The sequence below is a fragment of the Faecalicoccus pleomorphus DSM 20574 genome (assembly GCF_000420345.1).
Classification (GTDB): domain Bacteria; phylum Bacillota_I; class Bacilli_A; order Erysipelotrichales; family Erysipelotrichaceae; genus Faecalicoccus; species Faecalicoccus pleomorphus.
Map to the genome: position 1 here is coordinate 1 of NZ_ATUT01000003.1, position 54681 is coordinate 54681.

Sequence of the window (54681 nt, forward strand, 5' to 3'; positions counted from 1 at the left end):
CTCTTGGCCAGTGTCACAAGCTGATCCATTACAGCACTTAATTCTTTGGCTTTCATTTCTGTTGTTTCGATCTGTCCGCTTTCAATCAAAGATGTTGCCATGTTTCTTAACAACGCTTTACGATGATCGGCGGTACGTCCTAATTTACGATTCCACATACTTTATCGTTCTCCTACTCATACGATTTAAAGAACAATCCTAACTGGTACATTTTGTCTTTGACTTCTTTCAAAGACTTTTTACCTAAGTTCTTTACATGCATCATTTCATCTTCAGTTTTTTGCGTCAATTCATCAACTGTCTGAATACCGGCACGTTTCAAACAGTTATAAGAACGTACGGAAAGATCCAGATCTTCGATCATCATCGTGTTGACTTTTTTCACATCTTCTTCATGTGGCTGTTGTACCACAAAGCTTTCTTCCAAATGCAGATCCGCTAATGGGATCAATGCATCCAAATGATCGACCATAACGCCGGCAGCCTGGCTGATTGCCTGCAGCGGGCTGATCGTTCCATTGGTTTCCACTTCGATATGAACCTTGTCGTATTTGGCATCCTGGCCTACACGAGCCGGTTCAGAAAGATACTGTGCACTGCGTACCGGCGTAAACAAAGCATCCAGTGCAATCGTATCGGCATCCAATGCATAATCCTTTTCATTTTCTAATGCGCTTTTATAACCGAATCCATTTGTCACAAACAGATCCATTTCCAGAGAATTTCCCTTCTCCAGATTACAGATTACCTGTTCCGGATCTTTGATCGTTACTTCTTCCGGACAGATGATGTCAGCTGCCTGTACCGTAGCCGGTCCTTTTTTGGAAATGTGTAAAGTAAACACACCTTCCTGCTGACAGTTTAATCGTAATTCTTTAATGCGTAAGGAAAGTGTTGTTACATCTTCTAAAAGACCCTCAACACTTGTCTTTTCTTCATTTAAACCTTCCACACGATAGCCGATGATGGCACATCCAGGAAGGTTAGACAACATGACGTTGCACAAGGTACTTCCTACTGTAGTACCAAACCCTCTTTCCAAAGGCTCGAATACATAAGAGCCTTTGTTGTTTTCTTCATCAACCGATTCCTTATGAAATAAAGCTCTTTCAAATTCCTGCATTCGACACTTCCTTTCTATCCACGAGGTCGTTTTGGCGGACGACATCCATTGTGTGGAATTGGGGTCACATCATTGATCATCGTGATGCTCAGTCCGGCTACCTGCAAGGCTCTGACAGCTGCTTCACGTCCCGGCCCCGGTCCTTTCACTTCCACGCTGACCGTCTTCATTCCATGATCCATTGCAGCCTTACCCGCTGCTTCTCCGGCTAGCTGTGCCGCATACGGTGTGCTCTTTCGGCTTCCCTTGAACCCTAAGGCCCCCGCACTGCTCCATGCTACCGCGTTTCCACTCTCATCTGTGATCGTTACGATCGTATTGTTGAAAGTCGAGTGGATATGTGCACATCCGCGTGCTATATTCTTCTTGACGCGGCGTTTTCCTCTTCTCTGTACCTTTGCCATACTCTACTCTTCCTTCCTACTTCTTCTTGTTGGCTACCGTCTTCGCTTTCCCTTTGCGTGTTCTCGCATTGGTCTTCGTTCTCTGTCCTCTGACCGGCAGTCCCTTTCTGTGTCGGATCCCTCTGTAGCATCCGATCTCCATCAGTCGCTTGATGTTCAACTGTACTTCTCTTCGCAGATCCCCTTCGACCTTGATCTTGTCGATGGCCTTTCGGATCGCGTTCATCTGTTCTTCACTTAGATCCTTTACACGGATGTTCTCATCGATTTTTGTCTCTTCCAATACTTTCTCGGACGTGCTCTTCCCGATCCCATAGATATAGGTTAAGGCGATCACCACACGCTTGTCGTTTGGAATATCTACTCCTGCAATTCGTGCCATTGTTTCCTCCTACTTAGTTTCCTTGTCTTTGTTTGTGTTTTGGGTTTTCACAAATTACCATGACGCGACCCTTGCGTCGTATTACTCGGCATTTGTCGCACATCGGTTTTACGGATGGTCTTACTTTCATTTGTCTAATCCTTTCTCTACGTATAATCCTGTTAAAATGCGTATAGTGCTATGCGGATTTTAACAGTAACGTAGTTTAAAAAATATAACGCAAGTAAATTGCGCATAAAGATGCGCAATTTATTTGCTTAAAGCTTCTTTTAAAACAGGCCAGATTTCTTCAATGCCAGCGGTCGCATCAATTCTCTTGACCATTCCTTTTTCTTCATAGTATGCGATAACAGGCTCTGTGTTTTTCGCATATTCCTCTAAACGAGTTTTTAGACTTTCTTCATTATCATCTTTTCTTTGTGATAATTCAGAACCACATTTATCACAAATCCCTTCCTTTACCGGCGGTTTTGAATAAATGTTGTAGATTTCTCCACAGTGTTTACAACTGCGACGTCCTGTTATGCGACGTGTCAATTCATCAAATGGAACATCCATCACAACAATTTCATCAACCATCAGATCGGTTCCTTCTGTCATCTTTTCAAAGGCTTTAGCCTGATCCAATGTTCTTGGATATCCATCTAATAAATATCCATTCTTTTTATCCGATAATTGGCTCAAGTACTCTTTAACCATGTTGTTGGTAATCTCATCCGGTACTAGCAGACCTTTTTCCGTATAGGCTTTTGCCTGCATACCTAATTCAGTGCCTCCGGCAATGTTTGCCCGGAAGATATCACCGGTACTGATATGATTCAAATCGAATTCTTCTTTGATACGGCTCGAGAATGTCCCTTTTCCGCTTCCAGGGGCACCCATGATAAAGATGTTCATACTTCAGCTCCCTAGACGATTTTATTCGTCTTCAAAATAATTCTTATACGATTTCTGTGTAATCAAACCTTGTACTTGTCGTACAGTTTCGATGGCGACACCGACAACGATGATCATTCCCGTTCCACCGAGCGCCATTGATGTGTTCATTTCAGTCCAGATTAACGGCATTAAATGTGGAAGTACAGCTACCAGGGCTAGCGCAACAGAACCCAAAGTTGTCAATCGAGATAAAACACGATTCACATAGTTTTCTGTTTCTTTTCCCGGACGCACACTTGGAATGTAAGCACCAGATTTTCCTAAGTTCTCCGCAATCTTTTCCGGATTGACCTGCATCTTCGTATAGAAGAACGTAAAGAATAAGATCAATAGTACATAAATCACTAATGAATACCAAGTTCTCATTCCCAGCCAATCAGTCATCACACTAGTGACTTTATTCGATGCAAAGAAACTGGCAATTTGTAAGGGTGCCATCATCAGCGATGAGGCAAAGATTACAGGGATTACACTGGCCGAATTCAGTTTCAACGGTAAATAGTTTGATTTACTCTGTTTCGATAAACTGATAGAACTTGACGTATATTGTATAGGAATACGTCGTTCGGCCGTATTGATCAATGTTACGAAAATAATAATAATCAAATATACAACGATGTAACCGATAAATAAACCAATTCCCTGCCCCGTTGGATCATCTCCGATCAAAGAAGTCCATGCGGAACTAAACTGTCTTGGTAATCTTCCTACGATACCGGCCATGATGACCATAGAAATACCATTTCCAATCCCTTTGGTCGAGATTTGGTCACCGATCCATACAAGAAACATCGTTCCTGCTGTAAAGATCGTTGCGATATACAGAATCTTACTCATTGTGGCTCCGCCCTCAATCAGTCCTGTATAGGTACTTGAGAAACCATATACTAAGGAGAAGGATTGAACAAAGCCAAAGATCACAGCTAGATAACGTGTATATTTATCTAACTGCTTGCGTCCTTTAGCTCCAGACTTAGCCAATTCTGACAACGGCGGAATCACATCCATACTCAGTAACTGGATGATGATAGAAGCCGTGATATACGGTGTAACACCTAAGGCAAAGATGGAGAACTGTTCAAGACCTCCACCTCCTAAAAGATTCAGCATGGCAAAGAGGGAATTATCCTCTAAACCGGCGACTAAATCGGTTGTATTTACATCCGGAACAGTAATTGCAGACCCTAAACGATATACAAGAAAGGCAAATAAAGTAAAGAGAATTCGATTACGAATATCTTTATTTTTAATTATTGCCTTAAAGCTCGATATCATTTTAGATCTCCTCGGCTGTTCCGCCTGCTTTTTCTATTGCTTCTTTAGCTGATGCAGAGAATTTGTTTGCTTTTACAACTAATTTTTTAGTTAACTCTCCATCACCTAAAACTTTTAAACCAGCTAATTCTTTACGAATAATCTTCTTATCCAGCAGTAAAGCTGCATTGATTTCAGTACCTTCATCAAACTGATTCAGAGTTTCTACATTAACTATAGCATATTCTTTGCGATTAAAGTTTGTAAATCCTCTTTTTGGTAAACGTCTTGCCAATGGTGTCTGTCCACCTTCAAATCCAAGACGAACTCCTCCACCACTTCTGGCTTTTTGACCTTTTTGTCCGCGTCCGGAAGTTTTACCATTTCCGCTTCCAGGTCCACGACCTACGCGGTTTCTTGTTTTGGAAGCTTCCGTCTGTGTCATTTCATGTAATTTCATACTTCAACCTCCTGCTTACCCGCGAATTTCTTCTGGTTTCTTTCCACGAAGACGAGCAACTTCTTCTAAAGTTGTCAGGGATTTCAATCCTTCAACGGTTGCACGAACAACGTTGATCTTCGTACGAGAACCTAAACATTTTGTTAAGATATCGGAGATACCGGCCAATTCTAATACAGAACGGGCAGCACCACCGGCGATAACACCGGTACCTTCGCTGGCCGGACGCATAAATACGCTTCCTGCACCATAGTTACCGATTGTATCATGTGGAATAGTTGTTCCTACGATTGGAACGGTGAACAAGTTTTTCTTAGCATCTTCAACCGCTTTACGAATTGCATCCGGTACTTCGTTTGCCTTTCCTGTTCCCATACCTACGCGACCTTTACGGTCACCGATAACTACAAGACAAGAGAAACGGAAACGACGTCCACCTTTAACAACTTTTGTTACACGGTTAATTGCAACAACTTGTTCTTCGAATTCTTTCTGCTCTCTTCTAGGTTGTTTTCTTTCTGCCATGTGTGCGACCTCCTAAAATTCCAAGCCAGCTTCACGAGCTGCATCGGCAAGAGCTTTTACACGTCCTGCGTAAATATATCCACCACGGTCGAATACAACCTTTGTGATGTTAGCTTCTTTAGCGCGTTTTGCGATTTCAGCACCCACTTGTTTAGCGGCTTCCACATTACCACCATTTTCAAGTTTCATTGCCAAGCTGCTGGCAGATGCCAAAGTCTTCATGTTTACATCATCAATAAGCTGAACATGAATGTGTGCGTTACTTCTAAATACACTCAAACGTGGGCATTCAGGAGTTCCGCTGATTTTTGTACGTACACGAGCGTGACGACGAAGACGCTGTGCATTGCGTGATTGTTTTTTAATCATATCTTAAGATCTCCTTCCCACTACTTCTTACCAGCTGTCTTACCTTCCTTACGACGGATATATTCACCTTTATAGCGAATACCTTTTCCTTTGTAAGGTTCTGGCTTACGAACAGCACGAACATTAGCAGCAAATTCACCAACAAGTTGTTTATCGATTCCAGATACACTGATTTCAGTAGCACTTGGACAAGTTACATCCAATCCTTCCGGAATCTGCATTTCTACCTGATGAGAATAACCAACATTCATCGTTAAAGTATTTCCTTTTACAGCGGTACGGAAACCGATACCAACCAGTTCCAGTCCTTTCGTAAATCCTTCAGAAACTCCTACGACCATGTTATGTAACAAAGCACGAGTCGTACCATGTAATTGTTTAGTGTGTTTTTCGTCATTTGGACGTACTACAGTGACCTCAGTTCCCTCAACGTTGATCTGCATCAAGTCAGAGAACTTACGAGATAAAGTTCCCTTAGGACCTTTTACAGTCACCTCATTACCTGCAGCGACTTCCACACTTACGCCAGCAGGAATGGTAATCAGTTTATTCCCGATACGTGACATTCTTTATCCTCCTATTACCAGATATACGCAATGACTTCGCCACCTAAGTGGTTCTTTCTTGCGTTTTTATCGGTCATCATACCATTACTTGTAGAGATAATGGCAATTCCTAAACCGTTTAATACACGAGGCAGATTTTCAACCTGTGCATAAACACGAAGGCCAGGTTTAGAGATACGACGAAGACCAGAGATGATCTTCTTGTTATCTTCTGTGTACTTTAAAGTGATCGTCAGGTCTTTATGAACACCTTCACCTTCCACTTTATAGTCTGTAATGTATCCTTCTTCTTTTAAGATTTCAGCAATAGCTTTCTTTTCTTTGCTGACAGGCATACTAACAGTTTCATGTTTTTGTTGCAATGCGTTGCGGATTCTTGTCAGCATGTCCGCAATTGGATCAGTCATAATCATTGTTATATGCCTCCTTCTTACCAGCTTGCCTTTTTCACACCAGGAATCTGACCTTTATAAGCCAATTCTCTGAAGCAAATACGACATAATTTATATTTTCTCAATACTGAGTGTGGACGTCCACATCTTTCGCAGCGTGTATATTCACGAACTTTAAATTTCTGAGGACGTTGCTGTTTGTTGATCATTGATTTCTTAGCCATTTTACGTTCCTCCTACTTCTTGAAAGGCATACCCATTTTTTCAAGCAGGGCTTTAGCCTCTTCATTTGTTTCTGCGGTTGTTACGATGACAACATCCATTCCGCGTGTACGGTTTACTTTATCAAAATCAATTTCAGGGAAAATGATCTGTTCTTTAATTCCTAATGTATAGTTTCCACGACCATCAAAGCTAGTGTCAGAAACTCCACGGAAGTCACGAACACGTGGCAAAGAAATGTTGAACAACTTATCTAAGAAGTCATACATTTTTTCTTTACGCAATGTAACTTTACATCCGATTGACATACCTTCACGCAATTTGAAGTTGGCAATGGATTTCTTTGCTTTTGTGATTACCGGAGCCTGTCCAGTAATGGCTGCCAATTCCTCAACAGCTTCATCCAACAATTTCGCATTTTGGATGGCATCTCCAACACCGATATTTACGACCACTTTTTCGATCTGCGGTACCTGCATTACGGATTTGTAGTTGAAGTCTTTCATAAGCTGAGGAATGACTTCGTTTTTATATTTTTCCTGTAAACGGTTCATGTCTTATCCTCCTTATTTAACCTTAACTTCTTTTCCGCTTGTCTTATAGACACGCACCTTAGTTCCGTCTTCTTTTACTTCCATTTTGATACGGGAAGCTTTTTTGCTCTTTTCATCCCAAAGCATTACATTGGAAACGTGAATCTTAGCTTCTTTTTCAATAATTCCGCCATCTGGATTGGCCTGTGTCGGTTTCTGGTGTTTTTTCACCATGTTTACACCTTCCACAATAACCTTATCTTCTTTTGGATATACAGAAGTTACTTCACCGATTGTGCCCTTGTAAGCACCAGTAATAACTTTGACTCTATCACCTTTTTTAATTCTCACTTGGCACACCTCCTATAATACTTCCGGAGCCAGAGATACGATCTTCATGAAATCGTTATCACGTAATTCACGAGCAACAGGGCCGAAAATACGTGTTCCTCTAGGCGTCTTATCATCTTTGATCAATACAACGGCATTGTCATCAAAACGGATGTAAGTACCGTTTTCACGGCGGACACCACGTCTTGTACGAACGATAACACCTTTGACTACATCACCTTTTTTAACGGTTCCACCAGGAGTGGCCTGTTTTACAGTACACACAACGATATCACCGATGTTTGCAAATTTTCTTACGCTTCCCCCTAAACAACGAATAACTAATACTTCTTTAGCTCCGGTGTTGTCAGCGACGCGTAAACGACTCTCGTTTTGAATCATTGTTTCGCCCTCCTAGTCCTATACACGCGCTTTCTCAATGATGCTTACCAAGCGGAAACGCTTTGTAGCAGACAATGGACGAGTTTCCATGATCTCTACGCGATCTCCTACATGAGCTTCATTCTTTTCATCATGCGCTTTGAATTTCTTTGAATATTTAACACGTTTACCGTATAAAGGGTGTGTTTTCTTCGTTTCTACTACAACCGTGATTGTTTTATCCATCGCATCACTTACGACAGTACCACGATATACTTTACGTACATTTCTTTCCATCGTCATACCCTCCTACTCTTGACCTTGCGCATTTTCACGCTCTGTCATAACTGTTTTGATACGGGCAATCGTCTTCTTAACAGTTTTTAAACGTGCCGTGTTTTCCAGCTGTCCTGTAGCCTGCTGGAAGCGGAGATTGAATAACTCTTCTTTTAAAGCATCGATCTGAGCAAGAAGTTCTTCATTTGTCTTTTCACGAATTTCTTTAGCTAACATTATTTCACTTCTCCTTTTCTCGCAAAACGAGTCTTAACAGGAAGCTTGTGGCTGGCAAGACGAAGCGCTTCACGAGCTACTTCTTCACTTACTCCACCAACTTCGAACATTACTCGTCCAGGCTGTACTACAGCAACCCATCCTTCTGGAGCACCTTTACCGGAACCCATACGTACTTCCAAAGGTTTTTTAGTTCTTGCCATGTGAGGGAAAATACGAATCCATACTTTACCTCCACGTTTCATATAACGTGTCATGGCAATACGGGCAGCTTCGATCTGACGGTTGCTAACATAGTTTCCACTTTCGGCAACCAAACCAAATTCACCAAAGTCAATAGAACGACCGGCTTTACTACGACCTTCGTAGCTTAAACGATGTGGACGTCTATACTTTGTACGCTTAGGCATCAACATTATTCGTTACCTCCTTTGTTTTCAACAGGAGCCTGTTCCTTTGCAGGAGCCGCATTCTGCTGAGGAGCACGTCCGTTTGGACGACGATTACGGTTGTTGCGGTTTCTTCCGCGCATTGGACGCTGTTTGGGAGCTTCTGGTTCTTTTACCATTTCTCCAGGCAGTACTTCACCACGACAGATCCATACTTTAACACCTAAACGTCCGTATGTTGTAGCCGCTTCTTCCCATGCATAATCAATGTCAGAACGCAATGTATGCAATGGTACGACACCTTCAGAATATCCTTCTGTACGAGCCATATCGGCACCACCTAAACGACCAGATACAGCTGTTTTGATACCCTTGGCACCAGCACGCATAGAGTTCTGGATTGCTTTTTTCTGTGTAGCACGGAAGCTCTTACGCTGTTCCAATTCATTAGCGATCCAACGGGCAACCAAACGAGCATCCAAGTTTGGATTGGCTACTTCGACAACGTTGATCTGGATCGTCTTTTTGTTTTTAGAATCTTTTTTAACACCGGCATTAACCATTTTTTCCAGTTGTTTTTTCAGACCTTCGATAGATTTTCCATCCTGTCCGATCACAACACCTGGATGAGCCGTACGAACGATGATCGTTACACGATTTTTAGTACGTTCGATTTCAATACGAGAGATCTGAGGATCCGCTTTTCTCTTATCCTGTGCTGCGTTCGACAATTTTTCATAATAGTTTTCGATGAATTCACGAATCTTAACATCTTCGATCAGAAGGGATCCGAATTCTTTATCGTCTGCGTACCATCTTGACTGCCAGTCACGAATGATACCAACACGCATCCCGATCGGGCTTACTTTCTGTCCCATGGCGAACCTCCTACTCTTTCTCAGCCACTACAACTGTGATGTGGCTTGTACGTTTCATAATTGGGCTGGCACTACCTTTTGCACGAGGCATATAACGTTTTAAAGTAATACCTTCATTGGCCCAGCAAGCTTTAACATAAAGCTTTTCTTCATCTAAATCATTGTTGTTTACCGCATTGGCAATGGCAGAGTTCAAAACTTTTCCAACCAGATATCCACCTTTGTTGGGAGTGAACTTGCAAATTGCTTTTGCTTCTTCTACGTCTTTGCCGCGGATCAAGTCTAAGACAAGTCTTGCTTTACGAGGCTGAATACGTAGAGTTTTCGCTGTTGCTTTTACTTCCATGATATCCTCCTAATTAACGTGATTTCTTGTCATCTGATCCATGACTTGCATATTTACGAGTTGGAACAAATTCACCTAATTTGTGACCAACCATATCTTCTGTTACATAAACTGGTACGTGTTCCTTACCGTTGTAAACCGCAAATGTGTGTTCAACAAACTGAGGGAAGATAGTAGAACGACGACTCCATGTTTTAATAACTTCTTTTTTGTTTGAGGCATTTAATGCTTCGACCTTTTTCATCAGATGTTCATCACAGAAAGGTCCTTTTTTCAAACTACGACTCATGTTCTTTCCTCCTTTTCCTATTTACCGTTACGACGGCGCACGATCAATTTAGTGCTGGCTTTCTTAGCACGACGTGTCTTAACACCCAGAGCTTTTTTACCCCAAGGAGTCATTGGAGATTTACGTCCGATTGGTGTACGACCTTCACCACCACCATGAGGGTGATCGTTAGGGTTCATAACAGAACCACGTACGGTAGGACGAATACCTTTATGACGGTTACGTCCGGCTTTACCGATGTTTACTAAGCTGTAATCTTCGTTTCCGACGATACCAACTGTAGCACGGCAGTTTCCTAACACTTTACGAACTTCTCCGGAAGTCAAACGCAAAGTAACGTATTTTTCTTCAATACCCAGAATCTGAGCAGAGCATCCGGCGCTACGAGCCATCTGTCCACCTTTACCAGGTTTTAATTCAACGTTATGAACGAATGTACCTTCTGGCATATTCTTCAATTCCATAGCATTTCCCGTTTTGATATCTGCTTCAACACCGGAAATTACGCTCATTCCTACCTGTAAATCCTTTGGTGCAAGAATGTAACGTTTTTCTCCATCGGCATATACTAACAAGGCAATGTTAGCACTGCGGTTTGGATCGTATTCGATCGTTTTAACGCGAGCAGGGATGTTATCCTTGTTACGTTTGAAATCGATAATACGGTAGGCTCTCTTATGTCCAGAACCTTTATGACGTGTTGTGATACGTCCTGTGTTATTACGTCCACCTTTAGACTTCAATGGAGCTAACAGACTTTTCTCTGGTTTTGAAGTTGTGATTTCTTCAAATGTCAAAGATGTCATCCCACGACGTCCTGGTGTCGTTGGTTTATACGTCTTAATTGGCATAAACTTTCTTTTTCCTCCTTATCGCAATATTTATTCAGGAAATAGCGTCTTCTCCCTGATTATTCAGCCTCACCGAATAAATCGATTGACTGACCTTCTTTGATCTTAACGATTGCTTTATGAACTGCACTCGTTTTTCCTGTGTATCTTCCAACACGTTTTGTCTTAGGCTTTGTGTTCTGCATGTTGACTTTTACAACTTCAACTTTGAACAAAGCTTCCACAGCCTGACGAACTAATACTTTATTTGCACCCTTGGCAACTTCAAATGTCACTTTGTTATCTTCTGCCATCATCTTCATTGTTTTTTCTGTGATGATCGGGCGAAGAATGATATCTCTGTAATCAGTCATTATGCAAGTGCCTCCTCAACTTCTTGTACTGCAGCGCTTGTCATAACGATCTTGTTGGCATGTACCAGATCAAATACGTTGATCAGATCACTTCTCATCATTGTGCAACCTGGAACATTGCGGCTTGATAAGTAAGCATTCTGTACATCTTCGTTCTGTCCAACAACGAATAACGTTTTCTTAGGCGCCTGAATTGCTTCCATGATAGAAACAAATGTCTTTGTCTTAGGTTCTGCAACTTCGAACTTATCTAATACGCTAAAGGCTGTTTCTGCCACTTTTTCACTCAAGGCAGATTTCAAAGCCAAGCGACGTACTTTTTTGTTGATACGGTAGCTGTAATTACGTGGTGTAGCTCCGAATACTGTTCCACCGCCACGGAACTGTGTAGCACGAATGGAACCCTGACGAGCACGACCTGTACCCTTCTGACGGTATGGCTTACGTCCACCACCGCTGACTTCGCTGCGTCCTTTTGTGGAAGCCGTACCCTGACGACGACCTGCCAACTGCATCTTTAACGCATCAAATAAAGCCTGCTGATTTGGTTCGATACCAAATACGGCATCATTCAGTTCAAGAGAAGAAACTACTTTTCCTTCCTGGTTGATCACATCAATCTTTGCCATTATTCCTGAACCTCCTTATTTGCACTATAGTCAACTAAAGTAACCGGCGCTTTATTTCCCTTAGAAGTCTTTGCGGTACGAACCATCACAAATCCTTTTTTAGGTCCTGGCACGTTTCCTTTAATCAACAAGTAGTTGTTTTCTTTATCTACTTTGATCACTGTCAGGTTCTGGTTTGTTGTTCTGTATCCACCTTCCTGACCAGCCATGATCGTACCTTTCATGATACGTCCCTGGCGAGATGTAATACCGTTTGTAGCTAAAGAACCGATATGGCGAATGTTCTTAGAACCACCGTGGCTCTTTGGACCCTGGTGCGCATTGTTACGAACGATCGTACCATTGTAACCTTTACCTTTGCTGGTACCGATCACATCCACTGTTTCACCAGCTTCGAAGATCGTAACGTCAACCAAATCCCCAACGTTTACATCCAATTCACAGTCACGTACTTCCTGAATACTACGTTTCGGACTAGTGTTTGCTTTAGCACAATGTCCTACATTTGCCTTTGTTGTACGTTTTTCTTTGATTTCTTCAAATCCTAACTGAATCGCATTGTATCCGTCACTCTCCACTGTTTTCTTCTGAAGAACAACATTTGGAGTTGCTTCAACAACGGTTACCGGAATCAATACACCATCTTCGGTGAAGACCTGTGTCATTCCTAATTTTCTTCCTAATAATCCTTTCATCTTCGACACCTCCATTAAAGTTTAATTTCGATGTCTACACCACTAGGAAGTTCCAGTCTCTGTAAAGAATCCATCGTTTCCTTTGTCGGTGCAACAATCTCAATCAAACGCTTGTGCGTACGCATTTCAAACTGTTCACGAGAATCTTTATATTTGTGAACGGCACGTAGAATTGTTACAACTTGTTTTTCCGTTGGCAACGGAACGGGACCAACAACTTTTTTAGCTCCGTGTTTCGTCACTGTTTCGACGATTTTCTTGGCACTGTCATCTAAGATGCGGTGCTCATACGCTTTTAAGCGAATTCGAATTGTGTTTTTTGCCATGTTTAACTCCTTTCGTATATTCGAGATATACATGCTCCATGCGAATTCCCTGACGCCACCCATGACAACGCTTCTCAGTGGGTCAGCAACCTCGCACTTCTACGCAGTGCGCAATGATGATACCATAACTACACGATTCATTCAAGTGCTTTTTTCACTTTTTTCCTTATGGATTTTGCCGGTTCTTTACTATCCTTTTTTCGATGGTTATGCTACTCTTTTGTATGGATAAATAAGACCGTTTTGGTCAAGGAGATACACACTATGCAAAGTATTCAAAATATTTATAAGATCGGTCCGGGTCCCAGCAGCTCTCATACCTTTGGCCCTATGCGCGCCAGTCAGGACATGCTGGAACATTACCCCGACGCCGATGAATTTAAAGTTACATTATTTGGCTCTCTGGCTTTGACCGGAAAAGGCCATCTCACTGATAAAATTATCGAAAAGACCTTTTTTCCTACCCATTGTACGATCACCTTCGATCTAAAGACACAATGCGAGCATCCAAACACGATGACCATCGAAGCCTTTAAAGAACACGATACTTTAGGAAAACATATCTATATATCTATAGGCGGCGGTAAAATTTTAAAGGATCAGGAGCAGGAATCGGAAGAAACACATGTCTATCCACATAATTCTATGGATGATATTCAAGGCTATTGTAAACAACATCATCTTCGCTTAGATAAGTATATCGATCAGTTTGAAGATGAATCGTTAAACAGCTATATGGATAAGATCTTTGATGCGATGATCGAATGTGTTGACAAAGGATTAAATACGATCGGTAAGCTGCCAGGCTCCTTAGAAATCGACAGGGTAGCCAGTGCATTGTACCAGAGTGCTAACAGCTGTGATGATCTGATTGAAAGAAAAAGTCTTTTACTCTCCAGCTATGCTTATGCGGCCAGTGAACAAAACGCCAGCGGCGGTATGGTCGTTACCGCACCAACTATGGGCAGCTGCGGTGTATTGCCTAGTCTTCTCTATCATTTTTATAAAGATGAAAACTATCCCAAAGATACTCTGATCCAGGGCCTTAAAGTAGCCGGTCTGATCGGTAATCTCATTCAACATAACGCTACGATATCCGGAGCCAAGGCCGGTTGTCAGGCAGAAGTTGGTGCTGCCTGCAGTATGGGAGCCGCCTTTGTCAGCTCCTGTAACTTTGAAAATAACGCACAGATTGAATGTGCTGCTGAAATCGGACTGGAGCATCACTTAGGCTTGACCTGTGATCCGGTCGGCGGTTATGTCATGATTCCATGCATCGAAAGAAATGCCGTTGCCAGCCTTCGCAGTCTGGATGCTGCCCGTCTGGCAAAATATTTACGCAACGTTAAGAAAAACCGTGTCAGCTTTGATATGGTCGTCAAAACGATGAATCTGACCGGCAGCAAACTTCCCTTAGAATTAAAGGAAAGTGCCTTAGGCGGTTTAGCTGTCGTTGTGCCTACAAAAAAGAATGGCTAAAGCCATTCCAGTAAAAGAAAAATCAATGGTAATGTCAACATACTCAATAAAGTTGATACGAAGATGATCCTGGATGCAAATTCAGGATCTTTTTCATAGCGCTGTGCCAACATAGCCGTCGTACTGGCAGCTGGCATAGCCGATAAAAGAACACAGACATTGCGAACCATAGATTCAACCGGCAAGACTAAAAGAATCGCAAAGATCAAAAGCGGCAATACCAATAAACGCAGGGCACTATATAAAATAGAGATATGATCAAATATCTTTTCTTTTGGCACATCGCTTAAGATCCCGCCAATCACGATCATGCTTAAAGCTGTATTACAATCTCCGATTGCGTCAATCGTATCATCTATAAACTTTGGCAGGTGAATATCAAACATCCCCAGTACCATGAGCACGATTCCTATATAGATCGCCACAATACAAGGATTGGTGGCAACCTTTCGAATCACTTCCTGTCTTGTCCCTTTTTCATAAAGCGATACACCATAGCTCCACATACAAACTCTTTGCGGAATCAAAAAAATCGATGCATACAATAATCCCGTCGGACCAAACGCGCTTTGTGCTACCGGCATTCCCATAAACCCGGCATTGGAAACCATAGTTCCATATTGTAAAGAAGGTTTACGATCATCTTTGATTCCATTCCAACAGCTTTTACAAAAGATCAAATACAAAAGCTGAATGCCCACAGAAATCATAAAAACCAGGATCATGGATACAAGCAGCTGTTGATCAACCTTGATTTCAAAAGATTGGATCGTTGCACAAGGCAAGACCAGACATAAGACAATATTGGTCAACTGTTTTCGGGTCTGCTTGGAAAAATAGCCCAGCTTTGCTAAAACAAAACCAGCTAAGATCAACAAAAAGATTTCCAGTTGTAAATCAAGCATATCTTTCGCTTCCCTTCAAAAAAAACTACAGAGAAATTCTCTGTAGTCATTCTAAACGGTCTTTAAAAAATTTTCAAACTTTCGCCTTTGTACATAATAAGCGATGACCAGGACAATAATCGAAACATCAAAAGCCGGAGGAAGCCACATCTTTAATAAAATGCACATCACAAAGCTGGCAATATCCATGTACAGATAATCACGTACCGGTGTATAGCTTTTGATCAACCGCATTTTCATCTTCATATTCCGATAGAAGAAGACCATCGCAATGGCTCCGACGATCGCATCTACACTGAAATTTACGACAAATTCCTGTGCCAGAATAGCTCGAAGAAAGAAAAGGATCAAAGTGCCGGTAATGACGATCACGATACCCGACAGCTGAAACTTTGCCTTGTCTTCTTTTAAATACGTTTCCTTAAATTTCTTAAACGATTGTGATTTCGCCCAGGAACGAATTTCCTTGCCTAAATTTCCTTCATAGTGCAGGCTGCGTCCTTCTTCCTTTGCCTTCTGAAGCTGATCTAAATAATAATTGGCATATAGATTGCGCAATCCCAGATTGGATTCCTTTTTCTCAATTGCTTTTAAGATGTCTTGAAAGTCCTCTTGTTCCTCTAACGTTTCCGGTAAAGGAAGATGAGGTTTCAGCCAAGTATATTTTGTCAGATCGATCATTCAAAAACTACTTTCTGCGCCTCATCGATCTCTACATTTGTTCCAAAGTAAGCTTTTAATGCTTCAATCGCATAGCCTGTATCTTTGATACCGGCCGTTTCATAGCTGGAATGCATAGCCAGCTGCGGAAGTCCGATATCTACGGCATGTACACTTACTTGTGTATTGGACAAGTTTCCTAATGTAGATCCACCGACCACATCGCTACGGTTGGCAAAAGTCTGTACCGGTACACCGGCTTCTTTACAGATACAAGTAAATAAGGCACGGCTAAAGGCATCTGTCGTATATTTCTGGTTTGCACTTTCTTTGATGACCGGTCCTTTGTTCATCATCGAACAGTTGACCGCATCCGTTTTTTCCGGATGGTTTGGATGTACCGCATGCGCATTATCACAGCTTACCAGGAAGGACTTGCTGATGGCCTGATAATAATCTTCGGCATCCTTTCCCAAACCTAAGTTGATACGCTGTAATGTGTCATATAAGAAAGTGGACATAGCTCCCTGCTTTGTATTCGATCCAACTTCTTCATTATCGAATACGCAGCAGACATTGATCGCATGTTTGTTTTCAGACTCAATAAATGCTTTTAAAGAAACAAAGGCACATTGTAAGTCATCCAGTTTTGGTGTAGAAACAAATTCATTTTTGTAACCCCAGATCACCGGTTTTTGACGATTAACTAAGAATAAGTCTTTAGCTAAGATCTGTTCGACTTCTACACCTAATTCATCCGCAACCATCTTATCAAAGTCACCCTTCTTCAACTCACCGGTTGAGAATAGAGGACAAAGATCAACCTGACGATTATATTTATAACCATCGTTGATGTTGCGGTTGAAATGGATGGCTACATTAGGAATCAACAACAAGTCTTTATCAATATATAATAAGCGACTTTCAATTTTGTTGCCTTCCTGTACCAATACACGTCCGGCAATCGTTAACGGACGATCAAACCATGTAGAATCGATCATACCGCCATAAGCTTCTACATCTAAACGTAAATATTCATTTGGCCCTTCTAATTCCGGAACGCTCTTGATCTTATATGTTGGCGAATCGGAATGAGCTGCCGTCATCTGGAAATGATAATCATCTAACACGCTTCCCAATTTAAAGGCAATGATGCTGGAGTGATTACGAATCGTGTAATACCCTTCTCCTTTTTCCAGGTGCCATGGTTTACCTTCCGGTAAATATGTGAATCCAGCCTGCTCCAAATAATCACGCACGGTTTTTACCGAATGGAACATGCTTGGACTGCTTTGAATAAAATCCATCAATTCATTTGAAATTTCAATATTGTTCATAATAGTATCCTCCTTAGACTATTCTAAACTATAGACACTAAAAACTCAAAAGAAAACGACTCCCGAAGGAATCGTTTCTCGATTTTCATTAAGCGTTAGTTGTTCCGTCTCTTTCGTCCTGTTTTTTACGGATAACAGGGAAGATCAGACCTAACAATACCATGACAACTGGTGTGATGATGTTCAAGAACATTGTGAATGGATCTGGAGAGTACATACCCAATACAGAACATACCAATACAACTAAGAAACACCAAACACCAAATACTTTACCGATACCTCTGCTCTTAACGAATTTGTATTCACGAGGGAATTTTTCGTCTGCCACTTTACGAAGCATAATATAAGCAAAGAATACCCACAAGTAACGAAGTGGCATTGTTACAGAGTTCAACTTATTCAACTGAGCCAATACATTGGCAGCACCTGGAACAAATGTCTGCGCTAAGATAATAGCACCTGACAGAATAACTACCATCCAGATACCATTGATGAAAGCACCGTATTTGTTCTTCTTCAACAATTGTTTTGGAACACTCTGGCTTGTGATAGGGTCTTCCAATAACATACGCAAAGGAGCATCGATACTTACAACCAATGTAGAGAACTGTCCAATGGCATTACACAATGCATAGATGATCATCAATACATTACCTACACCATAGTATTCACCTAATTTCTCAAAGGCGATATAAGCACCGTTGGCAATGTAAGAGTTTGTAGCTTCTTCGCTTGCGAATACAACATTTGGATCAAACATCATACCCATTGCAATCGTACCGAAGATAGCACAAACGATAACCATAACAGCCGCAAAGATCATACTCTTAGGGAATTCACGAGCAGGGTTTCCATCCATCTTATTTACATATGGAGAAATCTTTTCGATACCACCAACCGCAAATACTAAGATTGACAAGTTTGTGAAGTAGCTTACATCAAATGTAGGAATCAGGTTGTCCAAGCTGAAGTCCATGTTTACGAATCCACCGTTTGGATTGATTACCGGTGCCGCAAACATCATCAAGATGTACAGGATACTCATGACAAACATACTGGAACCAGCCAATGTAGCCAGTTTCTTCAATGGGTTCAAACCACGGCTTGCAACCCAGCAGAAGAACAAGAATACAGCTAATGTAGCCAACTGTACATACAATGTAGGGAATGTGTCATACGTTTCCGCATTCTGGAATACCATCCAGCTCAACGCTTTTAAACCACCGGACCCTTTGGAAGCAATGTATGAAACGTGACATGCCCAATACGTCCAACCAGCATAGTAACCAACTTTAGAACCTGCTGTTTCCTGAACCCAAGAGGTAACACCTCCACCTAGATCTTTAAATGCAGAACCAAGTTCACCTACCATCAATGCATATGGTACGAAGAACAAAGCGAACATCAAGATCCAAGAGAACATTACCTGGATTCCGTTGAAGTACATGAAACCGTTAACTACGTTACCAAATCCCCATAATGTGGAGAAGCACATGAACGCCAACATGTACCACTTGATTTTCTTTTGAGAATTATCCACTATTTACAACTCCTTTCCCAAAGCAAACAAGTACATATATAATCACATATTTTTGCGTAATTGTCAAAGAGGGTTTGACTTTTTCGCAATATATATACAATATTCCACCATTTTCTTAAAGAGAAGTTGCTTCGTTTTTTAATAGAGGCAACAAATATTTCATAAATTCCTGTACCGCCGGGGAAGGATTGGACTGCAGCGCAATACCGATTTCAATATATTCTTGAGGATCCAGAGACTTATATAATATTCCTTCTTCCATACCCCAGGCTGATAAACGATTATCCATAGATATTCCTAACCCCTGCTTTACCATCGCAAAGCTGGCGTAGAGCTCCAAAGTAGAAAACTGACGATGTGGATATATTTTATGTTTCTGAAAAACTCGTTGATTATCCGTGTCTTCTCCGGGATAGGTAAAAATCACATTTTCTTTTTCAAATTCTTTGACAGATATTTTGTCTTCACTTGCTAATTTATGATTCTTGGGAATCCATGCCAACATCTCATCTTTTGTGATTGGTATCCATTGACAATCTCCCAATTCTCGTTTGGATACAATACATAGATCCAATCGATGTTGTTTCAGCTCCTGCACCAGATAAGAACTGTATCCATGACGTATCTTTAAATCCACATCTGGATAAACCTTACTGAAATTCTTCATAGCCAAGGAAAATGTATCGTAATAATAGCGATGTGAAACACCGATTTCGATTTCACCAACGTATAATTCATTGATATCAGATACTTTTTGGTCCAACAGTTGGTTTTGATATAAAAGCTCTCGTATGTCACTTAAAAGATGACTGCACTCATTGGTTGGAAACATACCATCATGATTTCTTCGCAACAAGGTAAATCCCATTTCTTTTTCTAAACTGGAAATCATTCGAGAAAGACCACTGGGTGTATAACCTAGTTTTTAACTGCTTTGGATAGACTTTTCGTATCAATGACCTGTACCAGCGCTTTACATTTTTCTAAATCCATAATTCCCCCCTTATTAAAAAAACCGCTGTTTCCAGCGGTTTACAATCATTGTTTAATCGAAATTATCCGATGATTTCAGTAACGTTTCCGGCACCTACAGTGTGTCCACCTTCACGAATAGAGAACTTAGTTCCGTTTTCGATAGCGATTGGGTGAATCAATTCTACAGACATTTCAACGTTGTCACCAGGCATTACCATGTCAGTTCCTTCTGGAAGAGTGATAACACCAGTTACGTCAGTTGTACGGAAGTAGAACTGAGGACGGTAGTTAGAAACGAATGGAGTGTGACGTCCACCTTCTTCTTTAGTCAGTACGTAAACCTGAGCCTTGAAAGTAGTGTGTGGGTGTACACTTCCTGGTTTAGCTAAAACCTGTCCACGCTGAATTTCATCACGTGCGATACCACGAAGCAAAGCACCGATGTTGTCACCAGCCTGAGCAACGTCCAACTGTTTGTGGAACATTTCCAAACCAGTTAATACTGTCTTACGAGTTTCTTTGATACCAACGATTTCAACTTCGTCGTTCAAGTGAGCCTGTCCACGTTCAACACGTCCTGTAGCAACAGTACCACGACCAGAAATAGTCATAACGTCTTCTACAGCCATCAAGAATGGTTTATCGATGTCACGTTCAGGATCTGGAATCCAGCTGTCAACAGCATCCATCAATTCGTTGATAGATTCAACATATTTTGGATCGCCTTCCAAAGCCTTCAATGCAGAACCACGGATAACTGGTGTGTTGTCTCCATCGAATCCATATTCATTAAGAAGTTCACGAACTTCCATTTCTACTAAGTCGATCAATTCTTCGTCATCAACCATGTCGCATTTGTTCAAGTAAACAACGATGTAAGGTACACCTACCTGACGAGCCAACAAGATGTGTTCACGAGTCTGAGGCATAGGTCCATCAGATGCAGCTACTACAAGGATAGCACCATCCATCTGAGCAGCACCAGTGATCATGTTCTTAACGTAGTCGGCGTGGCCTGGGCAGTCAACGTGTGCATAGTGACGTTTCTCAGTTTCATATTCAACGTGAGCTGTGTTGATTGTGATTCCACGTTCTTTTTCTTCTGGAGCACCGTCGATCTGATCGTAAGCAGTTGCTTTGGCCTGACCTTTCTGAGCCAATACGTTCGTAATAGCAGCTGTTAATGTTGTTTTACCATGGTCAACATGACCGATTGTACCAATATTAACATGGGTTTTACTTCTGTCAAATTTTTCCTTTGCCATTTTAGTTTTCCTCCTAATTAAAAATTAAAATTCATGCAAAAACATTGTACTTTAGAACCAAGCGAAAAGCAACTAGTTTTCGCTTGAATTCTCTTTAATGATCTTCTCTGCAATGCTCTTAGGAACTTCAGAGTAGTGATCAAATTTCATGGAGTAAGTTCCACGTCCCTGTGTAAAGCTACGCAAGTCAGTTACGTAACCAAACATTTCTGACAATGGAATGTGAGCACGTACGATTACGGCATTTCCGCGCTCTTCCTGTTCTGTGATAGAACCACGACGACTGGAAACGTCACCCATAACGCTACCTAAGTATTCAGCCGGTGCTGTTACCTCAACAAACATGATTGGCTCCAACAATACCGGATTACACTTTTTGGCAGCTTCACGAAGTGCCATGCTGGCGGCAATCTTATAGGCCATTTCACTGGAATCGACATCATGGTAAGAACCATCGAACAGTGTAGCTTTGATATCGATAACCGGATAACCGGCGATCATACCATTATTTAAGGCATCCTTCAAACCTTCTTCTGTTGGTTTGATGTACTCTCTTGGTACGGAACCACCAACGATCGCATCCACGAATTCAAATCCTTTACCTTCTTCATTTGGTTCGAATTTGATCCATACATGACCGTATTGTCCACGACCACCAGACTGACGAATGTATTTACCTTCACAGTCAGCAGCGGTACGAATTGTTTCACGGTAAGCAACCTGAGGCTGTCCTACGTTGGCTTCTACCTTAAATTCACGACGCAGACGGTCAACGATGATATCCAAGTGAAGTTCACCAACACCGGCAATGATCGTCTGTCCTGTTTCTTCGTTTGTATATGTTTTGAAAGTAGGGTCTTCTTCAGCCAATTTACTTAAAGCCAAGCCCATTTTATCCTGGTCAGCTTTTGTTTTTGGTTCCAAAGACAATTCGATAACTGGTTCAGGGAATTCCATAGATTCCAGAATGATTGGATGTTTTTCATCACACAGCGTATCCCCTGTTGTCGTAACCTTTAGACCTACGGCAGCAGCGATATCTCCGGCCCAAACCTGATCGATTTCTTTACGATGGTTGGCGTGCATCTGTACGATACGTCCGAAACGTTCTTTCTTATCCTTTGTAGAGTTCAATACATAGCTTCCTGCAGTTGCAGTACCAGAGTACACACGGAAGAAACTTAATTTTCCTACAAATGGGTCTGTTGCGATCTTAAATGCCAATGCTGAGAATGGTTCATCATCGCTTGGATGACGTTCATCTTCTTCACCGTCCAAAGTTGTACCTTTGATAGCCGGTACATCTAATGGGCTAGGCAGATAATCTACAACTGCATCCAGAACCTGCTGAACACCTTTGTTTTTGTATGCGGAACCACACAATACCGGGAAGAAATCACCAGCACATACGGCAATACGCAATACACGTTTGATTTCACTGATTTCAGGTTCTTCACCTTCCAGAACCATCATCATGAAATCTTCATCATAATCGGCTAAGTATTCTAATAATTTAGCACGATATTCTTCGACTAAATCCTGGCTTTCTTCAGGAATGGCAATTTCCGTAATGATACGTCCATAGTCACCACTGAATGTATAAGCCTTACGTTCGATGATATCGATGATACCTTCGAAGTCACTTTCAGCACCGATTGGTAACTGAATTGGGCAGGACTTAGCTCCTAAACGATCAATGATCGTGTTACAAGACATGATGAAGTCTGCACCTGTCGCATCCATTTTGTTGACAAATACGATACGAGGTACACCATATGTCGTCGCCTGACGCCATACAGTTTCTGTCTGCGGTTCAACACCGGCTTTGGCATCCAGAACGGTTACAGCACCATCCAATACACGCAAAGAACGTTCAACTTCTACGGTGAAGTCAACGTGGCCTGGTGTATCGATGATATTGATACGGCATTCCGGTCCGGTTCCATCTAATTTTTTCCAGTGACAAGTTGTGGCAGCAGAAGTAATCGTGATACCACGTTCCTGTTCCTGTTCCATCCAGTCCATTGTACTGGCACCTTCATGTGTTTCCCCAATTTTATGGTTAACACCAGAGTAATAAAGGATACGTTCAGTTGTTGTCGTTTTACCGGCATCGATGTGCGCCATGATACCAATGTTACGAGTATTTTCCAGACTATATTCTCTAGGCATAAACTAAACTTTTCTCCTTTCTTACCAGCGGTAGTGAGCAAAGGCTTTATTTGCTTCCGCCATTTTATGAGTGTCTTCACGTTTCTTAACGCTGGCACCCGTTCCGTTAGATGCATCAATGATTTCTGCAGCTAAACGCTGTTCCATAGTTTTTTCATTTCTTAAACGTGCATAGTTAACGATCCAACGCAGACCTAATGTCAAACGACGTTCGTCACTTACTTCTACTGGCACCTGATAGTTGGCACCACCAACACGTCTAACCTTCAGCTCTAACTGAGGCATAACGTTTTCCAATGCTTGTTCGAAAACTTCCATTGGCTGTTTTCCTGTTTTTACTTCAACGATTTCAAACGCGTTGTACAGAATTGTCTGTGCAACCCCTCTTTTACCATCAATCATGATTTTATTGATCAGACGAGTGACCAATTTGGAGTTATACATAGGGTCAACTAATACATCACGTTTGGCAATGTGTCCTTTTCTAGGCATTTAATTTCCTCCTTTCACGATTGACTACTTCTTCGGTTTCTTAGTTCCATATAAAGAACGAGATTGTTTACGGTCATTTACACCGGCACAGTCTAATGTTCCACGAACGATGTGGTAACGAACACCTGGTAAGTCCTTAACACGACCACCACGAATCAATACAACACTGTGCTCCTGCAAGTTGTGTCCGATACCTGGAATGTAAGCTGTAACTTCCATTCCGTTGCTCAAACGAACACGGGCATATTTACGAAGTGCTGAGTTTGGTTTCTTTGGTGTCATGGTACCAACACGTGTACATACTCCACGTTTCTGTGGGCTGGACAAGTTAGTTGGTCTTGACTTCAGTGAGTTGTACCCACGGTTCAAAGCTGGTGACTTTGAAACGTTCTGACTGGCCTTACGACCTTTACGAATCAACTGGTTGATTGTAGGCATAAGTACCCTCCTTTCAAAAACTTCTTAACACACGTTTCCGGGTGTGTCTTTTTCATCCGTTTTATATGGGATTCTTTCGAATCCCTCATTTACGCATGCACGAATAGATTACATTTTTTAAACTTCAATGTCAAATACTTTTTTAATTTTTTCATGAAAAATTTTGTTCTTTCGACAAATAAACTATTTTAGATTCTTTAAAAGACAATTTAGCGTCTGCACATTAGTGAATTTCTTCATTAAAGGAAGCAATCAGTTTTTCAAAATATTCAACCTGACCAATAGAAAAATAACGATACCAGGCATCCAAGGTCTGTTCTGAATAAAGCTTTAAATTTTCCATGATGTATTTGATCCAAAGAAGTGAAACGGCAAAACTTGCGGTAATCAAATTTTGATCTTGAACGGCAACCTTATCAATATAATAGGAATAACCTTTATAAGTATCGATGCTCTGTAAATAGAATAAAGCATTGCCTGTATGTTGATACCTATTTAAAATCCCCTGTTTTGCCAACCCCAATGTAGCCCCATAAATAGCCGCTACCGTTTTACCAGCTTCCAGAAAAGAAACAGTTCTTTCCAAGATCGGCTGATGTTGATCTTCCATCCATGTATCTGGCCCAATCAACAATAGTGCAGCAGCCTGTTCTTCATCCATTTCATTTATACAGATATCCGGAACGATTTTTAATCCTCCCGCAGTTGTGACTGGCTCTTTCGATATCCCTACAGTAAAAAGTTCAAATGACGAAGTTTCTTTCATCTACTGTAATGGCAAACCTTGCAGTAAATACATATATATCTTTTTCATTCTATTTCCTTCCATTTTCTACTTTTTTAAAAATTGGCATCGCGCATTGTTTTAGCACTTCCTGTCTGCCCATTATTCATCTGATCAAAAACCGTTTCATAAGCCTGTACCTGCTCTAAGGACAAAGCTTTATCCAAACGAACATACACTTTACCAAATACATAATTATATATATTGATGATGATCGATGCTATTGACTTTATTTAAGCGATCATAGGCGGCTTGTTTCGATGCACAGATTTCGATCGTACCTCCGCTTAAATGTGCATTAGCTTTGGAAGACTTGCCCGCAATGGTTTGATCTTCAAAATAAGCTTTATCAACAACCTGCTCCAGCTCTTCATCGATTATAGTTGCCTGATCATAATAAAAGACATCGGATATAGGCAGACCCTGCTCCTTTAAAAAATCGATCATTTGTTTGACGGATTCCAAATTTGAAAACTGTAATGTTGTATCTTCTTGAACTGGCTTTTCCACTGGTTCTTTCAATCCTTCTACCTCTGTTTTAAACGAAGTATTTACGGGATGAGTCCGATAATGTTTAGCTGATTCTTCATCATATCTTGCTTCGACATAAACGGTTTGTCCATTCTTTAAATTTTCATTGGGTTTTACTGTATATTTGACTGTTGTGAAAAAATCATTATAATTCCCCGGGTCCATCATACATGCTACATCTGCTTTTCCTTTACCATTAGTACCATAAAAAGTTATCGTACAATCCTCTTCATCCATCAAGGACACATTTGCTTTCGCAAAGAAGAGAAAATAGCTTCCCCCTGTCAATACCCCCAGGATCAAAATTACCAACAAGAGAATCAGTATCTTCTTGGGCTTGGATTTCATATTGTTTTCTGGATTCTCTTCTGTTAATTCACAACCACATTTTACGCAATGTTTACCACTTTCATAGGATTTTCCACAAGATTTACAAACTTTCATTTCTCTCCTTTGATTTTATTATGCTCGATTTAGATTTCAGTCACAAAGTATTTTCATCGTTTAAAAAGACAAAACATCATCCAAATTTATCTATTTTTTTATTATAATAGGTACGAGGACAGAAAAGAGGAATGAATATGAAACACAAAATTATTTTTCTTGATATGGACGGAACTTTGTATCAGACAGAAAATGATATCATACAAGATAACGCGTTGGATGCAATCCAAATGTTAAAAGATAAAGGATATAAGGTATGTGCCGCTACCGGAAGACCTTTAAATCAGATGAAGTTGATCTTGGAAAGAGTGCAGTTTGATGATTATGTGCTGATCAACGGAAGCTATATTCTTGATAAAGATTTCAATGAGATCGGTGCCTATCCTATTGAAAAAGAAACAGTAGAAGAACTGGTACAGCTTTGTAAGGATCATAAATTCGGATTGATGTTTCATTTCGGTGATGCGACATATATCTACAACGATTTTTATCCGATGTATTATTTCTGTAAATATTGTAATGTACTGGATTCTTTATTTTACGATCAGACACAGACTTTCCATAAACGTCACCGTGTCTTTAATGCCGTGATCATGACAAAAGATAAAACTAGTTTGGATGCTTTTATGAAGGAACATCCAAATCTTCGTTCTGATTTGATCAACGTTAAAACCGATGGCTTCTGTTTTGATATCTTTAATGCCGATAATGACAAATCCAAGGGAATCGATCTGGTATTAAACAAAAACAACATGACATGGAAGGATACGATCTGTATTGGAGACAGCACGAATGATATTGGCATGTTAGAAAAAGCAGATATCGGAGTTGCGATGGGAAGTGCGTCCGATTATGTCAAAAGCTTTGCCAATTGGTCAACAACCAGTACCTATGAAAATGGTATCTTTAATGCCGTGGCAAAAATATTAAAGGAAGAGGACAACTAATCCCCTTCCTTTTTAAATTCTATAAAGTTTTGACCCACCTTCCTGGCTTCTTGGGCATCATGCGTCACATATAATAAGGTAAATTGTTTTGTTTCCTGTAGTTTGATCAAGGTATCGATCAATTCATATTTTGAGGTTTGATCCAAGGAATTCAAGCCTTCATCAATCAACAACAGATCCGGCTCTTTGATCAAGGCTCTTGCCAGAGAAATACGCTGTCTCTGTCCACCGGAGAGGGTTTTACACTTTTGTTCTAAAATTGAATCTACACCTACAAGCCTGGCGGCATGCTCTACCTTTCTTGCCAAATCGCTTTTGGAGAGGGTTCTTTGATCGATGCCATAGGCAATATTCTCTTTTACCGTAATCGCATCGAAGAGTCGGTCATTTTGAAACATAAACGATATCTTCAAAGATGGTGGTATTCGGATGTTTCCACTTGTGATGCTCTCTAAGCCGGCAATCATTCTTAATAGCGTTGTCTTTCCACAGCCGCTTGGCCCAAAAAACACTGTTCTCTGTTTCTCGGGAATCTGCATAGACATATCCCGCAGGGCCACTACACCGTTTTCATAAATTTTGCTCACATTACAAATTTCAATCATGCACTTATTGTACCAAACTCTACGATTTCTATCCATTCACAGACGATGAAAACTGGCTGTTGTAGAGCTGATAATAGAATCCTTTTTGTGATAATAGATCCTGATGTTTTCCCTGTTCTACGATCTTTCCTTCTTTCATCACCAGGATTCGATCGGCATTTTGAATAGTGGATAATCGATGGGCCACAATAAAACTTGTTCTTCCTTTCATCAGCGTTTCAAAAGCTTTTTGTACACGTAATTCGGTCATGGTATCGATAGAAGAAGTAGCTTCGTCTAAGATCAAGACCGATGGCGAACACAATAAAATTCGCGCAATGCACAATAACTGTTTTTGCCCCTGTGAAAGATTGCCTCCTCCTTCGGCCAGAATCGTGTCATAGCCCTCTGGCATCTGTAAGATAAAATTATGCGCATACGCTTTTTTAGCTGCCTCTATGATTTCTTCATCTGTGGCATCCGGCTTCCCATAGGCGATATTCTCTTTGACCGTTGCCGCTTTTAACCATGTATCCTGTAAGACCATACCATAACTCGTACGCAAAGAATGACGCGTAATTTCACGAATGTCATGTCCATCAAACCAGATGGTGCCTTTTTGCACATCGTAAAAGCGCATAAGAAGATTGATCAGTGTTGTTTTTCCACATCCAGTAGGTCCGACAATGGCAATGCGCTGTCCCGGTCTAACCGAAACGCTCAAATCCTGAATCAATGGTTTACTTGAACTATACGAAAAATCCACATGTTCCAGCACAACCTCTCCTTTTGGATCCACCAAATTCAACGCTCCTTTTTTATCCGGAATTTCTGCCGGTTCATCAATGAGGGCAAAGACACGAGCCGCCGATGCGATCGAGTTTTGAAATTCGGTAATAACACCGGTAATCTCATTAAAAGGCTTGGTGTATTGGTTGGTATAACTTAAAAAGCTGGACAGCTGACCGACACTGATCATAGAAGCTGTGCAAGCCAAGCTTCCCGCAATCGCCACACCGGCATAAATGGATGAATACATCAAACGGGTTGCCGGATTCGTAATAGAAGAATAAAAGGTGGCCTTTAAAGAATAAGTGGATAATTTTTCATTGATCTGATCAAATTCTTTTTGTACTTCTTCCTGATGATTAAAGGCCTGCACCACTTTGATCCCGCCCAACATTTCATTGGTAAAAGCGGTTAACTGTCCTCTGGTCTGTGACTGATATGTAAACATCTGATATGATTTTTTCGCAATGAAATTTGCCAGTAAAAACGAAAGTGGACTTAATAACACAACGATCAATGTGATCCAAATATTCAAACTGGCCATAAATAAGATTGTACCTACGATGGTCAAAACACCGGAAAAAAGCTGCGTAAACCCAAGCAATAAACCATCTGAAAATTGATCGATATCCGTTATGATTCGACTGATTAAATCACCGGAAGCATGTTGATCTATATAAGATAAAGGCAATACCTGTAAATGATCAAAAGCCTGTACCCGCAAGTCTTTGACTACATGATACGTAATCTTATTATTGATGTGATTCATCAACCATTGTGCACAGGACGTCATTAAAATCGAAAGCGAAATACCAAAAATGATGGCCATTAATCCAGAAAAATCGACCTGTCCGGCTCGTACGATCTTATCAACAGCCTTTCCGGTCATGATTGGCACATACAGGGTAAATCCCACAACTATAATCGAAAGAAGAAAGGACAAGAATATCCACCAGCGATAAGGCTTTAAATATGTCAATATTCTTTGTAGCGTCTCTTTATTTTCACGCATCCTAAGCCATCTCCTTTCCAAAGGATTGAGAAGCACATATTTCCTGATAAATCGAATTGTTTTGGATCAAATCTTGATGTTTTCCATAGCCAACAAGTTTTCCATCATCCATGACCAATATATGATCGGCATCATAAATGGCGGATACGCGCTGCGAAATAATAAAGACCGTTTGATTTTTCGTATTTGTTCGAATCGCATGGCGCAATCTGGCATCCGTCGCAAAGTCAAGTGCCGAAGCGCTGTCATCCAAGATCAGTATATCCGGATTTCCAACCAAAGCACGAGCGATGGTCAATCTTTGTCTTTGACCACCGGAAAGATTGCTTCCTTTTTGAAGAATTTCCAGATCCAATCCTTCTTTCTTTTCCTCAACAAATTCTCTAGCCTGTGCAATATCTAAGGCCTCTAGTATTTCTTCATCTGTAGCATTTCTCTTTTTTAATTGCATATTCTTTCTTAGTGTTCCGGAAAATAATGTCGCCTTTTGTTCGACAAAGCCAATATGTTCACGAATCGAGAAAGGAGAAAGTGTACCGATTTCTTTTCCATATAAATAAATTTTTCCTTTGGTACGATCATAAAACCGGCACAAGAGATTGGCCAACGTGGACTTTCCGGCACCGGTAGCCCCAATGATTCCAATCGTTTCTCCCTGTTGTACTTGAAAGCTAATATCCTGCAACACTTCTTTTCCGGATTTCGCATATTGAAAACTGACATGTTCAAAAACAACTGCCGGAACATCTTTTATACAATTCAGATCTTCTAAATTCGAATCGGACTTCTCTAAAAAGGAAGGTACGTCAAAAATCGCATTGACACGTCCCAGACTCGCAAAGGCTCTGGATAAAAGAATGATCAGATTGGCCAGTTTGACAAGTTCTGTCAGAATTTGAAACATGTAATTGATCAAGGCAATAACTTCCCCTTGTGTCAATTCTCCCGCATTCACCTGCAGACCGCCAAAATATAGAATCGCAACAACGCCCAAATTAACGATCATATAGGTCAAAGGGTTTAATAATGCGGAAATCTTACCGACAAAGATTTGTTTTTGATACAGTGTATCTGTTTCCTGATGAAACTGTTCTTTTTCTTCGTCTTCTCTGGCAAAAGCACGCACTACACGAATACCGGTTAAATTCTCTCTTGTCTTCAACAAAACTTTATCCAATATCTGCTGCACCTTTTTATATAAAGGCATAGTCATCAACAAAATCGCAAAAACAACGATCATTAAAACCGGAATAACAACCACAAAAATCATGGCCGCCTTTACATTTACGCCAAAAGCCATAACCATAGCCCCAAATACAACAAAAGGAGAACGTAAAAATAGGCGCAAAAACATATTCAAGCCATTTTGTACCAGATTGATGTCATTGGTCATTCGGTTGATCAATGTCGATGTACCGATACGATCGATTTCCTGGAACGAAAATGTGTTGATATGAGCAAACAAATCTTTACGCATGGATTGCCCTAAGCTGACTGCCGATTTGGCGGCAAAGTATTGTGCCGTCAAAGAAAAGGCAAAACCGATGATTCCTAATAAAATCAGTAGCGCTGTCATCTTCCATAAAAAAATCGCATCCTTTTGGGCAATCCCCACATCAATCATCTGGGCAACAACCAGCGGAACAAACAGTTCAAAGGTTGCTTCTAACATCTTGAACAAAGGCGCTAAGATCGTGATCAATGGATAGGCGCGTAAATAATGATATAATCGTTTCATATTCCCGTTCCTTTCTATTCTACTTTAAAAGGTTCTGTTATAATGATTTCAAATCGAAAAGAGGCTTTTTATGACTTTGGTTCAATTACACTATTTTAAAACCATCTGTAAATACAACAATTTAACACGAGCCGCCAAGGCTCTGCACATTTCCCAACCTACATTAACGCATGTGATTCATGACTTGGAGCAGGAATTTGGCATTACTTTATTTCTGCGCCAGAACAAGGGTTTGGTCTTAACTAAGCAGGGACAAGATTTTTTAAATGAAGCCAATCTATTACTGGAACAGGCAGATGCCTTTTCCAATCGAATGAAGTTTTTAGGCCATACGCATCAAGCGGTGCAATTTGGCCTGTCCCCGGCCAGTTCCACCTTATATTTTCCTTTGATTGCGCAAGCTTTATATCAACAATATCCACAGATTCAAACGATTCTTGTGGAAAACGGAAGCATGTTGAACCGACAAAAAATCATTGATGGAAAACTAGATTTAGCCATCATTTCATCAAATGCTCCTATACCTTCTACATTAGGTTCCTACAAAATCGCAAACACCAGAGTTTGCCTGTTTGTTCATAAGGAACATCCTTTGGCCAAAAAGAATATGTTATCGATACAAGAAATCAAGGAGCAACCTTTGGTCATGTTGTCCGAAGAATCTTTTCTTACTACCGCAACCATCAGCCAATGCATGCACTATAAGATTGATCCCAATATCATTTTAACAACCAACCAGATTTCTATTATCAAACAGCTGGTGACCAACAAAATTGCCGCTACTCTCCTTTTTGAACATACTTTACCGGACGATCAAGAATATGTATCGATTCCGGTAACAGAGTTTCAAGCAATTCAGATTTACTTGATCTGGAATCAGTATAAGCAGATGACACCTGCCATGCAGCATTTGATCGAAGTGACCAGGCAAGTGTATCCAAATAACTAATTCGTTCCTTATTGTAATCGTATTATTAAAAAAACACCAATACATATAAATTAGTGTGTCATAAATTTTATTTATGAACATTTCATATCTTATGCCAGAAAGAAAACAACAAAATTAAAAATTTTTAGTACCAAACGAGTATCACAAGCCAAAAAGAAAAGCCCTTATCTGCTTTAGATAAAGGCTTTTTCTTATATATTTTGTCTTCGTTAAATTACTTAACTTCAACTTCTTTGCGATTTATTTTTATTATTCCACCTATATATAAGGCATATTTAGTGCTTTTTATTCCTTATATTTTATATAAAGAACAATGAAAATAGAATTTCAGTATCAAATTAGTATCATTTAGGTAGATCAGAATAGAGCTTTTCATACTGCTCTACGGCCTCCCTTTTTAGTCTAAACCCCTCACCGGGTGTAATGTGCATAAAGCCCGATATTTTCTCTATATCCCAATGGTAAAGATAATACCCTTCGAGCATTTCACTATAAGGCTTTTCCATTTTTTCTATACGCTCTTTTATGAGCCACCATTTATTGTGCTTTGCCAATCCCGCCTCTGCTGTCTCACGTTCCAAAGAATCAATATAGATGAACTTCTTCAAGGTTGGATCACTGACCTTCTGATCATAGGGGATCTTGTCATACTGAACCGCCTTGACATCGTAAAACGTTGATTTCGCCTTTTTGAGCTTATCCATCATGTACCACCATTCTTCTGTTAATATGGCCAATTCCTCAAAGTCGTTCATTTCCATTTTCTCTCCATTCTTTTAAAAAATAGGACACCCCGGGGGAGAGGTGCCCTATATGCAGTCTGTTATTACCTTTTCTTTGCTAAGCCACTTTTGCGAATAAGGAGTTAATACCTTTCTGTAAATCTACTCCGCTGTTACAGCCTGGTAGTAGATAGCGTTCTTCTTATTCTCTAAAACAAAAGCGTCATATACAATTCGACCCTCTACAAGATCACCACTGATCCCAGGTGGGTCACTGTGCACCTTATAATCTTCCAATTTGGCCGGTGCTACGGTAGCCACCTTATGGCATACCATAAAGCCAAATTGAGCCGGTAAACGCTTGGCCGGTACTTTCACTACTGAAAGACCGTCAACCATAGCAATGACACCCTGTAGGCGCTGTTCCTGTGCCACATCACTGTCTAGTGTGATGTCCGGGCACTGTTTTAACAGTTTGTACGTTGTAGGGGTCACGATCAAGACACGGCCTGTGTCCGGGGCCTCTGCGTCGTCCAAAGCCTCAGTGGCCTTCAAGATCTCGTCATAGATATTTGTTTCTGTCAATTCAATGGCAGAAGGCGTATTTCCGGCCCCTGTGCACATTTTATTGAATACATAGGTATCTACTTCGGGGATAATGACTTCACGCTCCTGTCGGGCTAAAGCACTTGCTCCGGCTAGCTGTTGTGCTGTTTCGTCTTTGTCCATTTTATCAATGGCAAAGGTGAAAGATCGATCCTTTGTCAATGTGAGTTCTTCTGTTGTTGCATTAAGGCTTGCAACGGTACCATATCTAGAATTACCTTCATTCGTTCCCTCACGGTCGTAGTCGTTCATGGTAGCAGTGCTGATCTTATAGACCTTGACTGTATGAGCGCCTGTCCATGTGAAATCGTTATTCGTTACAAGGCTCTTCTTGGCCTCTGTCGTGAACATCTCATCAACGTAGGGCTCAAATTTTGTGACTAAATCAATAGCCATTGTTTATCACTCCTTTATCTATTCTTTAGGAGCAAAAGCAGATTTTAAATTGTCATTGTTGCCTGTTTTGAATTTATCGCCATGAATGGGCGGTTTCCCTTTTAGAAATGCTTTCTTGATCTCATATTCTTTATCATCTAAAACCTTTTTAAAGACATTCAATACATGAGTATAACTCTCTTCAAATTCGTCTTTATTAGATAAATTCATGAGCGCGATCAATTCTGTAGGAAGTCCTTCTTTCAAAAGGCGTTCCCGACCTTCTGCTCTAAACTCCCTTTGTGTTACTTCTCGTTCTCTTCGATCCAATTCCGTTTCTACCGGGTTTAGGATCTTTTCAAATTTTTTGTGCTGTTGTGCAAGTCTTCGCTTTACAATTCTTTCTAAGTCTTCCTCTGAAAACTTCTTGACCTTTTTAGGATCTTCTTCCTCGCTTTTTTCAGCACCTTCTGTCTGTTGTTCAGTAGTGACAGCCTCTACTTCTTCCGGGTTTTGTTCGTTTTGGATTCCCTCAACCATTTCTTCTTGTGGCATGTATTGCCCTCTCTTTCTATGCCTTTTAAGCGCAAGGCCTAGCGCCTTTTGAGGTGTCGCGCCACGCTGAATAGAACCAAAAATAAAAGCGTGGCTCCTCGACCTTAAACAAGGGGATTCCCACGCTGAAAATATGAATAGAGGAATAAAAAAGCGTGGGATCATGAAAAACATACTTTCCCACGCCCGGAGTTAGGCTTACTTTGATAAAAGGGAAAACGTCAATTAAGAACCCTTTAATCATTGCGGTACTTATGGCTATATTATACCATGCCTTACCGCATTTATATACCTTATAATCAAGTGAAAAGCCCCTTATACAAGGAGCTCCACTTTTTACGCTTTTGTGTTTAGCTGAATAAGAATGATGTCAAATCCCATGCTTAGACTGTCCTCAGACTCGACTCAGCCCATAGGTATTATATCACATTTCCGGCCAATCGGTTAGTTTGTCCGATTCTTCTTTTAATCTCTCGTATTCTTTATCAAGTTCTTCCGAAGAAAGGCCGGAGAAAATAATACCGTCATAATAGCCTAAAGTTTTTTCCTCTTTGTCCTTACCTTTTTTCTTCTTTTTAGCCATAATCGCTCACCTCTATATAGCACCTAATATTTCCTCTAGTCCCTCACGAAGTTGTTCTTCGTTTATACAGTATGGATCATGAGCTACAATTTCATCGCACGGATCATATCGATCTGCAAGTTCCCATATTCGTGACACGATAGTATTCTCGTCATTTCGATCATTAGGATCAGCAGAGTACTCCAAATCTTCCTCATGATCCACCCAAAATTGATCAACATAGTTACAGTATTCCTTAGCTGTCATTGAGTTACCACTAAGAAAATCCTTTGTGTGATCAATAAAGCTATTATAGGGTGTCTTTGATCGGTCATATGTATCTATTTGTTTGCATAACTCTTCTAAGTCTAGTCTATCATCTACTATATAGCTATTCATTGTTACCCCTCTAGTTACATTATACCCCATTTCCTCGCGTGCGCGCGTATATGTTGGCCTTTGTTGGTTAAGCCATTAAAAAGACGAGCCTTTCACTCGTCCTTTAACATTACATAGGCTTTCTTGTATGGCCCTTCATTGTTCTTTGATCTCTTGACCTTCTTGATCTTGCCCTTGAATCGAGAAAGAACCCTGTATAGCTCTTTCTCGTCTTCATAGCTTACTGTGAGCTTAATCATACTTATACCCCGTCAGCTCATACATCCACGCCTTAAAATCTTTGTATGAGGCGTTATCTGTGCCTTTCTTACGGAGATAATTCAGCACACTGTAGTACATGGCCATATGGTTATGGTCATACCGCTCTTTGTTGCTCTTTTGGCCGTTGTAATAACCATATCTATAAATATCTGAAAGCCATTCGTCCATACTTTCTGCATTCATGATCAAGGCCTTACACTCTAGAATTGTTACATACCCCATACCTGGCATATCTTGTACCTTTTCTCTAATTTGTTCGATCATATCTTCGGTGATAATCATAGTTTTTTTCCTCTTCTTTCTAAAAACACTTTCTTTGTTTAATTACATAGATTTCATACGATAAAACCGCTAAAATACACTCTTGCATTGTCAAATCCGGATTTTTCTTTTTAAGCTCTCTCGCCGTTTTTAAAACACTGCTTTCTATAAAATTCACTGTCCAATCTGACATTGTTACGTCCTCTCTTTCTATATATGGTAGTCTTTTTATGTATCCATTCCCTATGATGTTGTGGTGAAGGGCAAGTTGAGTTAAGTTGTTATACTTCAAATCTCATATTGTCTATCTATTTGACTCAATTTGACCCAATAGGGCAATATGAGTAAGTATTGATTATATAAGGCTTTTTTCTCAATTTGTCCCTCTATCAATGGGTCTATAGAAGTTTGTCCTCTTCGGGTAGCGAAATAAACCATTTTACGCCTTTTTTATCCCCTTTTCCCTCACACCTCATTTTGACCTTTTTGGACGAATTGAGTTCTTCTTTTGCGTTTCTAATGGTTTTGTCAGATATTCCGGCCTCTTTTAAGGCTGTATTTAAATCCTTGATATTCATTTCCCCTTGATCCTCAAGAAGGTCAAGTATCATCTGCTTTGCCTCATCTCTTGCCGGTGCACTTCGTTCAAGTTTCTTCTCATGCACAAAGTCCCAATCTTTCTTTTCGGTTGATCCTAAGAACTTAGGTACCTGGTCCACAAGCATATAGAGCACTGTCTTATTTAATGGCGCATAATTGCTTTTAGCATGGTCAAGGTACAAGCTCCCGTTTTTGGTCTTACCCAAAAGGAAGGCACTTCTCGCGATGTCGAATATATCCGAGCTATCCGCAAAACGGCCTCTCCCGGAGCGATCACTCATCTTATTAGTGTGCATGACAATGATCATGGTTGTACCGGTCTCGGTGCCCAATGCTACTAAAGGATTAAGTGCGTCTCTCATCTGATTCCTGTAGCCCATATTTACATTAGGGGGCAAAAAGCTCTGTAAAGGGTCAAATATACATCCGTCCGGCCTATGCTCCAAAATTGTATTTTTGAGTGTTTCGCTATTGAATTTCATGTATTCAAAGTTGGGATCAGTATAAGGCACGCTTAGAATATTGCTCATGTTTGCCCCATTACTGATCAGACGTTCAGATAAGACCTCTTCCAATTCGTCCTCTGAGCTCAATACAAGAAACTTCATAGGCTTTCTTGGGTTACTACTGAACTCTATAGGATCTTCAAAGAAACAGGGCTTTCCGGCACTCAGACAAGCCACTATATGGCACCAAAGAAATGTTTTACCCGTCCCACCATCAGCACCTATCAGCGTGATCTTCCCCTTTGGAATCCACCCCGGTATCAGCCATTCAATGGGTTTAGGTTGTACATCAGCCATTGAAACAAGGCTAACTTCTTTCGGTATGTCTTCTCTCTCGTACTCGTCAAAGTTATTTATAGACGGAAATACTTCACTCTCAAGCTCTTCCTCACTCAAGGGTGGTACACACTTATTTTCATTGATATTTCTGATCATAGCCTTTATGGCCTCATCATCCGCCATATTTCCTTTAAAGGTGTGACGACCAATAGCTTTAACTAGATAGTCAGTTCGCCCACCTTCCGGCACCATAGCAAGATTCTGTGAGGATTGTGGTAGTGTTTCTTTTTTAGTCATGGCCTTAAACTGCATAAGTTCGAGCACGCTCTCATTTGCCTCTGCCGGCTCAATATCGTTAAGCCACTCGTAGTATTTTCCTCTATATATAGAAGGTGGCGCTATAATACAATTCCTGTCACCTCGTGTATCAACTCCCGGCAAAATATTACTTCTTCCTTTTATGTGGATCTCTTGAGGCACCTTAAAATAATAATGACGGCCACCTGTAGTAGTCTTTGCCATACGAGTATTAGGAAAGGCTCCGTGCTCTGCTTGCCACTTTTCAATAGATTCAAAGCCATTTACACCATTTCTCTTATGCTCCGGACTGTCAACATCAATAACACAAACATTATCCCTGTTCCCGTGACCAGTTCCAATGGCTATATTCCCCGACCAATTTTGTACCGGTGTTTTTCTAAGCTTTCCCGGCCAATCTTCACCGGCTAAGAAAATGACTTTTTTACTTCCATCTTCCTTTGTGCTAAGCTTTATAGGGGTGATATAAAGGCCTTGCTTTATGTAGGAGTTGGCAAAGTCTTTAAGACTCATCATCTCATCACCCCACAGCGTTCCATAAAGTACTTACGTGGAACTCGTCCGGCTACTGTATAGTAGCCCTTTTTCTTTAGCTCTCCGTTCATGGATCGCATAAGCTCGTAGGCCTTACCTTTGGATACTTTGAGCATAGACATTACCTCATCTACAAAGATGAAATATTGATCCTTGATCTCTTGGTACCCCTCTTTAAATTCTTCATGCATCTTAATCACCTCTTTTCTAATAGATCTTCAAGTTTCATGCCTAATGCGTCCGCAATCTTCTTGCCTGTCTCATAGGTGCATGATCCGCCATTGCAGACTTTATTCAGCGTAAAACGAGCCACTTCTGATTTCTTAGCTAATTCAATCTGTGTTATGTCACGATCATACAAGACACCTCTCAATAGCTTTGCGTCTATTCTCATCTTTCTCACCTCGCTTTTTTAGGTTTCTTTTGCAACCTCAATCACATTATAATGGTTGCATTTGTAACTGTCAATAAGTAAAAATGTTTTCTTTTGCAACCTATAAAAATGTCTGTTATTATATAAACGGTGATATGATGAAATTTGGTGAGAAAATAAAAGAGCTACGAGTCTCGAAAAAAATGACACAAAAAGAACTTGCTGAAAAAGCAAATGTTGGAATGTCTACGATCAAACAATATGAGCTAGGATACAGAAAGCCAAAAATAGAAAATCTCGAAAAAATCGCAGAAGCTTTAGGTGTAAGTGTCTTTGAATTTTATAGTGACAGCATAAAAGATTTTAAAATAGCCTTATCTAGCAAATTAGAAAAATCTGAGCTAGATAAGTTAGCAAGTTACTTATATGTAGAGCTAGGTATGGAAATCGTACCTATAAATAAAAATAAATACATGATAAAATTTGACGAATTAGACTCTTCTATAGAGCAGTTCAAGGCTCCTAAAGAACCTATATTAGTCAGCGAAAATTATTTATTAGATTTAAAAAGTAAAATCAATGATTGCTTATTACAAGAAATTAAGTCATTGATTAACTCAACTGAGGCACTAAATAAGATATTAAACAATCCGAATTTTGATTTTTTGAATTCCAAATTTGATAAACATTTAGATGAGGAATCAAAAAAGAAAATAGGAGACTTCTTAGATTGGTACATGGATAAGTATTGGAAAGGGATATACAAAGATTAGATAAAATAAAAAAGCCCCTCAGTGCGCCAACACTGAAGGGCCAGGACGTAAAAAAACTTCACTACCACATGAAAGACTTTTTACGTGCCTATTTTATCAAATTTCGATTAGAATTGAAAGGTAGGTAGAAACATTATGCCCGTTTACAAAGATGAAAAAACTAACACATGGTACTGTAAGTTCTACTATGAGGACTATACAGGAGCTAAAAAGCAAAAATTCAAGCGTGGTTTCAAGCTCAAGAAAGAGGCACAGGAGTATGAAAAACAATTTCTAGTGCTCCACAGTGAAGATAATACCATGCTTTTTAGCACCCTCATAAAGGACTATAAACGTGACATGTATACACGCTTTAAGCCTTCCACGATAGAAAGCCATGAGAATATCATAAACAAGCATATAGCACCATTCTTTAATAATTTACCATTGAATCAGATCACCCCTAAAACTGTGAGGAAATGGCAAAACGAACTCTTAGAAAGCCCTAAAACGTATTCTCAAAGCTATCTGAATACGATCTACACCCAATTAGTGGCTATATTCAATTATGCAATCAAGTATCATGGACTTAAGCAAAATCCGGCCTCTCTCTGTGGCTCCATAGGCAAAGCCAGGGCTAAAAGAGACATGACCATATGGACTTTAGACGATTTCAAGCTATTTCTCACCTATGAAGATGATCCACTGTACTATTGTGCTTTTAACATTCTGTATTATACCGGTATGCGCATAGGTGAGCTTATGGCCTTAACATGGGATGATATCGACCTTGAAAAGAAAGAAATCCATATATCTAAATCCTTGCAACGCTTTAATGGCATAGAGCATATAACAGCCCCTAAGACCGCCAAAAGCGTTAGATCTATCGTGATTTTCGACCATTTAATAGAAATACTCAAAGAATACAAAAAGCGCCTGTATGAGTCCAATACTGACCGATTATTCAATGTTACAAAGTCAAGTTTTGGAAGAGAGCTCAAGAGGAAAGCAAAACTAGCCGGACTTCCGGAAATACGTGTACATGATCTTAGACATAGCCATGCAAGCCTTTTAATTGAATTGGGTTTTAACCCTGTAGCCATAGCTGACAGACTAGGACATGAAAGTATCAAGATCACGCTAGATACATACAGCCATTTATACCCTAATAAACAGGATCAAATAGCCCAAAAGCTTGAAGAAATAAGTAAAAATTAATTTTTTTAGTATCAAACTAGTATCACAAACCAAAAAGAAAAGCCCTTATCTGCTTTAGATAAAGGCTTTTTCTTACATGTTTTGTCTTCGTTAAATTACTTAACTTCAACAGTAGCACCAGCAGCAACCAATTTTTCTTTGATCTGTTCTGCTTCTTCTGGGCTAACGTTTTCTTTGATAGCAGCTGGAGCACCATCAACCAGTTTCTTAGCATCTACTAATCCTAAACCAGTGATTTCACGTACTGCTTTGATTACAGCAACTTTAGTTCCACCTACATCTGTCAAAGTTACAGTTACTTCGCTTGGTCCAGCAGCAGCTGCTTCTTCAACTGGAGCAGCAGCTACAGCAGCAGCTGCAACGACACCGAATTTTTCTTCGATTGCGCTTACTAAGTCATTCAGTTCTAAAATTGTAGCTTCTTCTAAGTAAGCAAGAATATCTTCCTGAGTTAATTTAGCCATTTTCTTTTTCCTCCTATGTTATTTTGTTAGGCAGCTTATGCAGCAGCCTCTGTTGCCTCTTCTGCCTGAGCAGGAGCGGCTTCTTCTTTTGCTTCTACCTCTTTTACTTCAAATGTACCATTTTCTTTAGCTTCAGCTACAGCCTTAACAGTCATAGCAAACTTGATCAATGGTGCATTCAGGCAAGAAGCGAACTTAGCCAACATACCTTCTTTGTTCGGTAATGCAGACAATTTTTTGATCGTATCTGTATCGACCATGTCGCCATCAACGATACCTGTCTTTAATACAAGTGCTTCGTGTGTTTTGGCAAATTTAGCCAATACACGAGCAGGAGCCACTGGATCTTTCCCAAAAGCTAAAGCGTTTGGTCCGATCAAGTCTTTTGCGAAATCATCGTAACCTAATTTTTCAGATGCACGACGAGCAATTGCGTTTTTATAAACTTTGAAATCTACTTCTTCTTTACGAAGATCTCTACGCAATTCATTGATTTCGGCAACAGTCAATCCACGGTATTCAACCAATACGATGGAGCTGGCATCCTTCATCTTGTCAGCTAAGGCGTTAACGTTGGCTTCCTTTTGAGCAAGGATTTGTTGATTCATTCGTTCCACCTCTTTCTATTTATTGTAACAATATCCAAAAGAAAACCCGCATACAAGACGCGGGTCAATGGAATGCATTTCAAAAACTACTAGCATCAACCCTCGGTAACAAATTAAGTTCAATGAACAGTTACTGTCTTTGGAATATTGATAACAATCTAAATTTTACTGATTCTGGTGTTTTTGTCAATTATCTTTCGATTGTAACATGGATACCAGGACCCATTGTTGTAGAAAGAACTAAGTTTTTCATGTAAGTTCCTTTTACAGTTGTTGGACGAGCTTTGGCGATCGTGTTGTAGATTGCACGGAAGTTTTCAATCAATTTATCATCTTCAAAGCTTACTTTTCCGATCATAACATTGATGTTTCCTTCTTTATCTACACGATATGTTACTTTACCTTTTTTAACTTCGTCCACAGCTTTGGCAACATCCATTGTTACCGTACCTGTCTTAGGGTTAGGCATTAAACCTTTAGGTCCTAATACACGACCTAAACGTCCTAACTGACCCATCATATCTGGTGTAGCGATCAATACATCAAAATCCATCCAGCCTTTCTGGATCTTTTCGATGATATCAGCACCACCTACAAAATCAGCTCCGGCTTCCTGAGCTTCTTTTTCCTTGTCACCCTGTGCTACAACACATACCTTCTGTGTTTTACCGGTTCCGTTAGGCAGAACCATAGCACCACGAATCTGCTGATCCGCATGACGAGGATCTACATTTAAGCGGAAGTTTACTTCCACACTAGCGTCAAATCCACATTTTCCAGTCTGTTTTGCCAAAGCAACAGCTTCTTCGATAGGATACGTTTTGTTACGATCTACCAATTTGCTGACTTCAGCATAGCGTTTACTTACTTTTGCCATAATTGATAAACCTCCTATTCAAATCCTTCGATTTTGATACCCATGTTGCGAGCTGTACCGGCAACGATACGCATAGCGGCTTCTACATCGTTAGCGTTCAAATCCGGCATCTTGTATTCAGCAATTTCTTTTAACTGATCTACTGTGATCGTTCCAGCTACCTGTTTCTGGTCACCGCTGGCTTTCTGAATGTTTGCTGCTTTTTTCAACATAACGGCAGCAGGAGTCGTTTTCAAAATGAAATCAAAACTCTTGTCTTCGTACGCAGTGATCACAACTGGTACCAAGTCCCCTTTACGGTCTTTTGTTGCATCGTTGAATGCTGTACAGAACTGTGGCATGTTGATACCGGCACTTGCCAAAGCAGGACCCGGTTTAGCTCCGCCAGCAGGGAATTGCAACTTACAAACCTTAGCAACTTTCTTTTTGCTCATAAGACAATACCTCCTAAATAGTTTGTTCTTATGCAGTGGTCCAACGAGTGGTTGCGCACTCTGCCACGCATGCTTACTTATATTATAAAAAAAGAGCAAAAAGTGCAAGGACTTTTCACTCTTTTTCTAAATTTTTTCCTGTTTTTTTCTAATCCCAGAAATCATCGCCATCATCCCAGAAGCTATCACCATAGTTATAGTCATAATTATAACTGTTGTTGAAAGCATTCTGCACGCTCCAGGAAAGCCTGGCTGCACTAAACAATAAGAATCCGGCGATTACCACCGAAATCGCCAATCCTACGATGGAAACGATCATCGCCAGTATCTTTACTTTTGTGATATCAAAGGACAGCAGTGCCAAAACGACAGCCACTGCGCCTGCAATGATTGCCAAAATATTAAAGAAAAATGTAAATGGCGATAAAATCGTTAAAGCCATAGAACCTGCACCAAATACGATAGCCAACACCATCTTGATATCCATAGACGCATGACTTTCTGGTGGATTTACTTCACTTTTTTTCGATTTTGGAACCTGCGGATGCGGTTTTCTTTCTTCTTTTTGTTCTGCGATCGGGATCACAGGTGGAGTTTGCTTGTTTTCCATAGTCATATCCTCCTTATTGATTGGTTCTATTTTATCACGTTTTGCATATAAATGAAATTTGAGTACAATGTACATATGCAAATCATCGATCAGACCATACAAAATGTATTTCAGACCAAACAATATTCCCTTACAAAATTAGATAAAGGCATCAGCAATCATAATTATCTGCTGTGTGTTAATCAAAAAAAATATATTGTTCGCGCCCCTAAAAGTGAGCACTCTGCCCTTCATCTTCAATTTGAAAAAGAAAAGGAAGTCCTCCTGCATGTAAAAAATCTAGATGTAGAAACTCTTTATTTTGATACGATCAACGGTATAAAGATCACCAACTTTGTTCCTCACATATCCGAGTTTCATGAAACCGCTGATCCAAAAAAGTATGCCAAAGCAGCTTTGTTGTTAAAAACGTTACATACAAAAAATGTAGAGGTTTCTTTTTTCTTCGATCCTTTTTTTAAACTGGAACAATATAAGAATGCTATTAAGTCCCCTATTATTCATTTTGATCAAGAAGAAAAAATTTTAAATGCCGTCAAAGAAATCTATATTCCGGATACACTTTGTCATAATGATGTCGTACAAGGCAATATCCTTTTTAGCCCACAAAGAGAATACTTGATTGATTGGGAATATGGCGCCATGAACGACCGACGTTTTGATATTGCCAGTTTCTTTAGCGAAAACCAGATCATGGATCCAGAGTCAAGAAACCAATTTTATGAAGCCTATCATTTACCGATATCAAATACAGAAGTCTGCTTGTTTGAAGCTATGGCTGACATCTTATGGGGTTATTGGGGCAATATGCTCTATGAAAAGCGAAAAGAGCTCATCTACAAACAAATCGCAACAGAGAAAATGGAACACTATCATCATTTCTCCCTGCATTCTCTTTCATCATTTATCCATACCCTATAACAGAAATCAGTTCATGCTGATTTCTGTTTATTTTTAGAGAATAAACAAAAAAAGCCCTTTTCAGGACTTACTTATCAAATGGTGACGCGTACGGGATTCGAACCCGTGAATGCATGCGTGAAAGGCATGTGAGTTAACCGTTTCTCCAACGCGCCATGTATGTTAAACTTGCCTCTTTGGCAAGTGCTCACATATATTATCATGAGTTTTTTTAATGCGCAAGTACTTTTTTAAAAAAATTCTGGATTTTTATAGAAAAGAACAAGCTCCTACATTAAGAGCTTGTTTCTTCTGTTTTTGTTAATAACATATAAGCTGCTTTTAGATCATCCATTTTCGTATTTGAATCTTCTAACATGGCATACACCAAAGACATTCGTTTCAAATATTCAGGATCAGCATCTAATCTTTCTTTATTCGGATGGGTCACAAATTCAAACAACTTATCACGCAATAAGAAATATTGAAATTCTTCTTCCACTTCATCCATCAAATCTTTCAGTTTCCAGGAAATATTATTTTCCGTGCGCACCGCAACACGTCCAAGGCGAATCCCTTTTTCTTTCAACAGCTTGGCAAAAAGCTGAATTTTATCTTGTTGCATCGTATCCAGAAACAAGAAATCTTCATAAAGCTTATTTTCCACCGGCTCTTCATCGCTGGAAAACACTTTGGAGATAACCAAATCCAAATGATTGTCACCTACTTCTTTAAATTCTTCATTTAAATCTTTTAACACATGTTCCACAATTTCTTTTTGTTGTGAACCTTCTTTAAAATAAACCAAAATCATATAAGAACTCCTCTTTTGACTTCACTCCTGAAAATATATACAATACTGTCAACAGGAGGAAACTTCTATGAAAAAGATTATAACACTATTTATGACATTCTGTCTTTGTCTTGCCCTAACAGGATGCCAATCAAAGAACAATGAAGATATCCTTGCCTTTTTTTCCGCATTCCACAACACCTTAGATACAGAATCCGGTACGATCGAAGGAAGCATTGAAATGGCAAGCATTGAAAATTCAGTCATTGATTTACACATGCAATATCGCCAAGTCGATGATTTACAACTAGCTTTGCGTGTGGATTTAGAATCCGGTGGAAACCGTCAGGATGATTTTTTATGTTTCTACATTCGTGACGGAAAGACATATCTCAATTCCATGGGTACTACTTCTCAAAGTGTAGCTTCCAACTTAGGAATCGATACCCATCAAAAAATATCGGTGAAAGATCCTTTTATGAACTTTACCGATGAAGAACTCACATCCTTAATGGAATCCAGCAGTCGCTCCGGAAACACCTATTCCTATACGCTAGATTCTCAAATGATTTCCACGCTGTTAGATTCTTTTGGAACAGTTACTTTAGAGGAAGCTACTTTAGAAGCAGTCATAGAAGATAACATTCTTCAAGAATTTACGTTACATATCGTCGGTAGTCAGAATATTGAATCCGATGCCGCGAATGTGGATTTTACGATTCATTGTCAAATCCGTGATTTTAATTCTTTGGATCAAGTCAATTTCCCGGATAATCTTACCGATTATTAAATCGTATCGCATCAAGATACGATTTTTTTAATACCAAGATATCTGAATCCCTCTTTCCTTATGTTATAATATGAATAGAAATGATAGGAAAGGTGGGATTGCAATGGATGATCATTTGATTTTAAATGGCGCTTTCTTTCTAAAAATTCTGTTAGTGGCTGTTTTATTAATTCTGTCTTTGCTAATAAAAAATATTTCGATGAAGAGAAATTGGCAGCACAAAAAACTACTTTTATTTCTAAATCCTCTTATATTTGGTTTTATGGCCTGTGATATCTTCAATTCCGGTATCGATAAAACAGAATTTTTCTCATTTCAGTTTTATGGAGTCCTCACTATGATCATTTTATTAATTCCGGCTTTATGGATCGACTACAAATGGTTTAATTCTAAAAGTGAAGATTCTTAAAAACATGGATCCATTCAAGTTACAACATCTATTTTTATGTTAAAGCACTAACTATGCTTTAACACGACAAGCTTATCATTTTCACAAATCATTGTATCTCCATTGGGTACAATGATTTCTTTTTGTCGTTTGATCATAACGATTAAATAAGGCATATTTTGTGGAAGTTGATGGATGTTCTTTTGACACCATTTATGATGCTCGTCGATATAAATTTCCTTCATCCGATAATTTTGTGTTTCTTCAAAGGCATGTGCGGCTAATACAAGTGTATCTCCCTTTTCTAAAAAAGTATCTCCGTTTGGCATAATCGTTTCCTCTTTTTTAAGCACCAACACCGCCAACATCTGCTCGGGCAATGCAATCTGTGAAATGGTCTTGTTGACATATGCATGATTTTCATCAAGATCAATTTGGATAAAACGAATTTCTTCTTCCTCCTGATAATCGTTAAATGTCTTTAAGATATTTCCTTGTGGATCCTTCATCTTCATCCACTCTGTAAATTTGGGAAGTAGAGAGCCTTGTATGATCAACGAAATCAACACAATGATAAAAACAATATTAAACAAGTTTAACGGATAGTTCACACCTTTGGTAACCGCCATGATTGCAAACACGATGGAGGCAACACCACGTAAACCAGCCATAGATATCACCGCAATACGATTCCATGAAAAACCTAGTGGTTTCAACAACAATGTACAAACCAATGGTCTTGCGATCAAAATCATAAATAAGGAAATCCAAAAAGCATACATAAACTGGCTTGGTAACGAAGAAGGGGTAACCAATAACCCTAACAAAAAGAAAATGATCATCTGGCAGTTTTCTGTCAATACATCAAAAAAATGAACCATATCTTTTTTATCCGGCACATAACTGTTTCCCATCATGATACCGCATAAATAAACACTTAAATAACCGTTTCCTCCCAGTGCATATGCGAAAGCATACGATAACAATGAGGCCGCAAACAAAAGAATCGTTCGTTCTGCCGATGAAAGCTGATCCATTTGATGAAGAAGAAATAAAACACCTTTAGCTGTTAAAACTCCAACGAGTACACCAAAGCCTAATTGTTGGACCAACATCCATGGAATTTGAACGGATTCCTGCATACACAATGCGGAAAGAATCAATGTCAACATATAAGAGAAAGGATCATTCGAACCTGACTCCACTTCCAACAATGAATCTGTATTCTGCTTCAATGCCAAATTTTTAGAACGCAACACATTAAAAACACTGGCTGCATCAGTAGAACAAAGCACAGCGCCCATCAAAAGACTGGCATATAAAGGAAGTCCAAACACAAAATAGACAAAACCACCGACTAAAAAAGCCATAAGGACGACACCTATACTAGACAATAAGATGGCTGGCGCTAGAATTTTCTTTGCCTGTCGAATATTGGTTCCAAACCCTCCATAAAACATAATAAAAACAAGGCAGATCGAACAAATAGTTTCCGATAATGTATAATCATCAAAAGATATTTGAAACAAACCATCTACACCAAACAATACACCTAATCCTAAAAAAATCACCAGTGAAGGAATAGGCAATCTTGCCAATAAATGATTCAATAAAATACACAAAATAAATACAACACCGATTCCCATCAAAAGAACACTCAAAACATCACCTCCACAAAAAAAGAGCACGTCTCATGCTCTTAGTATAATATTTTTTTGATCTTTTCCCAAGTAAACTGTGGATCTCCAAAATGACCGTAACAGCTTGTCTTGTGATAAATCGGTTTTCTTAAATCCAATTCTTCTATGATATTGTTGACATCAAAGTTAAAATTCTTTTTGATCACATCCAACAGTTTTTCATCATCCATGATTCCAGTGCCAAATGTATCAACACATAAAGAAATCGGATCTGCTTTACCGATGGCATAGCTGACTTGTACTTCGGCTCTTCTGGCAAGTTTATTGGCTACTAAGCTTTTAGCTACATACCGACAATAATAAGCGGCACTGCGGTCAACTTTTGTCGGGTCTTTACTGGAGAAACAGCCTCCTCCAATACGTCCTCTTCCACCATAGGTATCGCAAACGATCTTACGGCCTGTCGTTCCGGAATCTCCAAAAGAACCGCCTACGACAAAGCTTCCACTTGGATTGATGAAGTATTTTGTATTTTCGTCCAAAAACTTTTCATTGATACTTGGTTTAATGACCTCATTCATGATCAGCTCACGAATTTCTTCCTGTGTGGCACTGGCATCATGCTGAGTGGAAACAACGATCGTATCAATGCGTTTGATTTCATCGTTTTCGTATTCCACAGAAACCTGTGTTTTTCCATCCGGCTTTAAGATCGGATTTTGACGGCGAACCTTTGTCAGCTGACGAGCCAGTTTATGCGCATAATAGATCGTCAACGGCATATATTCACGACTTTCATCGCAGGCATAACCAAACATGATTCCCTGATCACCGGCACAGATTTCATCGCGATTGACCGCATTATGAATTTCTGGAGATTGTTGATTGACAACAACATGAACCTTGTAATCTTCCGTATAACCAATACGGCGAATTTCCTTTAAAGCGATACCTTCATAATCTATATCAGCTTTGGTATTAGCTTCACCATAGATCAATACAAAATCATCTTTAATGGTACATTCCACTGCCATATTAGAATATGGATCTTGTTCTAATGCAGCATCCAGGATACGATCGGCAATCTGATCACAAATCTTATCCGGATGTCCTTCTGTAACACTCTCACTGGTAAAGATATAGTTTTTCATACTGTTCCTCCATAAAAAAACATACTTCCTAAGAAGTATGTCGAAATCAAGATACTTCTTATCGTTGTTAGCAGGACCACCTTAATATCTGCCGATATCAGGTTGGCGTGGGATCAACGAGCTAACTCTCTAACCCATCTCTTGATAATGCATTACTATTTAATCACAAAGGCTTCTCTTTGACAACTAAAACCCTCATTTATTTTCCCGAATCACACGGCATGGGTTTCCGCAGGCAACACAATTCTACGGAATATCCTTTGTGACTACGCTGCCGGCTTTGATCACTACATTATCGCCGATATGCACCGGTGCCGTCTGTGTCTTACAAAACGCAAACGAGCCATCTTCCTTTGGTTCACCAAAGCGATCTAAAGCGCTGGTCGGATGAAAAGCCGTATAAATCTGTACATTGGGTGCAATCAGGGCATTATCACCAATATGGATTTCATTATCGTCCAAAAAAATACAATTCATATTCACTTCGCAATTATTGCCAAAATAGATATTCTCTCCATAGTCGACATAAAAAGGCGGTGTGATCCAAAGATTTTTCCCTTGCCTCCTAAAAGTTCTTTTAGAATTTGCCCCTTTTTGACGCTGTCATCGGAAACCGTCTGATTGTACTCACGCACCAGATCCTTAGCTTTATGCCATTGTTTCAACAATGCAGGATCCCCACAATCATAAAGCTGCCCAGCCAGCATCTTTTCTTTTTCTGTCATCGTCTCATTCCTACTTTTTCTTCTGCCGCTTTTGAAATTCTATATAAAACCGACGTATAACACTGGTCGAAAGCAGCCATGCGAACCAGAAGATCATTGCGGTGGAAAAGAACCAGGAAGGATCCGTCTTTTGTACGATCAGAAAAACAGATACAATGAAAATACCAATCAATACAGCACTTTTATTCACAAAAGAACGAAACAACGCAATCACATAGGATTCAATTTCCGAATAGAGAAATACATCCGTTTCTTCCTTTTCGGAAAGCGAATCATAGATGCCTCTGGCAAAATTTTCCAAGACTTTTTTCATAGCTTTAGTGTAACACAAAAAAAGATACAGTTGGCATCAAGCCTCTGTATCTTCATCCTGTTCCAGTTTTTTCAACAGTTTCCAAAAGGAGTAATATCTAACAATTCCCAGAATCAATACGATGATCCCAATGATGCGAAATGCCTGATGATCGGCCACGATACCGCCAATCAAAATCACAAGCCCCAAGATCACCAGCTGCAGCTGTCGAAACAAAACCTTTTGTCGATCACTCATATTAACGTACAACAGTACCGTTTGGCATTTCTGTTACCGGACTGATTATTGACAATCCTTTTTCAGAACTTGCACAAAGAATCATTCCGTTGCTGTCTACACCACGAAGTTTAACCGGCTTTAAGTTGGTTACGACAATAACTTGTTTACCGATCAGCTCTTCCGGTTTATACGTATCAGCAATACCGCTGACCACTTGACGAATCTCTTCACCCATGTCAATCTTTTCCACCAGAAGACGATCGGCTTTAGGATGTTTTTCACATTCAATGATCGTACCAACCTTTAATTCCACTTTGGAGAAATCATCGATTGTGATTTCTTCTTTAATTTCTTCTTTCTTTAGTTTTTCTTCTTTTTGGGCTTCCAATTCTTTATTCAGTTCTTCCATAAATTTCTTTTCATCAATACGGGCAAACAGAACTTCCGGTTTCTTTTCTACCTGGATGCCTGTTTCTAACTGTCCGAAAGTCTGAATCGAATCAAAATCACGTTGGTTCGTATGTAATGTATCTAAGATCTTATCCGCTGTTTCCGGCAGGAAGCTCTTCAATAAAACAGCACTGATACGAATGGATTCCAATAAATTATACAATACGGTTGCCAAACGATCTTTTTTATCTTCTTCCTTAGCCAGCGCCCAAGGCATCGTCTGATCAATGTATTTATTGGAACGTCGCAGCAGCGTAAAGATTTCATCTAACGCATCCCCCACGCGCAGTTCTTCCATTTTAGCTTCCACTTTAGATAACGTGTTCTCTGCCAGTTCAATCAATTCTTTATCGACGTCTTCTTCGACATGTGGATTCAAAATCTGTCCATCAAAATATTTATTAGACATTGCTACAGTACGAGAAACCAGATTTCCCAAAATATTAGCCAGATCGGAATTGATTCTTTCTACGACCAACTCCCATGTGATCGTTCCATCTTGTGCAAACGGCATTTCATGCAGACAATAGTAACGTACCGCATCGACACCGAAATGACGCACCAGATCCTCCGCATAAATAACATTTCCTTTGGATTTGGACATTTTCCCATCTCCAATCAACAGCCATGGATGCCCAAAGACTTTCTTTGGCAATGGTTCACCCAAAGCCATTAGGATAATTGGCCAGTAGATCGTATGGAAACGCAAAATATCTTTTCCAATAATGTGTGTAGCCGGCCAGTATTTTTTATACTTTGGATCACTGTTGCCATAGGCATCATAGCCTAAAGAGGTGATATAGTTAGATAACGCATCGATCCAAACATAAACAATATGACCTTCATCAAAATCAACCGGGATGCCCCATTTAAAGGAAGTTCTGGATACACATAGATCTTGTAATCCCGGACGTAAGAAGTTATTCAACATCTCGTTTTTACGAGATTCCGGCTGAATAAAATCCGGATGCTCTTCAATGTATTGAATTAAACGATCGGCATATTTCTGTAAATTTAAGAAGTAAGCTTCTTCTTTGGCTTTTTGTACCGGTCTTCCACAATCCGGACATTTACCATCTACTAACTGCGATTCTGTCCAAAAGGATTCACATGGTGTACAATACCAGCCTTCATACACCCCTTTATAAATATCGCCCTGTTCATACAGCTTGCGGAAGATCTTCTGTACACGTTTCATATGATCTTCATCCGTGGTACGGATAAAGTAGTCATAGCTGGTATTCATCAAATCCCAATTCGAACGAATCTTTGCCGAAATGGAATCGACAAATTCCTGGCAGGATACACCGGCTTCCTTGGCCTTTTCTTCAATCTTGATGCCGTGTTCATCGGTTCCGGTCTGGAAGAACACATCGTATCCCTGTGCTCTTTTAAAGCGGGCAATCGCATCACTTAAAATGATCTCATACGTATTTCCGATATGAGGTCTTCCGGATGTATAGGCGATTGCGGTTGTTAAATAAAAAGGTCCTTTATTTTCCATATTGTCCTCCTATAAAATAAAAAAGCCTTCCTCCCAAGGACGAAAGCTTCGTGGTACCACCTTAGTTCGTGTCTGTGCAGACACCTCATTGGCCGTTAACGCCGGCTACGTTTCTTTCTACATTGTTCAAAAGAACGGCTCCAAGTCCATGTTCCCATCTTTTCTGTCACAGAATTTCACCAAACTTCCGCTCTCTTTGCACAGTCCAAACGGTACTCTACTTTTCTTTGCCTTTTAATGCCTGTATTATACGATAGAAATTTTGTTTAAACAAGTACATAGAAAAAAGAAGGCGAAAACACCTTCTTTAAGCTGCTTTGGTTAAAATGCGAACCAACGGCAAAGCCTTGGCCGGACAATTGGTGATACCCAGATGACGATCCGGCTTTGTCGTTCCGTGATAATCGCTTCCACAGGAGATAAACGCTTTATACTTCTGGGCGATTCGAATGGTGGAAGCCATTGTTTCTTCACGAATATCCGGACTGAAGCATTCGATACCATCCATACCTAAACGCATGATTTCCTCGATCAGATCATCACTGATGGAATCCAGATGCCAGCTTGCCAAAATCGCGATACCACCGGCTTCATGAATAGCTTGAATGATCTCTTTAGCTGCCGGATAGGTACAATGCACGTAACAAGGGCCATTCTTACCAAACACATCCTTGCGGAAGCGACGCATGGCTTCTTTTGGTTCATAGGCATCTACGTATTTTTTTACCAACGGCATTGAACGCACCTGCGCATTATTAAACACCATGTTTGTGATATCCGTTGGTGTAATTGTCTGAAATCTTGAATTCTCCATAATGGATCTTGTATCGATCTTTACCTTTGCCAGTTTTTCAAAACGCTGTACACGTTCGATCGACATCTTCTTTTCCCGCATCAAGGATTCTCTTTCCAGATCGTCAAAGATTTCATGAGACCAGTCGATGTAGTATCCCAAAATACGAATTCGAGTACTGCGATATTGTGCATCGATTTCCACACCCGGTATATACTGTATGCCATAAAGCGGTGCAAATCGACTGGCAGCCGCATTGGCTCTGGCACAGTTATGATCAGTGATCGATATTGTTTCCATGCCAAGCTGTTTGGCTTCTTTAAAGATTTCTTCGACATCATTTGATGCGTCATCGCTATAATTCGAGCGAATATGCAAATCAATTGGCGTTACATCGGCTTTGATTTCTTCTTTTACTTCCTGTTCAAAGCGAATATTGGTGATTGGTTCCCGTACGGTAACGGTATTAAAGAACAGATCGACCAATGTCTGTTGACAAGGCGTCAACAAAGCTATCAGGCCATTGACAAGCCACCATAATACGATACCAAAAGTCTGGAAGAAGAAACCGAAAACCATCAGCGGAATCCCAAAGCCAATCATCTGTCGAAAGATGACTTTTAAAGCTGATGCTTCTTCTTTGTTTTTCTTTACCAGCTTTAAATCGGTAAAGACATATCCAATCGACTGCCCTTTACAGCGAGCCGAAAATATCGGCAACAATAACACGCTGACAACAAACAACAAGGCATACATGATATAAAACAAAAGATCAAAGAAATTAGGTGGAATCAATCCACAAAGAATCAATAAAAACTCAATGACCCATATATATACCGGCAACAGGCATATATTGACATCCATTAAAAAGGCAAAAAAATGTGCCTGATAGTCTTCTAAATTACGCCTTAAATATTTGGCATGACGATATCCGCCGGAACGATACAGCTGTGATTTTTTCTGAAAATAGGCTGTTGTCAGATCTTTTAAACTATACTCTTTGATGACCATGGTTCTATCACAAACCTTTCTGTCTTCTATTATACAAAAATTCTCTATACAAAGAAAGGCAGAAAAAAAGATCGCTTAGGCGATCTCTTATACATTTTTTTCTCTCTTTCGTTTGATCAAAAAGCCAAATCCGACAGAGGATAAAGTCATCAAAATCCCATACAAGCCAAACCCACTGGAACTGGCTGTATCTACGACCGGTCTTTTTGTCAATGTAGTACCTTGATTTTCAATGCGCTGGCACTGGTTGACCAAAGAGAAATATCTTTGGCTTCCATTCGCCAATAGATAAGAATTTAACTGCGATACCTTATCCGTCGATAAATCCGAATAGCCGGCCACCCCTGATAAAATCTGACGGTAGTTATACACCGTTACCGAAGTATAAAGGTTGCCGTTGGCATCCATCAAATAATTCCGGATGAAATTTTGTACATCCTGATCCAATGTGTTCAACTCTACAACATTGGACACTACCGGTTTTAGCGTTTCTGTTGTCT

The 54681-nt window shown here is 40.0% G+C and carries 75 protein-coding genes, 1 tRNA gene, 1 pseudogene and 2 other annotated features (1 of these 79 only partly in view); of the genes and pseudogenes, 8 read left to right on the plus strand and 69 right to left on the minus strand.

Annotated features, from left to right (window positions below; genetic code table 11):
• The 27 genes from G413_RS10705 to rpsJ form a co-directional block, all read right to left on the minus strand.
• On the minus strand, window positions 1–158 hold a 158-nt coding region (locus tag G413_RS10705; protein ID WP_022789334.1), incomplete at its 3' end, for a bL17 family ribosomal protein.
• 14 nt (window positions 159–172) lie between these two features.
• On the minus strand, window positions 173–1123 hold the full coding sequence (locus G413_RS0102310; protein ID WP_022789335.1) for a DNA-directed RNA polymerase subunit alpha: 951 nt from the start codon (window positions 1121–1123) through the stop codon (window positions 173–175).
• A gap of 14 nt (window positions 1124–1137) precedes the next feature.
• Window positions 1138–1527 (minus strand): 30S ribosomal protein S11, encoded by a 390-nt coding sequence (gene rpsK, locus G413_RS0102315; protein WP_022789336.1) that lies wholly within the window; start codon window positions 1525–1527, stop codon window positions 1138–1140.
• A 16-nt stretch (window positions 1528–1543) separates the two neighbouring features.
• Window positions 1544–1909: a 30S ribosomal protein S13 gene (rpsM, locus tag G413_RS0102320; RefSeq protein ID WP_022789337.1), complete on the minus strand. Its 366-nt coding sequence runs from the start codon at window positions 1907–1909 to the stop codon at window positions 1544–1546.
• A gap of 13 nt (window positions 1910–1922) precedes the next feature.
• Window positions 1923–2039 (minus strand): 50S ribosomal protein L36, encoded by a 117-nt coding sequence (gene rpmJ / locus G413_RS11890; protein ID WP_081637596.1) that lies wholly within the window; start codon window positions 2037–2039, stop codon window positions 1923–1925.
• Window positions 2040–2158: 119 nt separating this feature from the next.
• A complete protein-coding gene (locus G413_RS0102325) occupies window positions 2159–2806 on the minus strand; it encodes an adenylate kinase (RefSeq protein ID WP_022789338.1) in 648 nt (215 codons plus the stop codon).
• 21 nt (window positions 2807–2827) lie between these two features.
• Complete coding sequence (gene secY / locus G413_RS0102330; protein WP_022789339.1) at window positions 2828–4123, minus strand: preprotein translocase subunit SecY; 1296 nt, start codon at window positions 4121–4123, stop codon at window positions 2828–2830.
• A 1-nt stretch (window position 4124) separates the two neighbouring features.
• On the minus strand, window positions 4125–4562 hold the full coding sequence (gene rplO, locus G413_RS0102335; protein ID WP_022789340.1) for a 50S ribosomal protein L15: 438 nt from the start codon (window positions 4560–4562) through the stop codon (window positions 4125–4127).
• A gap of 15 nt (window positions 4563–4577) precedes the next feature.
• On the minus strand, window positions 4578–5087 hold the full coding sequence (gene rpsE, locus G413_RS0102340) for a 30S ribosomal protein S5 (RefSeq protein ID WP_022789341.1): 510 nt from the start codon (window positions 5085–5087) through the stop codon (window positions 4578–4580).
• Window positions 5088–5099: 12 nt separating this feature from the next.
• Complete coding sequence (gene rplR / locus G413_RS0102345; RefSeq protein ID WP_022789342.1) at window positions 5100–5456, minus strand: 50S ribosomal protein L18; 357 nt, start codon at window positions 5454–5456, stop codon at window positions 5100–5102.
• A gap of 20 nt (window positions 5457–5476) precedes the next feature.
• The gene (gene rplF / locus G413_RS0102350) at window positions 5477–6022 is read right to left on the minus strand and encodes a 50S ribosomal protein L6 (RefSeq protein WP_022789343.1); all 546 of its coding nucleotides are present in this window, start codon (window positions 6020–6022) and stop codon (window positions 5477–5479) included.
• Window positions 6023–6036: 14 nt separating this feature from the next.
• Window positions 6037–6435, minus strand: a complete 399-nt coding sequence (rpsH, locus tag G413_RS0102355; RefSeq protein ID WP_022789344.1) for a 30S ribosomal protein S8 — start codon at window positions 6433–6435, stop codon at window positions 6037–6039.
• A 17-nt stretch (window positions 6436–6452) separates the two neighbouring features.
• A complete protein-coding gene (locus G413_RS0102360; RefSeq protein ID WP_003864831.1) occupies window positions 6453–6638 on the minus strand; it encodes a type Z 30S ribosomal protein S14 in 186 nt (61 codons plus the stop codon).
• A gap of 12 nt (window positions 6639–6650) precedes the next feature.
• Window positions 6651–7190 carry a 50S ribosomal protein L5 gene (rplE, locus tag G413_RS0102365; RefSeq protein WP_022789345.1) on the minus strand — a complete coding sequence of 180 codons (540 nt, stop codon included), beginning with the start codon at window positions 7188–7190 and terminating at the stop codon, window positions 6651–6653.
• A gap of 12 nt (window positions 7191–7202) precedes the next feature.
• Window positions 7203–7520, minus strand: a complete 318-nt coding sequence (gene rplX / locus G413_RS0102370) for a 50S ribosomal protein L24 (protein ID WP_022789346.1) — start codon at window positions 7518–7520, stop codon at window positions 7203–7205.
• 12 nt (window positions 7521–7532) lie between these two features.
• Window positions 7533–7901 carry a 50S ribosomal protein L14 gene (rplN, locus tag G413_RS0102375; protein WP_022789347.1) on the minus strand — a complete coding sequence of 123 codons (369 nt, stop codon included), beginning with the start codon at window positions 7899–7901 and terminating at the stop codon, window positions 7533–7535.
• Window positions 7902–7919: 18 nt separating this feature from the next.
• Window positions 7920–8177, minus strand: coding sequence for a 30S ribosomal protein S17 (rpsQ, locus tag G413_RS0102380; RefSeq protein WP_022789348.1), 258 nt, complete (start codon window positions 8175–8177; stop codon window positions 7920–7922).
• A gap of 12 nt (window positions 8178–8189) precedes the next feature.
• A complete protein-coding gene (rpmC, locus tag G413_RS0102385; protein ID WP_022789349.1) occupies window positions 8190–8393 on the minus strand; it encodes a 50S ribosomal protein L29 in 204 nt (67 codons plus the stop codon).
• A complete protein-coding gene (gene rplP / locus G413_RS0102390; protein WP_022789350.1) occupies window positions 8393–8809 on the minus strand; it encodes a 50S ribosomal protein L16 in 417 nt (138 codons plus the stop codon). Before rplP ends, rpmC begins: the two co-directional genes overlap by 1 nt.
• Window positions 8809–9660, minus strand: coding sequence for a 30S ribosomal protein S3 (gene rpsC / locus G413_RS0102395; RefSeq protein WP_022789351.1), 852 nt, complete (start codon window positions 9658–9660; stop codon window positions 8809–8811). Before rpsC ends, rplP begins: the two co-directional genes overlap by 1 nt.
• 10 nt (window positions 9661–9670) lie before the next feature.
• Window positions 9671–10006, minus strand: coding sequence for a 50S ribosomal protein L22 (rplV, locus tag G413_RS0102400; protein WP_022789352.1), 336 nt, complete (start codon window positions 10004–10006; stop codon window positions 9671–9673).
• 13 nt (window positions 10007–10019) lie between these two features.
• The gene (rpsS, locus tag G413_RS0102405; protein WP_022789353.1) at window positions 10020–10295 is read right to left on the minus strand and encodes a 30S ribosomal protein S19; all 276 of its coding nucleotides are present in this window, start codon (window positions 10293–10295) and stop codon (window positions 10020–10022) included.
• A gap of 17 nt (window positions 10296–10312) precedes the next feature.
• A complete protein-coding gene (gene rplB / locus G413_RS0102410) occupies window positions 10313–11146 on the minus strand; it encodes a 50S ribosomal protein L2 (RefSeq protein WP_022789354.1) in 834 nt (277 codons plus the stop codon).
• A 59-nt stretch (window positions 11147–11205) separates the two neighbouring features.
• The gene (gene rplW, locus G413_RS0102415; protein ID WP_022789355.1) at window positions 11206–11499 is read right to left on the minus strand and encodes a 50S ribosomal protein L23; all 294 of its coding nucleotides are present in this window, start codon (window positions 11497–11499) and stop codon (window positions 11206–11208) included.
• A complete protein-coding gene (rplD, locus tag G413_RS0102420) occupies window positions 11499–12128 on the minus strand; it encodes a 50S ribosomal protein L4 (RefSeq protein ID WP_022789356.1) in 630 nt (209 codons plus the stop codon). The genes rplW and rplD overlap by 1 nt, the downstream gene beginning before the upstream one ends.
• Window positions 12128–12823, minus strand: a complete 696-nt coding sequence (gene rplC / locus G413_RS0102425) for a 50S ribosomal protein L3 (protein WP_022789357.1) — start codon at window positions 12821–12823, stop codon at window positions 12128–12130. The genes rplD and rplC overlap by 1 nt, the downstream gene beginning before the upstream one ends.
• Window positions 12824–12837: 14 nt before the next feature.
• Complete coding sequence (gene rpsJ / locus G413_RS0102430; protein ID WP_022789358.1) at window positions 12838–13149, minus strand: 30S ribosomal protein S10; 312 nt, start codon at window positions 13147–13149, stop codon at window positions 12838–12840.
• A gap of 264 nt (window positions 13150–13413) precedes the next feature.
• On the opposite strand from rpsJ, the gene G413_RS0102435 reads away from it, so the two are divergent.
• Entirely contained in the window at window positions 13414–14628 is a 1215-nt protein-coding gene (locus G413_RS0102435) for an L-serine ammonia-lyase, iron-sulfur-dependent, subunit alpha (protein WP_022789359.1), read from the plus strand.
• On the opposite strand, the gene G413_RS0102440 is transcribed toward G413_RS0102435, so the two are convergent.
• From G413_RS0102440 to G413_RS0102495, 12 genes and pseudogenes are all read right to left on the minus strand, one after another.
• Window positions 14625–15533 (minus strand): AEC family transporter, encoded by a 909-nt coding sequence (locus G413_RS0102440; protein ID WP_022789360.1) that lies wholly within the window; start codon window positions 15531–15533, stop codon window positions 14625–14627. The genes G413_RS0102435 and G413_RS0102440 overlap by 4 nt on opposite strands.
• 51 nt (window positions 15534–15584) lie before the next feature.
• Entirely contained in the window at window positions 15585–16214 is a 630-nt protein-coding gene (locus tag G413_RS11665) for a hypothetical protein (RefSeq protein WP_022789361.1), read from the minus strand.
• Window positions 16211–17530 carry a M18 family aminopeptidase gene (locus G413_RS0102450; protein ID WP_022789362.1) on the minus strand — a complete coding sequence of 440 codons (1320 nt, stop codon included), beginning with the start codon at window positions 17528–17530 and terminating at the stop codon, window positions 16211–16213. The genes G413_RS11665 and G413_RS0102450 overlap by 4 nt, the downstream gene beginning before the upstream one ends.
• Window positions 17531–17618: 88 nt before the next feature.
• A complete protein-coding gene (locus tag G413_RS0102455) occupies window positions 17619–19037 on the minus strand; it encodes an amino acid permease (protein WP_037614317.1) in 1419 nt (472 codons plus the stop codon).
• 148 nt (window positions 19038–19185) lie between these two features.
• The gene (locus G413_RS0102460; protein ID WP_338066701.1) at window positions 19186–19902 is read right to left on the minus strand and encodes a LysR family transcriptional regulator substrate-binding protein; all 717 of its coding nucleotides are present in this window, start codon (window positions 19900–19902) and stop codon (window positions 19186–19188) included.
• Window positions 19897–19983 (minus strand): annotated as a pseudogene (locus tag G413_RS12535) (hypothetical protein); the annotation flags it as partial. The pseudogene G413_RS12535 and the gene G413_RS0102460, both read right to left, overlap by 6 nt.
• A 142-nt stretch (window positions 19984–20125) precedes the next feature.
• A complete protein-coding gene (gene tuf / locus G413_RS0102465) occupies window positions 20126–21310 on the minus strand; it encodes an elongation factor Tu (protein ID WP_022789365.1) in 1185 nt (394 codons plus the stop codon).
• 72 nt (window positions 21311–21382) lie between these two features.
• Entirely contained in the window at window positions 21383–23482 is a 2100-nt protein-coding gene (fusA, locus tag G413_RS0102470) for an elongation factor G (protein ID WP_022789366.1), read from the minus strand.
• Between the two features lie 21 nt (window positions 23483–23503).
• The gene (gene rpsG, locus G413_RS0102475) at window positions 23504–23974 is read right to left on the minus strand and encodes a 30S ribosomal protein S7 (protein WP_022789367.1); all 471 of its coding nucleotides are present in this window, start codon (window positions 23972–23974) and stop codon (window positions 23504–23506) included.
• Between the two features lie 24 nt (window positions 23975–23998).
• Window positions 23999–24412 carry a 30S ribosomal protein S12 gene (gene rpsL, locus G413_RS0102480; RefSeq protein ID WP_022789368.1) on the minus strand — a complete coding sequence of 138 codons (414 nt, stop codon included), beginning with the start codon at window positions 24410–24412 and terminating at the stop codon, window positions 23999–24001.
• Window positions 24413–24635: 223 nt separating this feature from the next.
• Window positions 24636–25178 carry a DJ-1/PfpI family protein gene (locus tag G413_RS10715; RefSeq protein ID WP_022789369.1) on the minus strand — a complete coding sequence of 181 codons (543 nt, stop codon included), beginning with the start codon at window positions 25176–25178 and terminating at the stop codon, window positions 24636–24638.
• 213 nt (window positions 25179–25391) lie between these two features.
• The gene (locus G413_RS0102495; RefSeq protein ID WP_022789371.1) at window positions 25392–26171 is read right to left on the minus strand and encodes a hypothetical protein; all 780 of its coding nucleotides are present in this window, start codon (window positions 26169–26171) and stop codon (window positions 25392–25394) included.
• A 137-nt stretch (window positions 26172–26308) separates the two neighbouring features.
• On the opposite strand from G413_RS0102495, the gene G413_RS0102500 reads away from it, so the two are divergent.
• A complete protein-coding gene (locus tag G413_RS0102500; RefSeq protein WP_022789372.1) occupies window positions 26309–27118 on the plus strand; it encodes a Cof-type HAD-IIB family hydrolase in 810 nt (269 codons plus the stop codon).
• Here G413_RS0102500 and G413_RS10720 read toward each other — a convergent pair.
• The 3 genes from G413_RS10720 to G413_RS0102515 are packed head-to-tail and all read right to left on the minus strand — an operon-like array spanning window position 27115 to window position 31241.
• Window positions 27115–27723: an ATP-binding cassette domain-containing protein gene (locus G413_RS10720; RefSeq protein ID WP_022789373.1), complete on the minus strand. Its 609-nt coding sequence runs from the start codon at window positions 27721–27723 to the stop codon at window positions 27115–27117. The two genes, G413_RS0102500 and G413_RS10720, sit on opposite strands and share 4 nt — an antisense overlap.
• A 28-nt stretch (window positions 27724–27751) precedes the next feature.
• Window positions 27752–29503: an ABC transporter ATP-binding protein gene (locus tag G413_RS0102510; RefSeq protein WP_022789374.1), complete on the minus strand. Its 1752-nt coding sequence runs from the start codon at window positions 29501–29503 to the stop codon at window positions 27752–27754.
• 1 nt (window position 29504) lies between these two features.
• Entirely contained in the window at window positions 29505–31241 is a 1737-nt protein-coding gene (locus G413_RS0102515; RefSeq protein ID WP_022789375.1) for an ABC transporter ATP-binding protein, read from the minus strand.
• 70 nt (window positions 31242–31311) lie between these two features.
• On the opposite strand from G413_RS0102515, the gene G413_RS0102520 reads away from it, so the two are divergent.
• Complete coding sequence (locus G413_RS0102520) at window positions 31312–32190, plus strand: LysR family transcriptional regulator (RefSeq protein WP_022789376.1); 879 nt, start codon at window positions 31312–31314, stop codon at window positions 32188–32190.
• Window positions 32191–32534: 344 nt separating this feature from the next.
• On the opposite strand, the gene G413_RS0102525 is transcribed toward G413_RS0102520, so the two are convergent.
• From G413_RS0102525 to G413_RS0102575, 11 genes are all read right to left on the minus strand, one after another.
• On the minus strand, window positions 32535–32951 hold the full coding sequence (locus G413_RS0102525; RefSeq protein ID WP_022789377.1) for a hypothetical protein: 417 nt from the start codon (window positions 32949–32951) through the stop codon (window positions 32535–32537).
• Between the two features lie 123 nt (window positions 32952–33074).
• Window positions 33075–33914: a hypothetical protein gene (locus G413_RS0102530; RefSeq protein ID WP_022789378.1), complete on the minus strand. Its 840-nt coding sequence runs from the start codon at window positions 33912–33914 to the stop codon at window positions 33075–33077.
• 18 nt (window positions 33915–33932) lie between these two features.
• Window positions 33933–34622 carry a hypothetical protein gene (locus G413_RS0102535; protein WP_147285015.1) on the minus strand — a complete coding sequence of 230 codons (690 nt, stop codon included), beginning with the start codon at window positions 34620–34622 and terminating at the stop codon, window positions 33933–33935.
• 250 nt (window positions 34623–34872) lie between these two features.
• Window positions 34873–35031, minus strand: a complete 159-nt coding sequence (locus G413_RS12030; RefSeq protein ID WP_022789380.1) for a hypothetical protein — start codon at window positions 35029–35031, stop codon at window positions 34873–34875.
• A gap of 12 nt (window positions 35032–35043) precedes the next feature.
• Complete coding sequence (locus tag G413_RS0102545; RefSeq protein ID WP_022789381.1) at window positions 35044–35409, minus strand: hypothetical protein; 366 nt, start codon at window positions 35407–35409, stop codon at window positions 35044–35046.
• A gap of 92 nt (window positions 35410–35501) precedes the next feature.
• Window positions 35502–35648 (minus strand): hypothetical protein, encoded by a 147-nt coding sequence (locus tag G413_RS12035; protein ID WP_022789382.1) that lies wholly within the window; start codon window positions 35646–35648, stop codon window positions 35502–35504.
• A complete protein-coding gene (locus tag G413_RS0102555; protein WP_022789383.1) occupies window positions 35641–35952 on the minus strand; it encodes a hypothetical protein in 312 nt (103 codons plus the stop codon). The genes G413_RS12035 and G413_RS0102555 overlap by 8 nt, the downstream gene beginning before the upstream one ends.
• A gap of 19 nt (window positions 35953–35971) precedes the next feature.
• Window positions 35972–36124: a hypothetical protein gene (locus G413_RS12250; RefSeq protein WP_022789384.1), complete on the minus strand. Its 153-nt coding sequence runs from the start codon at window positions 36122–36124 to the stop codon at window positions 35972–35974.
• Window positions 36125–36329: 205 nt separating this feature from the next.
• On the minus strand, window positions 36330–38147 hold the full coding sequence (locus G413_RS11670) for an AAA family ATPase (protein WP_022789385.1): 1818 nt from the start codon (window positions 38145–38147) through the stop codon (window positions 36330–36332).
• A complete protein-coding gene (locus G413_RS10725) occupies window positions 38147–38284 on the minus strand; it encodes a hypothetical protein (protein ID WP_282705396.1) in 138 nt (45 codons plus the stop codon). The genes G413_RS11670 and G413_RS10725 overlap by 1 nt, the downstream gene beginning before the upstream one ends.
• Window positions 38285–38364: 80 nt before the next feature.
• On the minus strand, window positions 38365–38562 hold the full coding sequence (locus G413_RS0102575) for a helix-turn-helix transcriptional regulator (protein ID WP_022789387.1): 198 nt from the start codon (window positions 38560–38562) through the stop codon (window positions 38365–38367).
• 134 nt (window positions 38563–38696) lie between these two features.
• Here G413_RS0102575 and G413_RS10730 point away from each other — a divergent pair, with 134 nt between their 5' ends.
• Window positions 38697–39314: a helix-turn-helix domain-containing protein gene (locus G413_RS10730; protein WP_162138392.1), complete on the plus strand. Its 618-nt coding sequence runs from the start codon at window positions 38697–38699 to the stop codon at window positions 39312–39314.
• 135 nt (window positions 39315–39449) lie between these two features.
• Window positions 39450–40511: a site-specific integrase gene (locus G413_RS0102585; RefSeq protein ID WP_022789389.1), complete on the plus strand. Its 1062-nt coding sequence runs from the start codon at window positions 39450–39452 to the stop codon at window positions 40509–40511.
• A 95-nt stretch (window positions 40512–40606) separates the two neighbouring features.
• Here G413_RS0102585 and rplL read toward each other — a convergent pair whose 3' ends face one another.
• The 5 genes from rplL to G413_RS0102610 all read right to left on the minus strand — a co-directional run bounded on the left by rplL (window position 40607) and on the right by G413_RS0102610 (window position 43504).
• Window positions 40607–40975 carry a 50S ribosomal protein L7/L12 gene (rplL, locus tag G413_RS0102590; protein ID WP_022789390.1) on the minus strand — a complete coding sequence of 123 codons (369 nt, stop codon included), beginning with the start codon at window positions 40973–40975 and terminating at the stop codon, window positions 40607–40609.
• Window positions 40976–41010: 35 nt separating this feature from the next.
• Window positions 41011–41583 (minus strand): 50S ribosomal protein L10, encoded by a 573-nt coding sequence (rplJ, locus tag G413_RS0102595; RefSeq protein WP_022789391.1) that lies wholly within the window; start codon window positions 41581–41583, stop codon window positions 41011–41013.
• 30 nt (window positions 41584–41613) lie between these two features.
• Window positions 41614–41744, minus strand: a sequence feature (ribosomal protein L10 leader region).
• A 29-nt stretch (window positions 41745–41773) separates the two neighbouring features.
• Window positions 41774–42460: a 50S ribosomal protein L1 gene (rplA, locus tag G413_RS0102600; protein WP_022789392.1), complete on the minus strand. Its 687-nt coding sequence runs from the start codon at window positions 42458–42460 to the stop codon at window positions 41774–41776.
• 14 nt (window positions 42461–42474) lie between these two features.
• Window positions 42475–42894: a 50S ribosomal protein L11 gene (gene rplK, locus G413_RS0102605; protein ID WP_022789393.1), complete on the minus strand. Its 420-nt coding sequence runs from the start codon at window positions 42892–42894 to the stop codon at window positions 42475–42477.
• Window positions 42895–43042: 148 nt separating this feature from the next.
• Window positions 43043–43504 (minus strand): hypothetical protein, encoded by a 462-nt coding sequence (locus G413_RS0102610; RefSeq protein WP_022789394.1) that lies wholly within the window; start codon window positions 43502–43504, stop codon window positions 43043–43045.
• Between the two features lie 75 nt (window positions 43505–43579).
• Between G413_RS0102610 and G413_RS11675 the strand changes: the two genes are divergently transcribed.
• The gene (locus G413_RS11675; RefSeq protein WP_022789395.1) at window positions 43580–44425 is read left to right on the plus strand and encodes a choline kinase family protein; all 846 of its coding nucleotides are present in this window, start codon (window positions 43580–43582) and stop codon (window positions 44423–44425) included.
• A 79-nt stretch (window positions 44426–44504) separates the two neighbouring features.
• Here the strand turns inward: G413_RS11675 and G413_RS0102620 are convergent.
• Both G413_RS0102620 and G413_RS0102625 read right to left on the minus strand, forming a co-directional pair.
• Window positions 44505–44580, minus strand: a tRNA-Glu gene (locus G413_RS0102620).
• 119 nt (window positions 44581–44699) lie between these two features.
• Window positions 44700–45218 (minus strand): DUF3783 domain-containing protein, encoded by a 519-nt coding sequence (locus G413_RS0102625; RefSeq protein ID WP_022789396.1) that lies wholly within the window; start codon window positions 45216–45218, stop codon window positions 44700–44702.
• 67 nt (window positions 45219–45285) lie between these two features.
• Here G413_RS0102625 and G413_RS0102630 point away from each other — a divergent pair, with 67 nt between their 5' ends.
• Both G413_RS0102630 and G413_RS0102635 read left to right on the plus strand, forming a co-directional pair.
• On the plus strand, window positions 45286–45987 hold the full coding sequence (locus G413_RS0102630; protein ID WP_022789397.1) for a hypothetical protein: 702 nt from the start codon (window positions 45286–45288) through the stop codon (window positions 45985–45987).
• 103 nt (window positions 45988–46090) lie between these two features.
• Complete coding sequence (locus G413_RS0102635; protein WP_022789398.1) at window positions 46091–46396, plus strand: hypothetical protein; 306 nt, start codon at window positions 46091–46093, stop codon at window positions 46394–46396.
• Window positions 46397–46443: 47 nt separating this feature from the next.
• Here the strand turns inward: G413_RS0102635 and G413_RS0102640 are convergent, their stop codons facing one another.
• The 9 genes from G413_RS0102640 to G413_RS0102675 all read right to left on the minus strand — a co-directional run.
• Window positions 46444–48036 carry a potassium/proton antiporter gene (locus tag G413_RS0102640; protein ID WP_022789399.1) on the minus strand — a complete coding sequence of 531 codons (1593 nt, stop codon included), beginning with the start codon at window positions 48034–48036 and terminating at the stop codon, window positions 46444–46446.
• A 38-nt stretch (window positions 48037–48074) separates the two neighbouring features.
• Entirely contained in the window at window positions 48075–49166 is a 1092-nt protein-coding gene (metK, locus tag G413_RS0102645) for a methionine adenosyltransferase (RefSeq protein ID WP_022789400.1), read from the minus strand.
• Between the two features lie 246 nt (window positions 49167–49412).
• Entirely contained in the window at window positions 49413–49643 is a 231-nt protein-coding gene (locus G413_RS12375) for a DapH/DapD/GlmU-related protein (RefSeq protein ID WP_244910581.1), read from the minus strand.
• Between the two features lie 2 nt (window positions 49644–49645).
• Window positions 49646–49891 carry a maltose acetyltransferase domain-containing protein gene (locus G413_RS12380; protein WP_244910582.1) on the minus strand — a complete coding sequence of 82 codons (246 nt, stop codon included), beginning with the start codon at window positions 49889–49891 and terminating at the stop codon, window positions 49646–49648.
• Window positions 49892–49901: 10 nt separating this feature from the next.
• Window positions 49902–50204, minus strand: a complete 303-nt coding sequence (locus tag G413_RS0102655; protein ID WP_022789401.1) for a hypothetical protein — start codon at window positions 50202–50204, stop codon at window positions 49902–49904.
• 36 nt (window positions 50205–50240) lie between these two features.
• Complete coding sequence (locus G413_RS0102660) at window positions 50241–50441, minus strand: hypothetical protein (protein WP_022789402.1); 201 nt, start codon at window positions 50439–50441, stop codon at window positions 50241–50243.
• A 1-nt stretch (window position 50442) separates the two neighbouring features.
• The gene (metG, locus tag G413_RS0102665) at window positions 50443–52377 is read right to left on the minus strand and encodes a methionine--tRNA ligase (RefSeq protein ID WP_022789403.1); all 1935 of its coding nucleotides are present in this window, start codon (window positions 52375–52377) and stop codon (window positions 50443–50445) included.
• Window positions 52378–52409: 32 nt separating this feature from the next.
• Window positions 52410–52614 (minus strand) — a binding site (T-box leader).
• A 70-nt stretch (window positions 52615–52684) separates the two neighbouring features.
• Window positions 52685–54181 (minus strand): PHP domain-containing protein, encoded by a 1497-nt coding sequence (locus G413_RS0102670; protein ID WP_022789404.1) that lies wholly within the window; start codon window positions 54179–54181, stop codon window positions 52685–52687.
• Window positions 54182–54268: 87 nt separating this feature from the next.
• A protein-coding gene (locus G413_RS0102675; RefSeq protein WP_022789405.1) for a hypothetical protein crosses the window boundary here: on the minus strand, window positions 54269–54681 show its 3' portion. It continues 832 nt past the right edge of the window; only the last 413 of its 1245 coding nucleotides appear in the window; its start codon lies beyond the right edge, outside the window; it ends in the stop codon at window positions 54269–54271.

Bases quoted from the DNA above. Each gene is read 5' to 3' on its own strand.
- G413_RS0102310 (WP_022789335.1), bottom strand. From the start codon at position 1,123: ATGCAGGAATTTGAAAGAGCTTTATTTCATAAGGAATCGGTTGATGAA.
- rpsK (WP_022789336.1), bottom strand. From the start codon at position 1,527: ATGGCAAAGGTACAGAGAAGAGGAAAACGCCGCGTCAAGAAGAATATA.
- rpsM (WP_022789337.1), bottom strand. From the start codon at position 1,909: ATGGCACGAATTGCAGGAGTAGATATTCCAAACGACAAGCGTGTGGTG.
- rpmJ (WP_081637596.1), bottom strand. From the start codon at position 2,039: ATGAAAGTAAGACCATCCGTAAAACCGATGTGCGACAAATGCCGAGTA.
- G413_RS0102325 (WP_022789338.1), bottom strand. From the start codon at position 2,806: ATGAACATCTTTATCATGGGTGCCCCTGGAAGCGGAAAAGGGACATTC.
- secY (WP_022789339.1), bottom strand. From the start codon at position 4,123: ATGATATCGAGCTTTAAGGCAATAATTAAAAATAAAGATATTCGTAAT.
- rplO (WP_022789340.1), bottom strand. From the start codon at position 4,562: ATGAAATTACATGAAATGACACAGACGGAAGCTTCCAAAACAAGAAAC.
- rpsE (WP_022789341.1), bottom strand. From the start codon at position 5,087: ATGGCAGAAAGAAAACAACCTAGAAGAGAGCAGAAAGAATTCGAAGAA.
- rplR (WP_022789342.1), bottom strand. From the start codon at position 5,456: ATGATTAAAAAACAATCACGCAATGCACAGCGTCTTCGTCGTCACGCT.
- rplF (WP_022789343.1), bottom strand. From the start codon at position 6,022: ATGTCACGTATCGGGAATAAACTGATTACCATTCCTGCTGGCGTAAGT.
- rpsH (WP_022789344.1), bottom strand. From the start codon at position 6,435: ATGATTATGACTGATCCAATTGCGGACATGCTGACAAGAATCCGCAAC.
- G413_RS0102360 (WP_003864831.1), bottom strand. From the start codon at position 6,638: ATGGCTAAGAAATCAATGATCAACAAACAGCAACGTCCTCAGAAATTT.
- rplE (WP_022789345.1), bottom strand. From the start codon at position 7,190: ATGAACCGTTTACAGGAAAAATATAAAAACGAAGTCATTCCTCAGCTT.
- rplN (WP_022789347.1), bottom strand. From the start codon at position 7,901: ATGATTCAAAACGAGAGTCGTTTACGCGTCGCTGACAACACCGGAGCT.
- rpsQ (WP_022789348.1), bottom strand. From the start codon at position 8,177: ATGGAAAGAAATGTACGTAAAGTATATCGTGGTACTGTCGTAAGTGAT.
- rpmC (WP_022789349.1), bottom strand. From the start codon at position 8,393: ATGTTAGCTAAAGAAATTCGTGAAAAGACAAATGAAGAACTTCTTGCT.
- rplP (WP_022789350.1), bottom strand. From the start codon at position 8,809: ATGTTGATGCCTAAGCGTACAAAGTATAGACGTCCACATCGTTTAAGC.
- rpsC (WP_022789351.1), bottom strand. From the start codon at position 9,660: ATGGGACAGAAAGTAAGCCCGATCGGGATGCGTGTTGGTATCATTCGT.
- rplV (WP_022789352.1), bottom strand. From the start codon at position 10,006: ATGGAAGTAAAAGCAACAGCGAAAACTCTACGTATTCAGCCTCGTAAA.
- rpsS (WP_022789353.1), bottom strand. From the start codon at position 10,295: ATGAGTCGTAGTTTGAAAAAAGGACCTTTCTGTGATGAACATCTGATG.
- rplB (WP_022789354.1), bottom strand. From the start codon at position 11,146: ATGCCAATTAAGACGTATAAACCAACGACACCAGGACGTCGTGGGATG.
- rplW (WP_022789355.1), bottom strand. From the start codon at position 11,499: ATGACTGATTACAGAGATATCATTCTTCGCCCGATCATCACAGAAAAA.
- rplD (WP_022789356.1), bottom strand. From the start codon at position 12,128: ATGGCAAAGATTGATGTGATCAACCAGGAAGGAAAAGTAGTTTCTTCT.
- rplC (WP_022789357.1), bottom strand. From the start codon at position 12,823: ATGAAAGGATTATTAGGAAGAAAATTAGGAATGACACAGGTCTTCACC.
- rpsJ (WP_022789358.1), bottom strand. From the start codon at position 13,149: ATGGCAAAAAACACAATTCGAATTCGCTTAAAAGCGTATGAGCACCGC.
- G413_RS0102435 (WP_022789359.1), top strand. From the start codon at position 13,414: ATGCAAAGTATTCAAAATATTTATAAGATCGGTCCGGGTCCCAGCAGC.
- G413_RS0102440 (WP_022789360.1), bottom strand. From the start codon at position 15,533: ATGCTTGATTTACAACTGGAAATCTTTTTGTTGATCTTAGCTGGTTTT.
- G413_RS11665 (WP_022789361.1), bottom strand. From the start codon at position 16,214: ATGATCGATCTGACAAAATATACTTGGCTGAAACCTCATCTTCCTTTA.
- G413_RS0102450 (WP_022789362.1), bottom strand. From the start codon at position 17,530: ATGAACAATATTGAAATTTCAAATGAATTGATGGATTTTATTCAAAGC.
- G413_RS0102455 (WP_037614317.1), bottom strand. From the start codon at position 19,037: ATGTTGGCGTTCATGTGCTTCTCCACATTATGGGGATTTGGTAACGTA.
- G413_RS0102460 (WP_338066701.1), bottom strand. From the start codon at position 19,902: ATGTTTCCAACCAATGAGTGCAGTCATCTTTTAAGTGACATACGAGAG.
- tuf (WP_022789365.1), bottom strand. From the start codon at position 21,310: ATGGCAAAGGAAAAATTTGACAGAAGTAAAACCCATGTTAATATTGGT.
- fusA (WP_022789366.1), bottom strand. From the start codon at position 23,482: ATGCCTAGAGAATATAGTCTGGAAAATACTCGTAACATTGGTATCATG.
- rpsG (WP_022789367.1), bottom strand. From the start codon at position 23,974: ATGCCTAGAAAAGGACACATTGCCAAACGTGATGTATTAGTTGACCCT.
- rpsL (WP_022789368.1), bottom strand. From the start codon at position 24,412: ATGCCTACAATCAACCAGTTGATTCGTAAAGGTCGTAAGGCCAGTCAG.
- G413_RS10715 (WP_022789369.1), bottom strand. From the start codon at position 25,178: ATGAAAGAAACTTCGTCATTTGAACTTTTTACTGTAGGGATATCGAAA.
- G413_RS0102495 (WP_022789371.1), bottom strand. From the start codon at position 26,171: ATGAAAGTTTGTAAATCTTGTGGAAAATCCTATGAAAGTGGTAAACAT.
- G413_RS0102500 (WP_022789372.1), top strand. From the start codon at position 26,309: ATGAAACACAAAATTATTTTTCTTGATATGGACGGAACTTTGTATCAG.
- G413_RS10720 (WP_022789373.1), bottom strand. From the start codon at position 27,723: ATGATTGAAATTTGTAATGTGAGCAAAATTTATGAAAACGGTGTAGTG.
- G413_RS0102510 (WP_022789374.1), bottom strand. From the start codon at position 29,503: ATGCGTGAAAATAAAGAGACGCTACAAAGAATATTGACATATTTAAAG.
- G413_RS0102515 (WP_022789375.1), bottom strand. From the start codon at position 31,241: ATGAAACGATTATATCATTATTTACGCGCCTATCCATTGATCACGATC.
- G413_RS0102520 (WP_022789376.1), top strand. From the start codon at position 31,312: ATGACTTTGGTTCAATTACACTATTTTAAAACCATCTGTAAATACAAC.
- G413_RS0102525 (WP_022789377.1), bottom strand. From the start codon at position 32,951: ATGGAAATGAACGACTTTGAGGAATTGGCCATATTAACAGAAGAATGG.
- G413_RS0102530 (WP_022789378.1), bottom strand. From the start codon at position 33,914: ATGGCTATTGATTTAGTCACAAAATTTGAGCCCTACGTTGATGAGATG.
- G413_RS0102535 (WP_147285015.1), bottom strand. From the start codon at position 34,622: ATGTTTTTCATGATCCCACGCTTTTTTATTCCTCTATTCATATTTTCA.
- G413_RS12030 (WP_022789380.1), bottom strand. From the start codon at position 35,031: ATGGCTAAAAAGAAGAAAAAAGGTAAGGACAAAGAGGAAAAAACTTTA.
- G413_RS0102545 (WP_022789381.1), bottom strand. From the start codon at position 35,409: ATGAATAGCTATATAGTAGATGATAGACTAGACTTAGAAGAGTTATGC.
- G413_RS12035 (WP_022789382.1), bottom strand. From the start codon at position 35,648: ATGATTAAGCTCACAGTAAGCTATGAAGACGAGAAAGAGCTATACAGG.
- G413_RS0102555 (WP_022789383.1), bottom strand. From the start codon at position 35,952: ATGATTATCACCGAAGATATGATCGAACAAATTAGAGAAAAGGTACAA.
- G413_RS12250 (WP_022789384.1), bottom strand. From the start codon at position 36,124: ATGTCAGATTGGACAGTGAATTTTATAGAAAGCAGTGTTTTAAAAACG.
- G413_RS11670 (WP_022789385.1), bottom strand. From the start codon at position 38,147: ATGAGTCTTAAAGACTTTGCCAACTCCTACATAAAGCAAGGCCTTTAT.
- G413_RS10725 (WP_282705396.1), bottom strand. From the start codon at position 38,284: ATGCTCAAAGTATCCAAAGGTAAGGCCTACGAGCTTATGCGATCCATG.
- G413_RS0102575 (WP_022789387.1), bottom strand. From the start codon at position 38,562: ATGAGAATAGACGCAAAGCTATTGAGAGGTGTCTTGTATGATCGTGAC.
- G413_RS10730 (WP_162138392.1), top strand. From the start codon at position 38,697: ATGATGAAATTTGGTGAGAAAATAAAAGAGCTACGAGTCTCGAAAAAA.
- G413_RS0102585 (WP_022789389.1), top strand. From the start codon at position 39,450: ATGCCCGTTTACAAAGATGAAAAAACTAACACATGGTACTGTAAGTTC.
- rplL (WP_022789390.1), bottom strand. From the start codon at position 40,975: ATGGCTAAATTAACTCAGGAAGATATTCTTGCTTACTTAGAAGAAGCT.
- rplJ (WP_022789391.1), bottom strand. From the start codon at position 41,583: ATGAATCAACAAATCCTTGCTCAAAAGGAAGCCAACGTTAACGCCTTA.
- rplA (WP_022789392.1), bottom strand. From the start codon at position 42,460: ATGGCAAAAGTAAGTAAACGCTATGCTGAAGTCAGCAAATTGGTAGAT.
- rplK (WP_022789393.1), bottom strand. From the start codon at position 42,894: ATGAGCAAAAAGAAAGTTGCTAAGGTTTGTAAGTTGCAATTCCCTGCT.
- G413_RS0102610 (WP_022789394.1), bottom strand. From the start codon at position 43,504: ATGGAAAACAAGCAAACTCCACCTGTGATCCCGATCGCAGAACAAAAA.
- G413_RS11675 (WP_022789395.1), top strand. From the start codon at position 43,580: ATGCAAATCATCGATCAGACCATACAAAATGTATTTCAGACCAAACAA.
- G413_RS0102625 (WP_022789396.1), bottom strand. From the start codon at position 45,218: ATGATTTTGGTTTATTTTAAAGAAGGTTCACAACAAAAAGAAATTGTG.
- G413_RS0102630 (WP_022789397.1), top strand. From the start codon at position 45,286: ATGAAAAAGATTATAACACTATTTATGACATTCTGTCTTTGTCTTGCC.
- G413_RS0102635 (WP_022789398.1), top strand. From the start codon at position 46,091: ATGGATGATCATTTGATTTTAAATGGCGCTTTCTTTCTAAAAATTCTG.
- metK (WP_022789400.1), bottom strand. From the start codon at position 49,166: ATGAAAAACTATATCTTTACCAGTGAGAGTGTTACAGAAGGACATCCG.
- G413_RS12375 (WP_244910581.1), bottom strand. From the start codon at position 49,643: ATGAATTGTATTTTTTTGGACGATAATGAAATCCATATTGGTGATAAT.
- G413_RS12380 (WP_244910582.1), bottom strand. From the start codon at position 49,891: ATGACAGAAAAAGAAAAGATGCTGGCTGGGCAGCTTTATGATTGTGGG.
- G413_RS0102655 (WP_022789401.1), bottom strand. From the start codon at position 50,204: ATGAAAAAAGTCTTGGAAAATTTTGCCAGAGGCATCTATGATTCGCTT.
- G413_RS0102660 (WP_022789402.1), bottom strand. From the start codon at position 50,441: ATGAGTGATCGACAAAAGGTTTTGTTTCGACAGCTGCAGCTGGTGATC.
- metG (WP_022789403.1), bottom strand. From the start codon at position 52,377: ATGGAAAATAAAGGACCTTTTTATTTAACAACCGCAATCGCCTATACA.
- G413_RS0102670 (WP_022789404.1), bottom strand. From the start codon at position 54,181: ATGGTCATCAAAGAGTATAGTTTAAAAGATCTGACAACAGCCTATTTT.